This window comes from Maribacter spongiicola, from assembly GCF_004364165.1.
GTDB classification, from domain to species: Bacteria; Bacteroidota; Bacteroidia; order Flavobacteriales; family Flavobacteriaceae; genus Maribacter; species Maribacter spongiicola.
Genome location: NZ_SOAY01000011.1, coordinates 807,399 through 865,069 on the forward strand (window position 1 = coordinate 807,399; position 57,671 = coordinate 865,069).

General features: G+C 35.3%; 64 protein-coding genes (1 of these 64 only partly in view). 34 read left to right on the plus strand and 30 right to left on the minus strand.

All coding sequences use genetic code 11. The annotated features are described in order from the left end of the window. Positions 1-137: 137 nt before the first annotated feature. The 3 genes from CLV90_RS11815 (at position 138) to CLV90_RS11825 (ending at position 1,554) form a co-directional block, all read left to right on the plus strand. Positions 138-875, plus strand: coding sequence for a DUF5995 family protein (locus CLV90_RS11815; RefSeq protein WP_279586552.1), 738 nt, complete (start codon positions 138-140; stop codon positions 873-875). A gap of 114 nt (positions 876-989) precedes the next feature. Beyond that, positions 990-1,154: a Lacal_2735 family protein gene (locus tag CLV90_RS11820; protein WP_133687678.1), complete on the plus strand. Its 165-nt coding sequence runs from the start codon at positions 990-992 to the stop codon at positions 1,152-1,154. 43 nt (positions 1,155-1,197) lie between these two features. Further along, positions 1,198-1,554 carry a DoxX family protein gene (locus CLV90_RS11825; protein WP_133687679.1) on the plus strand — a complete coding sequence of 119 codons (357 nt, stop codon included), beginning with the start codon at positions 1,198-1,200 and terminating at the stop codon, positions 1,552-1,554. A 3-nt stretch (positions 1,555-1,557) separates the two neighbouring features. Here the strand turns inward: CLV90_RS11825 and CLV90_RS11830 are convergent, their stop codons facing one another. Next, positions 1,558-1,920, minus strand: a complete 363-nt coding sequence (locus tag CLV90_RS11830; RefSeq protein ID WP_208295123.1) for a DoxX family protein — start codon at positions 1,918-1,920, stop codon at positions 1,558-1,560. Positions 1,921-2,019: 99 nt separating this feature from the next. Between CLV90_RS11830 and CLV90_RS11835 the strand changes: the two genes are divergently transcribed. The 6 genes from CLV90_RS11835 to CLV90_RS11860 all read left to right on the plus strand — a co-directional run bounded on the left by CLV90_RS11835 (position 2,020) and on the right by CLV90_RS11860 (position 7,921). Continuing rightward, the gene (locus tag CLV90_RS11835) at positions 2,020-3,273 is read left to right on the plus strand and encodes an NAD(P)/FAD-dependent oxidoreductase (RefSeq protein ID WP_133687680.1); all 1,254 of its coding nucleotides are present in this window, start codon (positions 2,020-2,022) and stop codon (positions 3,271-3,273) included. Between the two features lie 99 nt (positions 3,274-3,372). Further along, positions 3,373-4,047 (plus strand): NUDIX hydrolase, encoded by a 675-nt coding sequence (locus tag CLV90_RS11840; RefSeq protein ID WP_133687681.1) that lies wholly within the window; start codon positions 3,373-3,375, stop codon positions 4,045-4,047. Positions 4,048-4,151: 104 nt separating this feature from the next. Then, a complete protein-coding gene (locus CLV90_RS11845; protein ID WP_133687682.1) occupies positions 4,152-4,583 on the plus strand; it encodes a nucleoside 2-deoxyribosyltransferase domain-containing protein in 432 nt (143 codons plus the stop codon). A 9-nt stretch (positions 4,584-4,592) separates the two neighbouring features. After that, positions 4,593-6,047, plus strand: coding sequence for a nicotinate phosphoribosyltransferase (locus CLV90_RS11850; protein ID WP_133687683.1), 1,455 nt, complete (start codon positions 4,593-4,595; stop codon positions 6,045-6,047). A 10-nt stretch (positions 6,048-6,057) separates the two neighbouring features. Continuing rightward, positions 6,058-7,059, plus strand: coding sequence for a hypothetical protein (locus CLV90_RS11855; RefSeq protein ID WP_133687684.1), 1,002 nt, complete (start codon positions 6,058-6,060; stop codon positions 7,057-7,059). A 97-nt stretch (positions 7,060-7,156) separates the two neighbouring features. Beyond that, positions 7,157-7,921, plus strand: a complete 765-nt coding sequence (locus CLV90_RS11860) for a phosphoribosyltransferase family protein (protein WP_133687685.1) — start codon at positions 7,157-7,159, stop codon at positions 7,919-7,921. 193 nt (positions 7,922-8,114) lie between these two features. Here CLV90_RS11860 and CLV90_RS11865 read toward each other — a convergent pair whose 3' ends face one another. Together CLV90_RS11865 and CLV90_RS11870 are read right to left on the minus strand one after the other, a co-directional pair. Beyond that, on the minus strand, positions 8,115-8,966 hold the full coding sequence (locus CLV90_RS11865; RefSeq protein ID WP_133687686.1) for a formate/nitrite transporter family protein: 852 nt from the start codon (positions 8,964-8,966) through the stop codon (positions 8,115-8,117). Between the two features lie 455 nt (positions 8,967-9,421). After that, on the minus strand, positions 9,422-10,066 hold the full coding sequence (locus CLV90_RS11870; protein WP_133687985.1) for a thiamine phosphate synthase: 645 nt from the start codon (positions 10,064-10,066) through the stop codon (positions 9,422-9,424). Positions 10,067-10,389: 323 nt separating this feature from the next. On the opposite strand from CLV90_RS11870, the gene CLV90_RS11875 reads away from it, so the two are divergent. After that, a complete protein-coding gene (locus CLV90_RS11875) occupies positions 10,390-10,989 on the plus strand; it encodes a DUF6642 family protein (protein ID WP_133687687.1) in 600 nt (199 codons plus the stop codon). Positions 10,990-11,203: 214 nt separating this feature from the next. Beyond that, a complete protein-coding gene (locus CLV90_RS11880; protein WP_073244533.1) occupies positions 11,204-11,431 on the plus strand; it encodes a CDGSH iron-sulfur domain-containing protein in 228 nt (75 codons plus the stop codon). Between the two features lie 232 nt (positions 11,432-11,663). Here the strand turns inward: CLV90_RS11880 and CLV90_RS11885 are convergent, their stop codons facing one another. Then, on the minus strand, positions 11,664-12,578 hold the full coding sequence (locus tag CLV90_RS11885; protein WP_133687688.1) for a helix-turn-helix domain-containing protein: 915 nt from the start codon (positions 12,576-12,578) through the stop codon (positions 11,664-11,666). A gap of 150 nt (positions 12,579-12,728) precedes the next feature. Between CLV90_RS11885 and CLV90_RS11890 the strand changes: the two genes are divergently transcribed. The 5 genes from CLV90_RS11890 (at position 12,729) to CLV90_RS11910 (ending at position 16,383) form a co-directional block, all read left to right on the plus strand. Continuing rightward, positions 12,729-13,490, plus strand: coding sequence for a hypothetical protein (locus CLV90_RS11890; RefSeq protein WP_133687689.1), 762 nt, complete (start codon positions 12,729-12,731; stop codon positions 13,488-13,490). 47 nt (positions 13,491-13,537) lie between these two features. Further along, a complete protein-coding gene (locus tag CLV90_RS11895; protein WP_133687690.1) occupies positions 13,538-14,656 on the plus strand; it encodes an alpha/beta hydrolase in 1,119 nt (372 codons plus the stop codon). Beyond that, the gene (locus CLV90_RS11900; protein WP_133687691.1) at positions 14,653-15,126 is read left to right on the plus strand and encodes a cupin domain-containing protein; all 474 of its coding nucleotides are present in this window, start codon (positions 14,653-14,655) and stop codon (positions 15,124-15,126) included. Before CLV90_RS11895 ends, CLV90_RS11900 begins: the two co-directional genes overlap by 4 nt. 253 nt (positions 15,127-15,379) lie before the next feature. Continuing rightward, positions 15,380-15,907 carry a carboxymuconolactone decarboxylase family protein gene (locus CLV90_RS11905; protein WP_243835402.1) on the plus strand — a complete coding sequence of 176 codons (528 nt, stop codon included), beginning with the start codon at positions 15,380-15,382 and terminating at the stop codon, positions 15,905-15,907. Between the two features lie 8 nt (positions 15,908-15,915). Further along, the gene (locus CLV90_RS11910) at positions 15,916-16,383 is read left to right on the plus strand and encodes a cupin domain-containing protein (protein WP_133687692.1); all 468 of its coding nucleotides are present in this window, start codon (positions 15,916-15,918) and stop codon (positions 16,381-16,383) included. Positions 16,384-17,347: 964 nt separating this feature from the next. Here CLV90_RS11910 and CLV90_RS11915 read toward each other — a convergent pair. Together CLV90_RS11915 and CLV90_RS11920 are read right to left on the minus strand one after the other, a co-directional pair. Further along, positions 17,348-17,656 (minus strand): hypothetical protein, encoded by a 309-nt coding sequence (locus CLV90_RS11915; RefSeq protein ID WP_133687693.1) that lies wholly within the window; start codon positions 17,654-17,656, stop codon positions 17,348-17,350. 167 nt (positions 17,657-17,823) lie between these two features. After that, on the minus strand, positions 17,824-18,018 hold the full coding sequence (locus CLV90_RS11920) for a cold-shock protein (protein WP_133687694.1): 195 nt from the start codon (positions 18,016-18,018) through the stop codon (positions 17,824-17,826). Between the two features lie 271 nt (positions 18,019-18,289). On the opposite strand from CLV90_RS11920, the gene CLV90_RS11925 reads away from it, so the two are divergent. Beyond that, positions 18,290-18,487: a hypothetical protein gene (locus CLV90_RS11925; protein ID WP_243835404.1), complete on the plus strand. Its 198-nt coding sequence runs from the start codon at positions 18,290-18,292 to the stop codon at positions 18,485-18,487. Between the two features lie 92 nt (positions 18,488-18,579). Further along, positions 18,580-19,047 (plus strand): FKBP-type peptidyl-prolyl cis-trans isomerase, encoded by a 468-nt coding sequence (locus CLV90_RS11930; RefSeq protein ID WP_133687696.1) that lies wholly within the window; start codon positions 18,580-18,582, stop codon positions 19,045-19,047. Here the strand turns inward: CLV90_RS11930 and CLV90_RS11935 are convergent. From CLV90_RS11935 to CLV90_RS11960, 6 genes are all read right to left on the minus strand, one after another. Next, positions 19,040-20,281 carry a hypothetical protein gene (locus CLV90_RS11935; RefSeq protein ID WP_208295124.1) on the minus strand — a complete coding sequence of 414 codons (1,242 nt, stop codon included), beginning with the start codon at positions 20,279-20,281 and terminating at the stop codon, positions 19,040-19,042. The genes CLV90_RS11930 and CLV90_RS11935 overlap by 8 nt on opposite strands. Continuing rightward, on the minus strand, positions 20,281-20,787 hold the full coding sequence (locus CLV90_RS11940) for a TlpA family protein disulfide reductase (protein WP_243835406.1): 507 nt from the start codon (positions 20,785-20,787) through the stop codon (positions 20,281-20,283). The genes CLV90_RS11935 and CLV90_RS11940 overlap by 1 nt, the downstream gene beginning before the upstream one ends. Before the next feature lie 94 nt (positions 20,788-20,881). Beyond that, entirely contained in the window at positions 20,882-21,310 is a 429-nt protein-coding gene (locus tag CLV90_RS11945; protein WP_133687698.1) for an FKBP-type peptidyl-prolyl cis-trans isomerase, read from the minus strand. 151 nt (positions 21,311-21,461) lie between these two features. Then, a complete protein-coding gene (locus tag CLV90_RS11950) occupies positions 21,462-22,004 on the minus strand; it encodes a DUF4251 domain-containing protein (RefSeq protein ID WP_133687699.1) in 543 nt (180 codons plus the stop codon). A 55-nt stretch (positions 22,005-22,059) separates the two neighbouring features. Continuing rightward, positions 22,060-22,320 carry a hypothetical protein gene (locus tag CLV90_RS11955; protein WP_133687700.1) on the minus strand — a complete coding sequence of 87 codons (261 nt, stop codon included), beginning with the start codon at positions 22,318-22,320 and terminating at the stop codon, positions 22,060-22,062. A gap of 182 nt (positions 22,321-22,502) precedes the next feature. After that, positions 22,503-22,817 carry a hypothetical protein gene (locus CLV90_RS11960; protein WP_133687701.1) on the minus strand — a complete coding sequence of 105 codons (315 nt, stop codon included), beginning with the start codon at positions 22,815-22,817 and terminating at the stop codon, positions 22,503-22,505. Between the two features lie 234 nt (positions 22,818-23,051). Here CLV90_RS11960 and hpf point away from each other — a divergent pair, with 234 nt between their 5' ends. After that, the gene (hpf, locus tag CLV90_RS11965; RefSeq protein WP_133687702.1) at positions 23,052-23,354 is read left to right on the plus strand and encodes a ribosome hibernation-promoting factor, HPF/YfiA family; all 303 of its coding nucleotides are present in this window, start codon (positions 23,052-23,054) and stop codon (positions 23,352-23,354) included. A gap of 15 nt (positions 23,355-23,369) precedes the next feature. Here the strand turns inward: hpf and CLV90_RS11970 are convergent, their stop codons facing one another. Further along, positions 23,370-23,708 carry a hypothetical protein gene (locus CLV90_RS11970; protein ID WP_133687703.1) on the minus strand — a complete coding sequence of 113 codons (339 nt, stop codon included), beginning with the start codon at positions 23,706-23,708 and terminating at the stop codon, positions 23,370-23,372. A 421-nt stretch (positions 23,709-24,129) separates the two neighbouring features. Between CLV90_RS11970 and CLV90_RS11975 the strand changes: the two genes are divergently transcribed. Next, positions 24,130-25,068, plus strand: a complete 939-nt coding sequence (locus CLV90_RS11975) for a TerC family protein (protein ID WP_133687704.1) — start codon at positions 24,130-24,132, stop codon at positions 25,066-25,068. A gap of 25 nt (positions 25,069-25,093) precedes the next feature. Here CLV90_RS11975 and CLV90_RS11980 read toward each other — a convergent pair whose 3' ends face one another. The 10 genes from CLV90_RS11980 to CLV90_RS12025 all read right to left on the minus strand — a co-directional run bounded on the left by CLV90_RS11980 (position 25,094) and on the right by CLV90_RS12025 (position 34,329). Continuing rightward, a complete protein-coding gene (locus CLV90_RS11980; protein WP_133687987.1) occupies positions 25,094-25,348 on the minus strand; it encodes an acyl carrier protein in 255 nt (84 codons plus the stop codon). Positions 25,349-25,394: 46 nt separating this feature from the next. Next, positions 25,395-26,672 carry a beta-ketoacyl-[acyl-carrier-protein] synthase family protein gene (locus CLV90_RS11985; RefSeq protein WP_133687705.1) on the minus strand — a complete coding sequence of 426 codons (1,278 nt, stop codon included), beginning with the start codon at positions 26,670-26,672 and terminating at the stop codon, positions 25,395-25,397. Then, the gene (locus CLV90_RS11990) at positions 26,665-27,117 is read right to left on the minus strand and encodes a 3-hydroxyacyl-ACP dehydratase FabZ family protein (RefSeq protein WP_341777690.1); all 453 of its coding nucleotides are present in this window, start codon (positions 27,115-27,117) and stop codon (positions 26,665-26,667) included. Before CLV90_RS11990 ends, CLV90_RS11985 begins: the two co-directional genes overlap by 8 nt. Before the next feature lie 8 nt (positions 27,118-27,125). After that, on the minus strand, positions 27,126-27,908 hold the full coding sequence (locus CLV90_RS11995; protein ID WP_133687706.1) for an SDR family oxidoreductase: 783 nt from the start codon (positions 27,906-27,908) through the stop codon (positions 27,126-27,128). Between the two features lie 17 nt (positions 27,909-27,925). Further along, positions 27,926-28,981: a type III polyketide synthase gene (locus CLV90_RS12000; RefSeq protein WP_133687707.1), complete on the minus strand. Its 1,056-nt coding sequence runs from the start codon at positions 28,979-28,981 to the stop codon at positions 27,926-27,928. A 24-nt stretch (positions 28,982-29,005) separates the two neighbouring features. Next, a complete protein-coding gene (locus CLV90_RS12005) occupies positions 29,006-29,713 on the minus strand; it encodes a methyltransferase domain-containing protein (RefSeq protein ID WP_133687708.1) in 708 nt (235 codons plus the stop codon). Further along, entirely contained in the window at positions 29,713-30,834 is a 1,122-nt protein-coding gene (locus CLV90_RS12010; RefSeq protein ID WP_133687709.1) for an NAD(P)/FAD-dependent oxidoreductase, read from the minus strand. Before CLV90_RS12010 ends, CLV90_RS12005 begins: the two co-directional genes overlap by 1 nt. Positions 30,835-30,915: 81 nt before the next feature. After that, positions 30,916-31,608: an OmpA family protein gene (locus tag CLV90_RS12015; RefSeq protein WP_133687710.1), complete on the minus strand. Its 693-nt coding sequence runs from the start codon at positions 31,606-31,608 to the stop codon at positions 30,916-30,918. 26 nt (positions 31,609-31,634) lie between these two features. Continuing rightward, a complete protein-coding gene (locus tag CLV90_RS12020; RefSeq protein WP_133687711.1) occupies positions 31,635-32,114 on the minus strand; it encodes a lipocalin family protein in 480 nt (159 codons plus the stop codon). A gap of 238 nt (positions 32,115-32,352) precedes the next feature. Then, positions 32,353-34,329 (minus strand): alpha-ketoacid dehydrogenase subunit alpha/beta, encoded by a 1,977-nt coding sequence (locus CLV90_RS12025; RefSeq protein ID WP_243835407.1) that lies wholly within the window; start codon positions 34,327-34,329, stop codon positions 32,353-32,355. 121 nt (positions 34,330-34,450) lie between these two features. On the opposite strand from CLV90_RS12025, the gene CLV90_RS12030 reads away from it, so the two are divergent. The 6 genes from CLV90_RS12030 (at position 34,451) to CLV90_RS12055 (ending at position 40,566) form a co-directional block, all read left to right on the plus strand. Then, positions 34,451-35,401, plus strand: coding sequence for an isopenicillin N synthase family dioxygenase (locus tag CLV90_RS12030; RefSeq protein WP_133687712.1), 951 nt, complete (start codon positions 34,451-34,453; stop codon positions 35,399-35,401). A gap of 5 nt (positions 35,402-35,406) precedes the next feature. After that, a complete protein-coding gene (locus tag CLV90_RS12035; RefSeq protein ID WP_133687713.1) occupies positions 35,407-35,736 on the plus strand; it encodes a translation initiation factor in 330 nt (109 codons plus the stop codon). Positions 35,737-35,843: 107 nt separating this feature from the next. Further along, positions 35,844-36,776 carry a DUF1835 domain-containing protein gene (locus tag CLV90_RS12040; protein ID WP_133687714.1) on the plus strand — a complete coding sequence of 311 codons (933 nt, stop codon included), beginning with the start codon at positions 35,844-35,846 and terminating at the stop codon, positions 36,774-36,776. A 1-nt stretch (position 36,777) separates the two neighbouring features. Then, positions 36,778-37,644, plus strand: a complete 867-nt coding sequence (locus tag CLV90_RS12045) for a nucleoside phosphorylase (protein ID WP_133687715.1) — start codon at positions 36,778-36,780, stop codon at positions 37,642-37,644. A 55-nt stretch (positions 37,645-37,699) separates the two neighbouring features. Further along, positions 37,700-39,724: a polyphosphate kinase 1 gene (ppk1, locus tag CLV90_RS12050; RefSeq protein ID WP_133687716.1), complete on the plus strand. Its 2,025-nt coding sequence runs from the start codon at positions 37,700-37,702 to the stop codon at positions 39,722-39,724. Then, entirely contained in the window at positions 39,721-40,566 is an 846-nt protein-coding gene (locus CLV90_RS12055) for a substrate-binding domain-containing protein (protein WP_133687717.1), read from the plus strand. The genes ppk1 and CLV90_RS12055 overlap by 4 nt, the downstream gene beginning before the upstream one ends. 1 nt (position 40,567) lies before the next feature. Here CLV90_RS12055 and CLV90_RS12060 read toward each other — a convergent pair whose 3' ends face one another. Both CLV90_RS12060 and CLV90_RS12065 read right to left on the minus strand, forming a co-directional pair. After that, a complete protein-coding gene (locus tag CLV90_RS12060) occupies positions 40,568-40,996 on the minus strand; it encodes a response regulator (RefSeq protein ID WP_133687718.1) in 429 nt (142 codons plus the stop codon). Between the two features lie 79 nt (positions 40,997-41,075). Continuing rightward, positions 41,076-41,741 (minus strand): uracil-DNA glycosylase, encoded by a 666-nt coding sequence (locus CLV90_RS12065; RefSeq protein ID WP_133687719.1) that lies wholly within the window; start codon positions 41,739-41,741, stop codon positions 41,076-41,078. 196 nt (positions 41,742-41,937) lie between these two features. Between CLV90_RS12065 and CLV90_RS12070 the strand changes: the two genes are divergently transcribed. From CLV90_RS12070 to CLV90_RS12085, 4 genes are all read left to right on the plus strand, one after another. Further along, the gene (locus tag CLV90_RS12070; RefSeq protein ID WP_133687720.1) at positions 41,938-44,109 is read left to right on the plus strand and encodes an endonuclease MutS2; all 2,172 of its coding nucleotides are present in this window, start codon (positions 41,938-41,940) and stop codon (positions 44,107-44,109) included. A gap of 157 nt (positions 44,110-44,266) precedes the next feature. Next, on the plus strand, positions 44,267-44,671 hold the full coding sequence (locus CLV90_RS12075; protein WP_133687721.1) for a thiol-disulfide oxidoreductase DCC family protein: 405 nt from the start codon (positions 44,267-44,269) through the stop codon (positions 44,669-44,671). A gap of 133 nt (positions 44,672-44,804) precedes the next feature. Beyond that, on the plus strand, positions 44,805-45,899 hold the full coding sequence (locus CLV90_RS12080; RefSeq protein WP_133687722.1) for a DUF748 domain-containing protein: 1,095 nt from the start codon (positions 44,805-44,807) through the stop codon (positions 45,897-45,899). A gap of 8 nt (positions 45,900-45,907) precedes the next feature. Continuing rightward, positions 45,908-46,699, plus strand: a complete 792-nt coding sequence (locus CLV90_RS12085; RefSeq protein WP_133687723.1) for a DUF1206 domain-containing protein — start codon at positions 45,908-45,910, stop codon at positions 46,697-46,699. Positions 46,700-46,705: 6 nt separating this feature from the next. Here the strand turns inward: CLV90_RS12085 and CLV90_RS12090 are convergent, their stop codons facing one another. Next, positions 46,706-48,007 (minus strand): dicarboxylate/amino acid:cation symporter, encoded by a 1,302-nt coding sequence (locus tag CLV90_RS12090; protein WP_133687724.1) that lies wholly within the window; start codon positions 48,005-48,007, stop codon positions 46,706-46,708. A 61-nt stretch (positions 48,008-48,068) separates the two neighbouring features. Further along, the gene (gene aroC, locus CLV90_RS12095) at positions 48,069-49,133 is read right to left on the minus strand and encodes a chorismate synthase (RefSeq protein ID WP_133687725.1); all 1,065 of its coding nucleotides are present in this window, start codon (positions 49,131-49,133) and stop codon (positions 48,069-48,071) included. Positions 49,134-49,361: 228 nt separating this feature from the next. Here aroC and CLV90_RS12100 point away from each other — a divergent pair, with 228 nt between their 5' ends. Further along, the gene (locus tag CLV90_RS12100; RefSeq protein WP_133687726.1) at positions 49,362-50,231 is read left to right on the plus strand and encodes a UDP-2,3-diacylglucosamine diphosphatase; all 870 of its coding nucleotides are present in this window, start codon (positions 49,362-49,364) and stop codon (positions 50,229-50,231) included. Here CLV90_RS12100 and CLV90_RS12105 read toward each other — a convergent pair. Beyond that, a complete protein-coding gene (locus tag CLV90_RS12105; RefSeq protein ID WP_133687727.1) occupies positions 50,228-53,146 on the minus strand; it encodes an FAD-binding and (Fe-S)-binding domain-containing protein in 2,919 nt (972 codons plus the stop codon). The genes CLV90_RS12100 and CLV90_RS12105 overlap by 4 nt on opposite strands. Positions 53,147-53,236: 90 nt before the next feature. On the opposite strand from CLV90_RS12105, the gene CLV90_RS12110 reads away from it, so the two are divergent. Then, positions 53,237-53,716 (plus strand): hypothetical protein, encoded by a 480-nt coding sequence (locus CLV90_RS12110; RefSeq protein ID WP_133687728.1) that lies wholly within the window; start codon positions 53,237-53,239, stop codon positions 53,714-53,716. A 103-nt stretch (positions 53,717-53,819) separates the two neighbouring features. Beyond that, the gene (locus CLV90_RS12115) at positions 53,820-54,938 is read left to right on the plus strand and encodes a TlpA disulfide reductase family protein (RefSeq protein ID WP_133687729.1); all 1,119 of its coding nucleotides are present in this window, start codon (positions 53,820-53,822) and stop codon (positions 54,936-54,938) included. Positions 54,939-55,010: 72 nt separating this feature from the next. Here the strand turns inward: CLV90_RS12115 and CLV90_RS12120 are convergent, their stop codons facing one another. After that, positions 55,011-56,669 (minus strand): hypothetical protein, encoded by a 1,659-nt coding sequence (locus CLV90_RS12120; protein WP_133687730.1) that lies wholly within the window; start codon positions 56,667-56,669, stop codon positions 55,011-55,013. 127 nt (positions 56,670-56,796) lie between these two features. Continuing rightward, entirely contained in the window at positions 56,797-57,447 is a 651-nt protein-coding gene (locus CLV90_RS12125) for a rhomboid family intramembrane serine protease (protein ID WP_133687731.1), read from the minus strand. Positions 57,448-57,505: 58 nt separating this feature from the next. Here CLV90_RS12125 and CLV90_RS12130 point away from each other — a divergent pair, with 58 nt between their 5' ends. Beyond that, on the plus strand, positions 57,506-57,671 hold the 5' portion of the coding sequence (locus tag CLV90_RS12130; RefSeq protein WP_133687732.1) for a lysophospholipid acyltransferase family protein. The gene runs 731 nt beyond the window's last position; 166 of the gene's 897 nt are visible here — the first part of the coding sequence; it begins with the start codon at positions 57,506-57,508; its stop codon lies off the right edge, out of view.

Sequence of the window (57,671 nt, forward strand, 5' to 3'; positions counted from 1 at the left end):
CAAAAGTTTACCTGGCGCAACTTAAAATAGCAATTAGAATTAAATATATTTATTGGTATGAAAACGATTATAAGTTTTGATAACAAAATAGTAGCATATACTGAAATAAATACAAGATTATTAGCCGACCAACCATCATACTAAAAGTCTTAAATCAATTAGACAACATTATTGATAATGCTATAATTAACAATGACCGCATAGGCTATTTTGCTTTCTTATATCGAAGGGTTACTGCTGAAATATTGAAAGAGGTACAATTAGGGAATTTTGAAGATAATGCCAGAATGGAATCCTTCGATGTTACCTTCGCCAATTACTATTTAGATGCCTATAATGGTTATATTAACAATCAACCCATTAGTGCATCATGGCAATTTGCCTTTGACACCAAAAATGACACCCTAACCATTTTACAGCATATTATGCTGGGCATTAATACCCATATTAATCTAGATTTGGGTTTAGCCGCAAGTACTGCGATGAAAGGTTTAGAAATATCTGATATTGAGAAAGATTTCAATACCGTAAATACCAAACTTGGCAATATAGTAAATGAAATGCAAGACCGCCTTAGCCGTGTTTCACCTTTATTATTTCTATTAGACCTTGTCGGTAAAAATACAGATGAAGAAATCATCAACTTCAGTTTGCGCAAAGCAAGAGATCTCTCGTGGTATAATGCAAATCTGCTTTGGGGCTTAGGTACAGAACAGCAAAATGCAGCTATACAGCAAATGGACATAACTGTTTTAAGTCTTGGCGAATTTATAAAAGCACCTAAATCTAAAATTGTGATGTACGCTCTAAAATTTCTAGGCAAGTTTGAAGAAAAGAATGTGGGTAAGGTAATTTCTAAATTGAGAGAAGAGTAGCTCATAAAAAATCACTACATTTAATTTTGTTTAATTATATATAAAAATAATTAAACATTATGTATCTTTAACGTCTAGAATCTTATTACACAGATATATCAAATTCATAAAATTATGTTCGGATTATTTAAAAAGAAATCAGAAAAAGAAATATTACGTAGTGAATATGAAAAACTATTAAAAGAAGCCTATTCCTTATCTACAACGAATAGAAAATTGAGTGATCAAAAGACTTTTGAAGCCGATGAGATAATGAAAAAAATAGAACAGTTATCTTAATTCTTTTGACCCCTACAACTAGCTACGAGTATAAAAAAACAAAATGAAAATTTTAAACATTGCCATACTTTTATCAAGTAGCGCTTTTTTATACTATGGTGTAGAATGCCTTTTCTCTCAAAAAATGAAAGATGAGTTCGAAAGATTTGGTCTCAAGAATCAGAGAGTTCTTACAGCAATCTTACAGCTAGCCGGTGGATCGGGATTAATTATTGGTTACTTCTTTTCACCTATTCTTGTATTAATGGCCTCAGCAGGTCTAGCACTTCTTATGTTTTTAGGTTTCGCCGTTAGAATAAAAATAAAGGACAGCACAGCAGAGTCGTTACCATCTTTGGTATTGGCACTTATAAATTTATTTATTGCAGTAAGCTATTACCAACAACTTACTGCATTATAAATTTTATGCAAAAGCTATAATTAAACAAAGGACTAGAAATAAAGCTGCAGGAAAAGATTTTAGTAATGGGTCTTTTATTTTAAAATGCATCACTATTGAACCTAACAGCAAAGCTGCCAAACCTAATGCTGCTGGTTGCTTTATTACAGGAAACCAAATTGCAACAAGTAGTAAAAGAGCCAAGGTCACCTTTAAAAAGCCAATTATATAGCACATTTGCTTTGATAGACCATAAACCTCAAATTCTTCGATAATAGTAGTCGCATTTCCACCACGCCATCTTGTTGGTTTTTTATTCTGTATGAGCCATACATTTAATATACTTAAGGCTACTATAATTTCAAAGGTGATGATTAAATAATTCATGATTAAGATAGTTTTATAGATCAATTACATATATTAGTCTATATCAAAAATACTAATTTTGTTCACATATACACTAAAATAGTTAAACAAAAATATAGAATGGGTAATCAAGATTCTAAGATTCATATCATAGGTGCCGGAATTAGTGGCTTAGTAGCAGCAATTGTACTTGAACAAAACGGTTTTTTTCCTGTATTAATCGAAGCAACAAATCGGATAGGCGGTAGGGTGAAAACAGATATTGTAAATGGGTATCAGTTAGACCACGGATTTCAAGTTTTATTAACGGCATATCCTGCAGCTCAAAAATATCTTGATTACAAATCATTAGAACTGCAAGAGTTTTTACCTGGCGCATCCATTTTCAAAAATGGAAAACAAGAAGTAATTGGTGATCCGCTTAGAGATGCATCTTTATTATTTCCTACATTATTGGCTAATGTTGGCACGGTTACAGATAAATTGAATATTCTTAAACTCAATACGAAACTGAAGAAAAAATCAATCGGCGATATTTTTTCAGATGAAGCACAAACAACATCTTCGTATTTGACAGATTTAGGATTCTCTTCTAAAATAATACAAGATTTCTTCAAACCTTTTTTCAGTGGAATATTTCTTGAAAACAAACTAGAAACTTCTAGCAGAATGTTCGAATTTGTCTATAAAATGTTCGGCGAAGGCAATGCTGCATTACCAAAAGGCGGAATTGAAGAAATACCCAAGCAACTATTAAAACAGCTAAAAAGCACCGTTATAAAATATAACACCGCTGTATCTTCTATTAGCGATAACAAAATTCTACTTGCTGACGGACAAGAATTAGAGAGCGATTACATAATTATAGCAACCGAAGCGAGTGACTTAATTCAAAACTTAAAGAATCAAGCTATTGATTGGCAAAGTTGTGATACACTGTATTTTGAGACGGAAAACAGAACGATTAAAAAACCTCTTATCGGATTAATTCCTAATCAAAAGGCTCTTATCAATAATATCTTTTACCATACAAGTCTAAAAACCACATTAAATGCAGGGAAAGAATTACTTTCTGTTACTGTGGTTGATAATCAAGGGTTAAATGGTATAAAGCTAATAAGTCAAGTTCAAAAGGAGTTACAAGAGTTTTGCGGTATTACTTCTACTACATTTATAAAACACTACAGCATACCAAAGTCGCTGCCAAAGTTGAGCGAACTACAATACGAAATATCCCCTTCGGAAACGCGCTTGTCGGAAACTATTTATTTAGCCGGAGATATTCAATTAAACGGCTCTTTAAATGCAGCTATGATTGCAGGTGAAAAAGCTGCGCTGGGTGTGTTAGAAAATTTGCAGGGTATTTTTAAATAATAGACAATTTTAAAACTTGATAGGCTAGAAGGTTTTGATAATATGTTTGTAATGTGAATAATTATTATTCCATATATTAGCGTAAAATATACGCATAATATGCAACAATCCATTCAACTCTCAGTAGATGCTGTAGTCTTCGGCTATGAAGCTGGTAACATTTCTATATTACTTATTAAAAGAAAATATGAACCTTTTAAAGGTAAATGGGCAATCCCTGGCGGATTTGTGTTGGATGATGAGTCACTTGAAGAAGCTGTTGAACGTGAGCTTAAAGAGGAAACTGGTATAAAGATCAATTACCTTGAACAGTTGTATACTTTCGGAAAACCGAATAGAGACCCAAGGGGCAGGGTAGTATCCATTGCTTATTTCGGATTAATTCGCCCTAATGCGTTTAAAATATATGCTTCTACAGATGCAGCACAAGTACAGTGGTTCCATATAGATGAACTGCCAGAATTATCTTTTGACCATAAGGAAATTTTAGATGCCGCTATTAAAAGACTAAAAGCTAAAATTACCTACGAACCGCTAGGTTTTGAATTGCTTGATAACAAATTTCCGTTTTCAGATTTAGAGAAATTATATAGTACGCTTCTTGGTAGGGAGGTAGATAGGCGCAACTTTAGAAAGAAGATCATCGGCTTAAATGTACTTGATGAACTTGATGAAAAGGTCTCTAAAGGATCTGGTAGACCTGCCAATTTATTCCAATTCAATAAAAAAAGATACTTCCACCTTAAAAAAGAAGGAATCATATTCGAGATATAATTCACTGAATTTCAGCAACATAAATAATTTGCGTAAAAATAACACATAATATTTTAGGTTGGTATCTATTTGTATTTTATATTTGTGTCATAATAACACAAATTATGATTTACAATTCAACTACTTCATTACCAGAAAAAGCAATAGGAGAGAAGTATGCTTTCTTAGCTGGTAGTATGGACGATAACACCACAACGAATTGGAGAACAAAATGCATAACTGCATTAGAAAATAGCCATCACATTTTTGACCCAACACTTAAAGAGCACGATTCTTTAAACAAGTGCGAGATAGAGCATCATGTACATTGGGAACTTGATGCCTTAAAAAGGGCAGATATCATCCTTCTAAATTTTCTTCCAAATGCCTTATCCCCAATATCTTTAGTTGAGCTGGGATTATACGTGGCTAGCGATAAATTAATAGTTATTTGTCCTAAAGAATTTTATAAGAATACCTACGTTACTACTTTGTGTAAAAAATACAATACGCCTATAGTTCTTAGTATAGAAGAGGCTTTAAATACTATAAAATAAACCAACATTATGAACGGATTACTACTAACAGACGGATATAAAACAGGACACCACCAACAATACCCTAAAGGGACAGAAGAGGTATATTCTAACTGGACACCTAGAAGCAACAAATATGCTCCTAAAGGTTGCGATAAAGTGGTTTCATTTGGGCAACAATATGTATTTCAATGGTTGCACGACTATTTTCAAGACAATTTCTTTTCTAAGCCAAAAGCAGTAGTTTGTAATGAACTAAAAGAAGAATTATCACTGTATTTGGGTACCGATTATGATGTTACCCATTACGAGGAATTACATGATCTCCAGTATTTACCTATTAAAGTAAAATCGATTGTAGAAGGGGTAGAAGTTCCTATTCGAGTGCCAATGGTTACGGTAGTAAATACCGATAAAAAGTTCTATTGGATCACCAATTTCTTAGAAACCATACTATCTACCATGCTATGGCAACCAATGACAACGGCATCTATTGCTTTGTTATACAAGCGTATTTTCAAAAAATGGACGCTTTTGACGGATAAAGATAATTTGGCTTTTATTGATTTTCAAGGTCACGATTTTTCTATGAGAGGTATGGGCGGACTTCAAAGTGCTATATCATCGGGTATGGGTCATGCTTCTGTATTTCTTGGATCAGATACGCTACCGGTTATTAGTAGCCTACGCAAGTATTATAATGCAGAAGGTTTTGTAGTTGGGTCTGTAAATGCTACCGAACACTCCGTAATGTGCGCCGGTACCAAAGATGATGAAATTGGCACTTTTAGAGCTTTAATGAATACGTACCCAACGGGAATTTTGTCAGTGGTTAGTGATACTTGGGATCTATGGAAAGTACTTACCGAGTATCTGCCTCAATTAAAAGAAGAGGTGCTTTCTAGAGATGGTAAACTTGTAATACGACCAGATAGCGGCGATCCTGTTGATATTATCTGTGGAGAAACTACAACACTTGGTGGTAACACACCTAAAGATAAAGGGGTTGTAGAGTTACTTTGGGATATTTTTGGCGGAACCGTCAACGAACAAGGTTTTAAAGTTTTAGACAGCCACATTGGCGCTATTTATGGCGATAGCATTACTACAGAAAGAGCGGAAGCTATCTGCCAGCGTTTAAGCGACAAAGGCTTTGCAACCACCAATGTAGTTCTTGGTATTGGATCATTTACGTATCAATTTAATACTAGAGATACATTCGGGTTTGCAATGAAAGCTACTTCTGTTGTGGTAAATGGTGTACGAAGAGAAATTTTCAAAGATCCTATTACCGATGACGGAATTAAAAAATCTGCAAAGGGATTGGTGAAAGTAGAACTAAACGATAATGAATATGTATTGGTGGATCAAGTGACACCAGAACAAGAAAATACGGGTGAGCTACAAGTTATCTATGAGAACGGACAATTTGTTCATCAAGTGAACTTACAAGAAATAAGAGATAGAATCAACAAAAATCTATAAAACAAAGACTATGTGGTTCGAAGAATTGACAGGATTTAAAGAAATATCACCTAAAAATGTGCGTGATAATATCACTATTGACGGACAGCATTTGATTTCTAAAGTCAATAACAAATCCTATCAATTTGGATCGTTAGTGGTTGTTTCCTTAGAACAATTAAGAGAACAGCAAACTTTCAATGATAGTTCTAGTAGAATAAAGATTTCTGAAGTTGTAGCCGATATTCAAGGATTGCATGCCAACCCAAGAAACGAGCATGCGCTATTTCAAGCGGCATCTCAGTTTAATTTATTGGAAATGGTAGGTCCTGAAGTGTCGCCTTGTGCTGGAGTTGGTATTTACGAAAATGATTTTACCCAAGGTCCGGCATGTGCAATAGCTTGTGGTGCAGGAACCATATATAGAAATTACTTTGCTCCGGTTAATCATCAAACGGGACAAACAGAGGGGCATCAAATTGATTGTTTAGCCGATATCGGTAAGGAACTGAATAACCAAGAGCTTCAACTATGGAAAATGACCAACGGATATGCGTTGGTTAGTCTCGAGGGACTTCTTTCCATCAATAAGCAAATTGGTAGTTTTACTACCGATCAACGGGAAGCTCTAAAGGGAAAATTGAAGGTAGGTATACAATGGAATACAGAAGTAACGCTGAATGACAATAAGCAACTGGTATCGCAAATATATTGCTCGGCTTTACCCGTTGCGTATTCTAATATTGAATCTTATTATTGGGAGAATTTTGCGAGAATTGTTTTAGAAGCTACGTATGAAGCTACGTTATACTCTGCCATGATCAATCTTAAAAACAACAAATCAAACTCCGTGTTTTTAACCTTAGTTGGTGGTGGGGCATTTGGTAACGATTTAGATTGGATATTAGAATCACTATTCAAATCCCTAGAAAAATTTAAGCATATACCTTTAGAGGTGAACATAGTTAGCTACGGTAGATCAAACGAAATATTGAAACAAGAAATAAAGAAATTCAATAATACATTACCTTAAAGCGAGTCTTAAGGGCAGTATCAAAAAACAACTTTAAAATTCTGGGAGTATAATAGTGCGGAATTATTAATCTAGATTATCGAATAAAAACGGACATATGAAATACGAAATAAAAAAATTCCATGACGGACAGGTTACTGCTAAAATCGCTGAAACTGGAGATATTCATATAAAAATTAGAGGGAATAGTTATGAAGATTTATTTAGAGCTGCTGCAATAAAAGAAGCTTGGGATGCTACTAATGCAACTCATAAAACAGCTGTAGCTAAACTCTCCATCTTTTGCCTAATTGGTCAGCGCTCAGATAGGCGATTTAATAAAGGGGAATCTTTCGATCTAAAAGTGATCTGTAAATTTATTAATGACATGAAATTTGATGCGGTTTCTATATTACATCCGCACAGTGCTATTTCATTGGCTTTAATTGAAAATTCAGAAAAAATATCGCATGTAACCTATGTTGAAAAAGCATATAACCAAATCGGTAATCCGGTATTGGTGAGTCCAGATGCTGGTGCGTATAAAACCACCCATGAAATTGCAGAAAAGCTAAATGCAGACTTAGTGCCCTCTAATAAGGTTCGTGTAGATGGAGCACCTGAAATTAGTATTCAAGGTGATGTAAAAGGTAAAGAATGCTTAATTGTCGATGATTTGGCAGATGGTGGTAGAACCTTTAAATTTTTGGCGGAAGCACTAAAGAAACAAGGTGCTACCAAAGTATTTTTATATGTTACCCATGGGCAATTCAATTATGGTTTTGACGAGCTTAAAGAATTTATAGACCATATTTACTGTACCAATAGTTATAAAGATATTGATGATGATTTTGTAACACAATTTAAGTTAGAAGGATTGTAATTTCTAAAGAATAGTAAAATGAAAAATAGCGCAATACTGCGCTATTTTTTTTGTGTTGAATCGTAAACTCACACTGACATCGTAAGGTAGATTACATAGTTTTTGCAAAGAAAACAAAGAACTTCTTTTGATTTTTAAGTACTACCAATACAAAGAAAAAATATAACTCTAAGTGACTCATAATCAAACAGTACTAAACCTTCTCTTCATAGTTCGATTCAAAAATTCTGTATTTGAATAGACCAACAACCACTGCACCACCAACACTGTTGCCCAACAATGCTAAAAATAAAAACCAGAGGTAATCTAAAAAGCTAATATCAGCGGAATGTAGAAAGGCACCGAATACCTCTATGTTACCTACAATACTATGGTGAAAGCCGCCAAAACCAATAACACCGGTTATCATAATGATAAGTACCACACGGGTAAGCGAATTCATGGTACTGTTCAATAACCAGGTCAAAAGCCCCATAAGCCATCCGGCAACTACGGCACTAGTTAGTAGTACCCAAGAGTCTTCTTTTGCGACATGGGTACCAATTTCAACCATGGTTTCCGCGGTAAACAAATGAAGATGGGGCGCAAGAAATCCGATGAACACAGCAAAAATAATTCCCCCTATAACATTACCTAAAATAACCAATCCCCATACACGTAATAACTCCCAAATGCTGCGCTGACCATTTAACATGGGCAAAGCCAATACCGATGTTTGTTCGGTAAATAGTGCAGATTTTCCAAGAATAACCAATATAAAACCAACAGGGTATACAAGTGCAAAAAGTTTGAAAATGAACGTCGTTTCAATTGTACCGTTCAATAGATAATAAAGTGCACAGACCATAAAATAACTAAACCCAATTTCTAGTCCCGCAATTAACGAACTTAAGAACATGGCTTTGTTTTTTACTTTGAAAATTTCTTCTCCTTCATGAATAACCCTACTAAGAATAACACTGTATTCATTGCCTCCTTTAATTTCTTCAGATTTTTTCTCTAGTTCTTTCTGATGGTCTTGTTGTTCTTCTTTTTCGGTTTCCATGATTTGGTAATTTTTTTATAAATGGCAGCTGTAATTAATGCTTCACTATTTCTAGGTAAGATATTAATAAATAGCTAATTACATAAATTAACCAAAAGCATTATATTTCTTTAAGATTTACGCTACTTTAAAAATTCATTTTTAAAATACGTAAGCACTACAGAATATATACCTAGTATTTTTATTTTAAAAATAGATAACGGACCGGAATATAGTTGCTCCTAATACATTTTTAGATAGCTTTAAAAAATCAAGTTGCATCTACAGTTTAGCTGTACATAAACCATTCGTAGATTAATTATGGTTTCGACATGCTAAAAAATCTATTGCCCATAGATTTTGCACCAATAGCTATAAAGATATTGATGATGATTTTATTACGCCATTTAAGTTAGAAGGATATTAAAACGCTCCAAATCAGTAAGATGAAAAATAGTGCAGTACTACGCTATTTTTTATTCAAATGTATGTCGCTGTTCTGCTATTGAAGATGCTTGCAGTAACTGGTGAAATGTTTTTATACTATTAAAGTTGCTCGTAATTTCTTCGGATACCGTAATGCCAGATACTCCTGCTTCTAGTAAAGCTTTCACATCTGCTGTGGAAAGGCCCCCAAAAGCAATAATTGGGGTTTCGGTTTTTAAAGCTTCTACGAGTAACGTATACCCATTTAAACCCAAAACCGGACTCGGATTATCTTCGTTGGCAGTAGCTTTAAACGGACCTAAATTGATATAATCTACTTCTTTGCTCAATAGTGCTTCTGCGTCTTGTAAATTGTTTGCCGTACCACCGATCATTTGCCAAGTATAAAGCAATTTTCGTACCTCGGTAGGGGATGTTGCTGATTTATTTAATACAACACCATCTGCCTTTACCGTTTTTGCAATCTTAATCTGATTATCAATGATCAACCGCGTTTGAAAATGAGAAGTGATTTCTCTAGCTTCTTCTGCTATTTTTAAAAACTTCTTTTCTGAGACATCTTCTAAAACCAACTGTACCAATTCTATACCCGAAGTACATGCCTTTTGTATATTTTCCAATACCTCTTTTGGCGAGTTTCCTTTTGGTATGTAGTGCAGTTTAGGGATAATCATGTCCATATTTTAGGGTGTAAATGTTATGGTGTTTGAATTGGCAAAGTTAGGGATGTATAAATATATATTTATGATATAAAGTTGAAATTGGGAAAATAAGTTTACTTCTTAGAAAAAGTCTCTGTACACCATAATTTGTTAATAGCTAATTAGTATGTATAGACTTTTATATTGAACAGGTTTAGTTGGTGTGTTTTAATTTGAAATCTAAAAATAGGAGGGAAGGCAATGTGTTTGGAATATTATTTTATACAAAAACGCTAAAAAAGCTAAAACAGTTGCAGTAATTTTGTACTTCATATACGCTACAAAAATTTAGAGGCTTGCTAGAGAAAAGAAGACAATTACCCCAAAAACACGTAAGTGATCAGGAAAATTTCATCTATTGTTTAGAAGGGGTCGATGATATTGAAAATGTGAACGTCACCGAAGCCCAAGAAAGCTTAGAGCAATTAGCCATGAAATATGGTATTGCCAGTATCAATAAAACGTGCGATACTATCGAAGGACTAGAAGACAGCTTAAACACTTTAGTCTTGGATGACCATAATTTTAAGGATTATGAAATTATCTATCTGGTAATGCATGGTGAAGCCAACAGTATTTGCTTGAATGATTACTATTATACTTTACAAGAAATTGCGGAGATATTTGAAGGACGATTAAAAGGAAAAATCCTGCATTTCTCCAATGCAAAAATTCTAGACCTGGACGAAGAGGAAGCTCAATACTTCTTAGATATTACCAATGCAAAAGCTGTCTCTGGCTACGGTAATGAATATGACGGAGTAAGCAGTGCCAACCTAGATAAGGCATTCTTTAACTTATTTAAAGAAGATGATAATATGTTCGATGTGGTAGAAGAACTACACCAAAGACATTACAATGTATGCAAACTGCTAGATTTTAGATTGTATTACTAAGCTACTGACCAAAACAAATCACTAACTCATCAATTTAATAACCATTTCTCTATTATTGCTTGTAAACAATTAAAGTAAATTTTCGTTGTTTAAAAAGTGTGAATATAAGAAGCTATTACATATTATTTTAAAATTCATAACTCTTAATTATTCACGATAAATATTAAATCTATATTCCTATTTTTACGAAAATCATATAAAAGAATTTAAGATTATGAGCAAAACAAAACTAACCATAAATAGTAATGGGTCTGTAAAAGTAGAAGGAGATTTTGAAGTTGTAGATAGCCAAGGTAATTCATATAACTTACAAGGTAGAACAGTGTTAGGTATATGTCGTTGCGGACTTTCTAATAACAAACCTTTTTGCGATGGTTCTCACAGAAATCATTTTGAGCACGAAGCAACAGCTTTCGATTTACCACCAATGAAAAAGAAATAAAACATATGAATTATTGCTTTTTAATGGACTTCTCTCATAAAAAAGCAATAATCAGTTTTTGTACTATAATGTTCCGCGTTATGTAACTTGAGCTTTGGTTAAAAGCGAAAGTTTCTACTTTTTTCCTTGTTTTTTCTTTCTAAAAACTTTCTTCTAAAGGTAGTGGAACACTTATTATACGAGCCGACGGTAGGAGGGGAGTGTAATGTGTGTGAAATGGTTTTAACTTCAATTAATTAATAGAGGCCATAAACTCCTTAGGGGAACGCCCTACTTTTTGTTTGAACAACCGACTAAAGTGTTGCGGATATTTAAAACCTAGTTCATAGGCGATTTCACTCACTGATTTGTTAGGGTCGAATACTTTTTCCTTAGCTACATCTATCAATTTCGCTTGAATAAATTCTTGGGCAGATTTGCCGGTTTCCTTTTTAACCAGATCACCAAAATAATTGGAAGAAAAATGAAGCTGATCCGCAAAATATGCTACTGAAGGTAAACCATTATTTTTTGGCTTTTCCGATGAAAAATATTGAGAAAGTAGATGATCAAACTTCTCTAAAGTACCCTTATTCACTACTTCACGTGTAATGAATTGCCTGTCATAAAAACGAAGGCAATAGTCTAAAAATAGCTCAATATTGGTCACAATCAGTTTCTTGCTATGTTTATCAATGGGCTGTTCCAATTCAAACTGAATTTTTTCCAATAAACTCAAGATTAGCTTTCGCTCTTTAGCGGATAAATGCAAAGCCTCATTACTTGAGTACGCAAAGAAATTAAATTCGTGAATCTTTTTTGCCAAACTTGTACCCAGCAATAGGTCTGGGTGAAAAAGCAAAGCATAGCCTTTGGGTACAAAACCCGGTTCATAACCGCCAAGTTCAATAGTCTGGTTGGGCGCCATAAAAACCAAGGTACCTTCGTCATAGTCATATGAGTTACTGCCATACTTAAGTTTACAACCCACTGCATCTTTCAAAAAAATAGCATAACAGCTGTAATGAAATCCGTCGTACGATTTATTGGTATATCCGGTTTGGTTTACCTTTTTAAAATCGACAATACCTACCAAAGGATGCAGAACTTCGTAATTTCTCAATTTAAAGTAGTCTGCAATGGTTTTAATTTCTAAAATATTCTTCACGACTCATTGTATTTGAAATAAAGATAACCTATTGATGATCACATCATCAAGCTACATATGTATTATCTGTAATTTTGGTATAAACATCCGTAATTTGGGTAGTACCGCACCTAAGTTCTTCCCCTAATTTTGGCATTGTAATCACGTACAATGAAGAAGATAGGAACTTTAATGTTATTGCTGTTATTAAGTACTGCTAATGCGCAGGAAAATGCAAAAGATAAAAACTATAGGTTTTTAGATGACTTTAGAGGAAGTGCAAGTATAACTCATAATGGCGTTTCATTAGTTCCTTCTTTTTCTTTAGGTGATCCCGCTTTGCTGTTCGATTTAAAATTCACCAAAAAAAAGTTAAGTTTTGAGCCTGACATGCGTTTTTCTCTCGATGCCAAACCGTGGACTATGCTTTTTTGGTTTCGCTATAAGGCGATTGAAAAAGAAAAGTTTTCACTGAGGGTAGGGGCGCATCCCGGACTGAATTTTAGAACTGTAAATGTTATTAGAAACGGCAATACCGAAGAACTTTTAGAATCTAGAAGATATTTAGGTGCCGAAGTGGTACCCAGTTATAAATTATCAAAGCATACTAGTATTGGCATGTATTATCTGTACGCCCGAGGTTTTGATAAAGGGGTAAAAGAAACTAATTTTTTGGTGCTTAATGCTGCCTTTAGTCTATTTCCCATTTCAGACTCGTTTTATATAAATTTTACACCACAAGTTTACTATCTTACCTCTGACGATTTAACCGGATATTATACCTCAGCGTTCTTGACCATTGGTAAAAAGCAATGTCCATTTTCGTTGACAGGTGTTATAAATAAAGGCATAAGCACCCAAATATTGCCCGATGATGATTTCACTTGGAGCGTGCTATTGAACTATAGTTTTCCAACAAAAAGAAAGATTTAAGAAAAGGCATAACCCTTATTAAAATAACTACAAAAACAAAGTAATACATGATAAAGCTAAAATATACATTAGTACTTGGTAGCATACTTTTATTTATTGGCTGTAATGAACAAAACAAGCAAATAGCAGATACTCCTGTTGAAACGAATGATATTATTTCTATTCAAAAACAAGGGACTTTTGCCGTTGGTGGTTCGGTTAAGAAAAGCCATGGAACTTTCGACCCCATTGCCCATGGTGCTTTTAATCCTTCAAATCAAAGTACCGAAGGGCAGACCTTGCATGGTGACCACGCATCGGTATTTTATCAAATTCCTACGGAATCTCGCAAACTACCGCTAGTGTTTTGGCACGGCTACGGTCAGTCCATGCGAACTTGGCAAAGCACTCCAGATGGCAGGGAAGGGTTTCAAAATATATTCCTTAAAAAACGGTATCCTGTCTATTTATTAGATCAACCCAGAAGGGGATTGGCAGGACAAAGCTTAGAACCAAAAACATTGGAAGCTAAAACTGAAGACCAACTGTGGTTCGGCATATTCAGAATGGGCGAGGGTAAACGTTTTTATCCGAACGTTCAATTTTCTAAGGACCCTGAAGCTTTAAATCAATTCTTCCGTCGTAGTACTCCAGATACGGGACCTTTAAACATCAATCTAAATATTGAAGCGGTTTCTCAATTATTCGGAAAAATTGGTGACGGAATCCTAGTTACCCATTCCCATAGTGGCGGACAAGGTTGGAGTGCAGCTCTAAAGACCGATCGAATAAAAGCTATAGTAGCTTACGAACCTGGTAGTAATTTTGTATTTCCAGAAGATAACATTCCTGAACCTATTTCTTATGTGGGCGGAACATTACGTGCTAAAGGTATTTCATTGGAAGAATTTCAAAAACTGACCAAAATTCCCATTGTAATTTATTATGGGGATTACATCCCTGAAATTGAAGTTAAAAACCCTGGTCAAGACCAATGGCGCGCCGCCCTTTCCATGGCGCGTAAATGGACAAAAACAGTAAACGACGCTGGTGGTGATGTAACTTTAGTTGTGTTACCGGAAATAGGAATCAAGGGAAATACGCACTTCCCTATGTCCGATTTAAACAATCAAGAAATAGCCGATGTAATGTACAATTGGCTAGAAGAAAAGAAATTAAAGAAATGAAAAATCTAATTACAATAGTACTGTTTATGCTTCCAATTTGCATTTTTGCTCAAAATACGGACTACAAAGTGTCTTCATACAAAGACGAGGGCTTCAAGGCACCAAATACGCATTATATTGGCGAAGCTTGGTTGAGCGGTGTATTACAGGCTGATGATGAAACCGACTTTAATATTACCAAAGCCACTTTTAAGGCTAATTCTACATTAGACTGGCATAAACATTCAACATCTCAAGTTCTTATTTACGTAGACGGTGAAGGTTATTATCAAGAAAGAGGAAAAGACCCTGTGATACTTAAAGCAGGCGATGTAATCAAATGTGACAAAGAAACAGAGCACTGGCACGCTTCAACTAAAGATAGTGATGTTACCTATTTAGCAATTTATGGAGGAGGACAACCCACCACATGGACCGAAGTGGTAACACAAGAATATTATGATAGTGTTGCCGATCAACTGAACGACTAATTCACCACTAATGAAAGTAACGTCATTAAGACCAGTACCTATCATGCGTTTAAAAAATATCCTTCGCACGGCGAATATATTCGTCGGGTTAGTATTATTTATCAGCTGTCAATCAATAGCGCAACAAGCAACATCAGACAATGCTTTATCCAACCAAGAGAAATGTATAATCAAAATTGCAAGTCACACTGCCCAAGGCAATTTATCTCAGCTCAAGGATGTTCTCCATGAAGGATTAGATCATAAGCTAACCGTGAATGAAACCAAAGAGGTATTGGTTCATTTATACGCCTATGCCGGGTTCCCAAGAAGTATACGCGGTTTGCAAACACTTTTAGTAGTACTGGAAGAAAGGACGGCTAAAGGTATAGAAGATGAGTGGGGCCCAGAAGCCACAACTATTGACGATTCTAGAAGCAAATATGAACGAGGAAAGACTATTTTGGAAGAACTTGTTGGAAGACCGTTAGATGGAAAACCAGAATACCAAAAGTTTTCACCCGAAATGGACAGGTTTCTTAAAGAGCATTTATTTGCGGATATTTTTGAGCGAGATGTGCTTACCTATAAACAACGTGAACTGGTGACCATTTCCGTCATTGCAAGTTTGGGAAGTTTAGAGCCTATGCTAAGAAGCCACTTAAACCTTTCATTGAACGTTGGCTGGCAAGCCGAACAATTGAAAGAGTTTACTGAAACCTTAGTGATTACTACAACTGAAGACAATGTTTTTGCAACAAAAACAGTCCTTACAGAAGTATTGAAAAGACGAACTGAATAAAAACAACCATGAAAAATACTGGATACTATACTATTGCCATTTTACTGATACTTTTGACAGCATGTAACACGCCAAAGGAAAGTAAAAAGGAATTTCAACTTTTCGAGAAAGGGACTAAAATAGAAAATTCGAATTTTACAGGTACCGCATGGTTAAATATGTTGGCAGCACCGGACAGTTTAAATACCATGTATGCCGGTTTGGTTACTTTTGAACCCGCTGCACATACCAATTGGCATTCACATCCAGCAGGGCAAATATTAATCGTAACCCAAGGTGAAGGTTACTATCAAGAAGAAGGAAAACCCAAACGTATATTACGCATTGGAGAGACGATAAAGTGTTTACCAAATATTAAACATTGGCATGGTGCCGCTCCAAATTCCGAGTTTGCACATATAGCAATTTCAAGTCGCGATAAGGGACCCGCGCAGTGGTTTAAACCGGTTTTAGACGAAGAATATAATGGTATCTGAATAATTTTCTATTCAAAAGTAGTTTCTAAAACGTTGGTTATTGAAGTAAACGTTATGGCCTAAGAGAATTTTAGCTAAACAATAGGCGAGGGGAGCGGCCATATTCTAGATGGCTGGTTAAAAGGTTTGTTGACCATCTTAATGTTTCAAAGAGTTCAAAGTGGTCTTAAGAGTTAAAATGATTTCTAGAATATAGCGACTGAGCCATACATTGTTTCTAAAATTATCTGTAAGCCTTGATTTTTTTGTTTCTTTTTTTATCAAGAAAAAAAGATAAATAAAAACGCTTACGGGTACAATGCTGAAAGTCTATTTTACATAATGTTAGGAACACATTCAAAAAAACTTCAAACAAGACGAGAGGTTAGCAAGGGCTAAGAAATTATCTCGCAGAGTAATTTTTAGCTGTTGCGGCAAGCTGACGAGAATGTCGTAGAAAAAAATTTTGCACACATTTCCTCGAATACTCAAATTTTGAAAGAATCTAAAATGCTAGCTTTTAAATGGCGTTGGCAAGCTGTGGCAAATTGTGTTTAAAATAAATTGCCTGAGCAATTTGATTTTAAAAAGCAATCGAGCGTTTGGCAGCGGCTATTTTACATAACGGCAAATTATGGTACAAATGAAAATATGCGTCGCAGACACCGCTTAAAAAAGTTTAATGACCCTGTTGTAAGTTTTAATCGATTCTCGGAGCTTGAGGGATATTTTATATAATATAGAATTATAGCTTACAAACGTATATTCTTTTGTGTGGTTCAAATGCTATACTTTGTACTATAATTTATATTATGTAAAATAGACTTTTAAATAACCCACTATTAGCTACATATTTCAACCCTAATAAAACATTACAAATCTTCTCTCACCGGCTTCTTAATAACACCCTACTAATTTCAGAACTAAAAAAAAACTAAAAAACCGCTCATTATTGAACGGTTTGCACTATACTTTAAAAATAGATTTATCTATTTAGCATATACGATGCTACTTCTAGTTCTAATTCGTAACACTCTTCCATTTGTCGTTCTACATCATTCATACTATCCATGATAGAAATATCGTTCATTTTTAGAATAGACAATAAAGAACTGGTGCTAATTGCGATACGATTAATTGTTGATTTTAAAATTTCTTTTTTCTCGAAGCCACTATGTGTCTGAGGTTCATATAAATAAGATTCCAATTTCAATAATAATTGCTCAACCGATTTACGTTTTCTTTCTAATTCGGACAATACAGCTATTTTTTGAGCACTCATTGAAATTTTCATAAACCAATTTATTTTTATAAGAACGGAGCATAATAAAATTGATTGTGTTCACAATTGCTAAATCTAGCATAAGATATTTAAAACAAAATAACCGCTCAGAAAAGAGCGGATATTTTGTTTTAAATTTAATAAAAAAAGTCCGTCATTGCTGATGGACTTTCTGATGTTTAATCTATAACTTTTACGTTAACTGCGTTTAATCCTTTTTTTCCTTGGGTTAGTTCGAATTCAACTTCATCGCCTTCGCGAATCTCATCAACTAATCCTGAAATGTGAACGAAATGTTCTTTGTTCGAACCTTCTTCTGTTATAAATCCGAAGCCTTTAGCATCGTTGAAGAATTTTACTGTTCCTGTACTCATAAATGTATTATAATTTGATATTAATAATTACTAGATGAATTACAACTATGATGCCAAAAATTAAATACTGCCATAGTTTTACTATTTCATCTATTCATCACTACTACCATCTTTTAAACGTATTAAAAATATTTCTACCACCAATTATTAGGTATTGTTTATCATCAGTAGCGGCGATTATATCCGCTTAACCTCTATTTAATAACCAAAACCAAAAAAATTAGGATCACATAAATAAATGCATTATTTTAGTATCGTTAAAATAACTAGCGTGACTACAAAACCTAATTTTGTTCTTCTTTCTGAAAACAACACCTACTACGTAGAATACCTTATTGGGCATCTTGTTTTAGCGAATAGCATTACAGAAGCCGTTGTTTTTGAATCGCAATCACATGCCATCAAATTTCAAAAATACCTCTACAAGAATTGTAGCGTCCGCTTTTCGGTAAATACCTTTATTGCATAACTACTATACCCTACTATTCTTTATTAATGGTTAAATACATCTTAAATAGGTGTAAGTTTCTTAAGCAAAAACTATCTTTCTAAAAAAATATCATGAAATACATTGCTATACTTCTTCTTGTTACTACTATGATTTCTTGTGGATCTAACGATGACAAGCAAACACCTCTTGAGGCTATCGATTTTACCGCAATCAATGAAGAAGAGATAAATGCATATTTAACTGCTAACGAGCTGGAGTCACAAACCACTGCTTCTGGCTTACACTATATTATTGAAAACCAAGGTGACGGATCAAAACCAACTTCTTCTTCCAATGTAACTGTAGCTTATAAGGGATATTTTCTAGATGGTGAAGTTTTTGACCAAAGCTCAGAAGGATTATTTATAGGTCTTAACCAAGTAATTGCAGGGTGGACAGAAGGTATTCCCTTATTTAACGAAGGCGGAAACGGCGTACTTTTAGTGCCATCTCACTTAGCCTACGGTAGTTTTGATTATAATGGTATACCTGGTGGTTCTGTTTTGGTTTTTGATATTGAATTAATTTCGGTCAATTAAACGAAAAACCTTCTACCAGCATCTTAGCTGTACGTACTTGAGTAACTGCACCATCTTGTTCGGTCCATGCAAAATATAGGGTTTCCTCAACAATTTCCATTTGAGGAAATCCGGATTTCCGAGAATCTACCATTTCGGTAATCACTTGTTTTTTAGAAGTTGAACCATCTTTATTCACGACCATTGCTTTGAACAATGCTGTTTTATCATCGGCTTCCATCCAGCTTACTATAGCGTTATCTTCATCCATCCATACAACATCAACACGCCCCATTATAGCACCTTCGGCAACTAAAACTGGATTCGAAAATACAGCTCCTCCATCTGAAGAAAAAGTAATTTGTACCTTTTGCTTATTTGATGCACCTGTAAACCAAGCGACTACCAAATTATTACCCAAAGCATCTACTTTTGGTCCGTTTACGGGACATCCTTTGATCTGCCAATTATCTTCATGTATTACTTTAGGTGCCGTCCACTCCCCTTTTACACGTCGCACAATACTAATATCGCGGATTTCATCGTCTGAGCGATCACGATAGATCACTACCGGACCATTATCTGTTATAGCCGAAGTCGTTTGGCAGCAATCGCATGTACTAGAATCCAATTCGTATTCTTCTAATAATTTTCCTGTAGCAGATACCACTCCGCCACGTAAAGTCATTGCTCCGCGTTCCCCTGCCTTATTTTCTTCCGTATTTCTACCATCGAGCCAATTGACGAAGATGTTGTTATTGTACGGCACAATGCTTACAAATCCATGTTCGGTCGGCGTACCATCGGTATGTAGTTCTAAATCGGTTTTCCAATCGGTTGCTCCCTTTGGTTTCACATTCATTTTTATATCATATGAATATGTTCCTTCTGTGGATTTCTTTAAAACGTGAGACCATAAATTACCATTGTTTTCAGTAATCATAGGGTAATCTGCCCAGTTTACGAACCAATCTGTACCACTCCCTATATTTTGCGCTTCTTGCCACTTACCATCGATTAATTCTGAGTAACGCATGGTTGCAACAGTATCATTTGACATTTCTACCCAAGAAAGCAGGGCAACATCTTTATTGGACATTAGGTGTGGCAAAGCACTAGATTCGCCTGCAGGTGAAATCATGTCTTCTATCAAGCTTACCGGTACTTCAGGCTGTATATTTTTAGTTTCTTCTTTGCAACCTAGCATCAAACTGGTTACCAAGAAAAGAAAAAAAGTCTTCTTTAATATGCGCATTACTTTACCGCTCTAAGTTTTTCGATCATTTCGGGACTATCCCACTTCAATCCGCCATCAAAACGCAATACCTGCTCCCCTACTTCATTATAAATAAATGTTGCCGGTAAGGCACTCACATTTTCTTCTGCATATACGCCGTTGAATTTTATAAAATCTAATTGAAATTTACGTGCCTCTTTAAATTTGATAATTTTATTTATAGACTGATCAGACGCAAATAGAAATACGTAATTGTCTTGTTCTAGAATGGTCTGTGCTTTCTCCATATCGGGCATTTCTTCTATACATGGCCTACACCACGTTGCCCAATAGTTCACCAACACACGTTTACCTTTGTAATCACCTAATTCTATGGGGTTACCTTCTAAATCTTCATAAGTTGAAGTGGAAACCTTTTCTACCATAGCTTCGGGTATAACTTCTGTACTTTCCTCTGTTTTTACCTCTTTACAACTTGTAAAAGAAATACTTAAAATGAAGAAAAATAATGTTCTTAAAATCATATTCAAAGATACCATTTCGAGGAATTAATACCGTACCATTTAAACCAAAAAAAAACCGCCTATTAAGCGGTTTTTATATACTAATTAATACGTCTTATTTAACTTCAACCAATTCTAATTCGAAGGTTAAATCTTGACCCGCCAAAGGGTGGTTTGCATCTACAACGATATCATTTTCGTTTACTTCTGCAACACGTAATTGTCTTTCACTACCATCTGCATTGGTTGCCATAAGTGCCATATCTACTTTTGGCTCCATATCTTGTGGTAAATCTGATTTTGGAACAGTTTGAAAAAGCTCTTTTTGCTTTTCACCGTATGCATCTTCTTTAGCAATTACGATTGTTTTTTTATCGTTTGCCTGCATGTCCAACAATCCCTTTTCAAAACCAGGTATTAAACTGCCTTGTCCTAATTTTACCTCTAAAGGTTCTCTATCTACCGAACTATCAAATATTTGACCATTACTCAATTTACCTGTGTAATGTACTTTTACTTGACTATCTGCTTTTACTTTACTCATACTATTTAATTTCTACTATTTCACTTAATTAAGGCACAAAGGTATTATTCTCAATAGGGAATAACGAAGATTATGGCAAAACCTTCCCTTTTTAGCCTCTTCTTAACATCAAAAGCTTAAAAATAAGGTCAAACACCTTTATATGAACACGTTATTCATCTTCTTTTATAGCCTTTACATTACCATTATATTGAATGGCATTTCTGTTCGCCATGTTTATAGAAACTACACTTGATGTATTCGGATAGATGTCGATATAAACTATATACCGATCAGATTTATGGGATACTTGAAAGCTTATGGCATACTTTTGCTTGTCACTAATAAATGTTTGCGTATAATTCTCTGGTAATCCATTAAACTCAATTCCTGGGGCAGCGCCATAACCGCCACCAAATTGGCGTTCTCCATAATACGGTAAGTTAGCCGATACACTATCGCCAAAAATCTTAAGGTAATTACCTGTACCCATTAAATCGATACGCGAAATGGTACTACCGGGTGGAATAAGTCCGCTATTAGCGACAGCATTTAAACTTTGAGTAACGGTTGGGTTGGCAGATGTGGCAATAAATTCTATTTGCTTTGATGCCACCAAGTTATGAATAGCATGAGTGTCGCTAATTACATTTTTTGAAGATGAACAACCTGACAAAAAGCTATAGGCGAATATAAATACAAGTATAGTTCTCATAGATGATACTTTTAATTATCTAATAAGCTACGAAATCTATGCCAAAAATTGAAGTTTAATCTTCGAACTCTTCTTCTTCAAATTCAGTGTTGACCAATACAGATTTTTTAAAATCTAATGCGCGAGATTCTTTGTACAATGCTTTAATTAATCGTTGACGTTTTCGGTCAGTAATGTTTAAAGTGTCTAAACTTCTGATTTTTTGTTTCAAAGCGGCTCTTTGTAGCATTACCGCCGTTTCGTAATTAGGTTCAAACTGAAACATTACAGGACCTTCGTTTTCTTCGTTTGGGTTTGTTTTTGTAGAATCGTTCATTTGTGAATACGACAAGCCAGTAAAAAATAATGAGCAGCAGATTGTCAGCCGCATTAAGGTTTTCATAGAAATATAATAAGTGTTCTAGGTCTAAATTATGAACATTTATTTTAAAATTGATTTAATAGGATAACATTATGATAAATAATGGATTTTTTACCAATTGGCTAAGAAATAGGTCGTTAAACGGATTGCCTAAATTTTAATGCATACTCCATAAAATCAAATTCAAGTTCAAAAGTTTCGCGAATATGATAGTTGACCATTTTATATTGATCAGGCAATAGATCTTTTGAAGATTTCATAAATTCTAAAAGCTTCTTATTGGCATCTGAAAGATGCGCAATTTTATTCATTAGATACAACTTGGTTTCGAATAATGCCATGGTAGTAGGTTCGTATAAATAAGAATCTACCCTAATTTTAAAAAGCTGAATAGTGTTGTAACACCGTTCTAATTTGCCTAAACACATCGATACATCCTGTCCATTCTCCATAGCTGTCTTATTAAAAAATGAATTTGTAAGAAATTTACCTCAAAGTAAAGGAAGAAAGTGTTATTTTCAACTATGATTTTGTAAGTTTAACTAAACTTTAAAATAGCATCGTAATTGCTAACTTTTTAGAAACAAAAGGATTAGAAAACCTTAATATTCGCCTTGGCAATCTTTAAGAATTATTTAATTGGTATGCTCTACTATAATGAGTACCTTAAACTAAACTTTTAACCTATGAATATCAATTTTGAATACGACGATGTAAAAGCCAGCAATCGATTAGAGATCATGGCAGCGCAAAAACTTGAGAAATTATTGGACAAATTCGATTTTATAGTAAGGTCTGATGTTTTCTTTAAAAAAGAGAATACCTCTTCACCCGATTCAGGTATGGTATGTAATATTCGCTTGAGTGCACCGGGTCCACGATTGTTCGCACAATCATCTTGTGGTAGTTTTGAAGCTGCGATTGCTTCATCAATAGAAGATTTACAACGACAATTAGAAAAAAGAAAAGCAAAAATGCAGTCTCATTAGACTGCATTTTTTTTATTATTCGATCATTTCATCAGACTTTGAGTGATTGGCAATCACAGACTGTACTTTTTCAGAAAAAGGGTTTCGCTGTAGTTCTTGAATCAATCTCTTTCTTCTTCCATCAGAAATATCCATAGAATCTAAAATCTCTTTCATACGATATTGATAGGCGATACGACTCTGTTTTAATGCCACACGCTCAGAAGCAGTTAACACATAATCAGATTCAAACTGATTTAAAAGCATACGTTGTTTTACTCTAGCATCTGACTGTAAAGAGTCTTGTGCCAGGGCAGTTTGGATGCTCAAAATACCGCAAAACAAAAAACCACAAAAAATGGTTAGTTTTTTCATTTTAATAGCTTGTTCTACTTTAAAATTAAGCTAAAAAATTCGATTTCCCTTTGAATATCAAATAAAATGGTAGTTAATCGAATAAAGAAGTTCGTTTGTCCAATTTATACAATAATCCTAAAGCACCAGAATAAAACACCTGATTTTCAATATTTTAAACAAGCATCTTACAAATACACCACAATTTTGATATTTTGAATAAAGCTGCTGAACTCTGTTTTTTAACAAGAATACATCTTAATTTGACAATTTTTTTAAGGCTAGTATTTTTAGTAAAAACATCTATTCGTAAAGAAATTGTTTTTCAAATTTGCTATAGTATTGAATTCTAAAATATATTGGTTTTCATTTCACCAACATTATAAAGAATTAAAATAGGTAAAGTCAATTTTTAATACCTTTGCATCTTGAAATATTATATATGATAGTCTGGATTGTTTTTATTGCTTTTGTACTTATATTTCTTGCGTTAGATTTAGGTGTTTTTCATAAAGATGAACATGTTATTAAATCTAAAGAAGCAGGAATCTGGACTGCCATATTTGTTACCGTAGCATTTGCCTTTAGTGGCGTTATCTATTGGTTATTCAGTGCAGAAATTATTGACAACCCAACAGGGTTAGCACCCAATGATGCCGTACTAAAGTATATTACCGGTTATCTTATTGAACTTTCACTAAGTGTTGACAACGTTTTTGTAATTGCTGTTATTTTCTCATCATTTAAGATTCCGCCATTATACCAACATCGCGTATTGTTTTGGGGTATTTTGGGTGCAATTGTATTTAGAGCATTAATGATATTTTTCGGAGTTGCTTTAATTACCAAGTTTGAATGGATCATTTATGTCTTCGGTGTATTCCTTTTATATACTGCATTTAACATGCTAAAAGGTGAAGACGATGATTTTGACCCTCAGAACTCTTTTGTTTTTAAACAGATTAAAAAAATATATCCCGTTACATCAACAATGCACGGTCATGATTTTTTCGTAAAACGGATGGGTATTAATGCTGCTACTCCCCTATTTGTTGCCCTTATTATTATAGAACTTACTGATATTCTTTTCGCTTTAGATAGTATACCTGCGATTCTAGCCATTACAGCTGATCCATTTATCGTTTTTACTTCGAATATCTTAGCTATTTTAGGTTTGCGTTCTATGTACTTTTTAATCTCTAGAATGCTAGAGAAATTTAAGTACATTAACTACAGCTTGGTCATTATTCTTGCTTTTGTGGGACTAAAGATGTTATTCTCTCATTACATACATCTACCTGAATGGGTATCGCTAACTGTTATTTCAGTGGCATTGGTATCGGGAATTTTAGCGTCAATGCTAATTAAGGATAAAGAATAGTTCTTTTTAAAGCTATTTTAAGATGTTACTTTTCCGATAGCTTAGCGTCAATAATCACCATGGCATCATTGACAGTTTGCATTTGATCCATGTCTTCATTTTCTAAGCGAATGTCGAATGCGTCTTCTACATCTAATACAATATCTACCAGATTTGCAGAATTGATATTTAGATTATTCATTAAGTGACTGTCTTGCTTAATGTCAGTAACTGCTACGTCTTCGGGAAGATAGATTTTTATAATTTCTTTTAATTTCTGATATTTTTCTTCTTTAAGCATATATAAGTTCAATTAAAATACTCTTCGGTATTATTATAGTTTTTGATTATTCTTTTGAAAACGATTTAAATATAACACAAGCATTTACATCTCCGAATCCGAAGCTTGCTTTAGCGATTACTTTCGGGGAATGATTTTTTGTTTCCCTCGGAATACAAGATTCTGAAATCAATTTAGAAATCTCTGGATGAATATCGTCACAGTTCACATTCTTAAAAACTACCTGCTCTTTAAACTGCAATACCGTCGCAACACTTTCAATACTACCTGCTGCCGCCAAACAATGACCCACCGAACCTTTAAATGAATTGATATACGGAAAATCGTCATATGCTCTTTCCAGCGCCTTACTCCAGTTTTCTATTTCTAGTCCGTCTTTGGTTGTTGCAGTCAAATGTCCGTTAATGACATCAATATCCGAGGCTTCAATACCTGCATTAGTAACCGCATTTCGTATGCAACGTTGTACTGCAACACTATTTGGTGCGGTCATGGATCCTTCTCCTAATTGTCCGCCGCTATTAATTTCACCGCCCAACATTTCTGCATAAATATAGGCACCTCGTTTTCGGGCACTTTCTAAGGACTCCAACACCAATGCTCCTGCCCCACTACCAGGAATGAAGCCTGCTGCAGAGGCACTCATAGGTCTACTTGCTTTCGTCGGATTGTCATTATAACCTCTCGGCAGAATACGCATGGCATCAAAACCGCCCCACACATACGGACCACTATCACTACAACTACCGGTCAGCATAATTTCAGCTTTGCCTTGGCTTATACGATCATATGCCATTAAAATACCCTCGGTACCCGTGGTACATGCTGCAGAATTCGTGGTGACTTGATTTCCACAACCTAACAATCCGCCTAAATAGGCACTTATACCGCTTGCCATCGTCTGTATCACCGAAGTACTGCCGAGCCTACGTACATTTCCTTCATCTATTAAATGAATGGCTTCCCTAAATTTATCGACACCTAAAATTCCGGTACCAAATATGATTCCGCGATCCCAACTTGGTTCATCGGTTGTATTCTTTTCTAATCCGGCATCTTTCCAAGCATCTACTCCCGCGATTACACCATAAACAATTCCCGTAGCATTTAATCCTCTACGCTCTAATGGAGTAAAATAATTATCTATGAGATTGTCTTTCACCAAAGGTTCACCAGCAACCTGACACCCAAAACCTAACTTCTCTAGATTTGGTTGATGTCGAAGTCCGCTTTTACCCTCTAATAACGCAGTTGTAAAATCAGTTAGACCAACACCATTTGGCGCACATACTCCTAAGCCTGTAATAACTACGCGTCTATGCATTCGCTACACCTATCATGCCTGCCAAAACTCCCTTACAGACCAGTTTATCATCTTCATTATACATTTTTACTTCGCATTTTAATTTCTGAAACCTAAAATACACTAATTCAGAAACTACTTTGACCCGTTCTCCAGGAAATACGGGTTGCAGAAATTCCATTTGAGAGCTACTCATACCGATACGTACATTTTCTAGTTCAGTCTTTTGACCCAATAAATAAATACCCAAACATACCAAGCCAATTTGTGCGCAACATTCCGTTAAGATTACTCCCGGTGTTACAGGATTATTCTTGAAATGCCCCTTGTAAAAATCCGTATCAGGTGAAAACGTATAATAACCTTCAGCGCCTTTATTAGTAATATTCAAAATCTCTTCCACAAATAGAAAAGGCTCTGAATATGGTAGTTGCTTCAATATCCAATTATAAGATTCCTTCATCATCTTTCTTATTATATCAAACTTTCTCCGCCATCAACTTTTATAACCGTTCCCGTAATCCAACTGGCTTCATCCATCGTTAGTAAATACACCGCATTTGCAACGTCTTCAGGAGTGGTTAAGCGATTCTGCGGATTTCTTTTTAGCGCATTTTCTTTAATCTGCTCGTAACCGGGAATCATAGATAACGATTTGGTCATCGTGATACCTGCCTGTATGCAGTTTGCTTTTATACCGATTGGTGCAAATTCCAATGCAATACTTCTGGTCAATGCTTCCAAAGCTACTTTAGCCACCGAAACAGCACTATAATTTGGTAATGCCCTGGTATTCCCTTCGCTTGTAAATGAAATTATACGTGTATCATCTGCAAATAAATTTGCCGTAACCAGTGCTTTTGTCCAATCATACAAGCTCAACGCCATCGCATCAAAAGTGATTCTAAAATCGGTATCGACCAAGGTTGGTCTACTTTCTGAATACATGGGCTTAAGCGTTCCTTTGGCCACACTATGCATCAATACTTTTATTTGATGCCCTTCAGGTAACTGTTGCTGGATATTAAAAATGATATCTGCTCGTTTTTCAGCATTCAGAACATCTACATTCATCGCTATCAATCGATTACCAAAGGCACGAATTTCATCGAATTCTTTTTCAATCTCATCCATGGCTGCACGTCGATCTCTGTGCATAATTAAAATATGGTAACCGTGACTAGCCAATTTCTTAGCGGTAGCGAGTCCGAGTCCGCTACTTCCTCCCAATATTAAAGCCCAATAGGTATTTTTCATATTTTTCTTTGATTACACTACCATTCTATCAATACGCGTTGGGCCGAGAAACCGGGACCAAAACTCAATATCAAACCTTGCTCTCCTTCTGCTATTTCTTTTTCTAAAAAACGCTCTAACACGTATAAAACAGTAGCACTACTCATGTTCCCATAAAGTCGTAGTACCTCTCTAGTATCGTCAATATTCTTCCCTAGGGCACCAAAAAGCGATTCTACGGTTTGCACTATTTTCTTGCCTCCGGGATGAAATATTAAATGATCTACATTCTGAATATCACTACCATATTTTTCTAAAAACGGATGTACGATTTCTGCAAAATGATTCGATATCGTTTCGGGTACAGCCGGATCCAGAATCATCTTTAATCCGTGATTGGTTAAATCGAAACCCATCATTTGGGTAGCGTCTTTAAAGTGATACATTTCTTCCCCAATGATCTTTGGACCGACAGCATCTTCTTCTGACGAAAGTAGTACGCAAGCCGCCCCATCTCCAAATATTGCAGCACTTACCATGTTAGCCATGGAATAATCTTCTAGCTGAAATGTTGCCGTGGGACTCTCAACAGCAATTAAAGCAATACGCTTACCAGGATTTGATTTTAAAAAGTTATGAGCATATATAAGCCCAGATACTCCTGCAGCGCAACCCATTTCTGTCACTGGAAGTCTCACCACATCTTGACGCATACCCAACTCATTAATCAAATAAGCATCTAAAGAAGGAATCATGATACCTGTACAGCTAACGGTAATAATATAATCGATTGAGGAAGCATTCCAATTACTTTTCTGTAGCGCGTTTCGAAGTACATTCGTACCCATACGCTTGGCTTCTTCGCTATATATCTTGTTTTTATCCTCAAAAGAAGTGGTTACAAATACATCTTCGGGTGGCATAATAGAATATCGCTTGTCTACTGCAGCACCTTCAAATATCTTAACGACCTTTCGTGAAAAACGCTCCTCTTGACCGCTCAACCAAAATTCAACAAGGGGAATGATATCCTTGGTATTTTTTGAATACGGTGGCAATTCTTTTGTAACACTAACAATTCTTGTATGATTCATAGTTGCTCTTAATCTTCAATCTACTTATTTCTTTTGTAAAACCCATGCATATCTAAAAGCCCATTTCCATTTAATATAATGCGTTGCATTGGTTACTTCATCAGCGAAATGCAATAATTCTTTCTTAATAAATGCCCTACGGATAGATAATAAACCGTCTTTCTTGGCAATTTCAGTTTTGATAAAAAACAAACTAAATGCTTTGAACAAATAATAGGCAACGGGGCTCCGTTCCAAATCATTAATTACTACACCCAAGTTTGCTATTTCTACAAAGCGATTCACAAATTCAACTACTCCTTCATCTGTAAAATGATGCAAGGTTAATGTCGTCATGACCACATCAACATTCCATTCAGAAAAATCAGTTTTTAAAATATCAGTATTCAAGTAACTAATTTCGGGGTAATCAGATGAATATTGCTGCGCTAATTGCAATCCTTGATCGTTAAAATCTACTCCAATCAATTTGAGTTTTATATTCTTCTTTTTAGCCGCTAATGCCAGCTTTCTAAGCATGGTTCCTTCGGCGCAACCCATATCTAAAATCGTATACGATTCTTGTTTGTTTTTTTTAAGCAACTCAAATACAGCATTTAAGGTGATGCCATAACCCCCAAGCAGCTTATTTACTCTATTGATGTCTTGCAGAATAGTTTCTAGCTCATTAGTAGTACCCGAAAAGGTATCCATAATCTCCACCTCACTACATCTTTGTGTAAAATCTACCATTACGATATTAATTCTCCATGGGTTTTAGAAATAATAAACTTCAATATTGATTTTGATTTTCCGACAGATTTAATTCCCATTGAAACTAATCTTTTATTCATTAATAAGGACTGTAATTTTCTACCAAACCATAAACGATCACCAAAAGCTTTTGACCAAGCCTTTTTATAATCGTGTTCTAGGTCGCTACGTTTGTAATCTGATTCCCTAATATATTTTGATATTAATTCAGAAGCAATTTTAGCGCTATGAATAGCCATTGCCATACCATTACCACAAAGTGGATGAATAAGACCTGCACTATCGCCACACATAAGCATGTGGTCAACGACATTATCTTTCTGATCAAAGGCAATTTGGGCAATGGTCATAGGTTGTTCAAAAACAGGACTTGCATTTGATAAAAACTGTTTTAAAAAAGGATTTTCTGATACTACAGCAGCGTTAAAACTCTGGACATCTTTATATTTTTTAAAACTTTTATAATTAACTAAATAACAGAAATTCACCACTCCAGTTTCCGTTTTTGAGAGTCCGCCATAACCGCCATTAAAATTGTGTAGCGCCACTAGGTTTTCCTGAAAATCTTCAAGTTCATAATGTGCCTTTACCGCCAGCCACGATTGTTTTTTCTTACTGAATGCCCTGTCCAAATTTTTATCTAAGACCGATCGTTTACCGTAAGCTCCTATGGCTATATTAGAAGAATAGAAATTAGACTTGGTTGTAATAGTGAACATATCTTTCTTGAATACGGTTGCTATGACCTTCTCAAAGTAAAAAACAACTCCAAGCTCCTTTGCTCGTTCAAAAAGCAAATTATCAAGCGCATATCTACTTATGCCGAATCCACCTAATGGCAAATCGGTCTCAACGATAAATCCGTCCTCTGTACTTATTTGAAATTGTGAAATATCTTTAGCTCCTGAAGCCATTAGGTCTACTCCTAACCGTTTTAAGTACGGATTAATTTCTTTTGACACATATTCACCACATACTTTATGATGGGGATATGGCTGCATTTCAATCACAGCAACATCCAATCCTTCCGAAGCCAAATGAATAGCAGCAGTCAAACCCGCTAATCCGCCTCCTATAATAATTATGCCGTGGTCTTTCACTGCATGAAAGTTACACCAAAAACAAAAAAGCCCTGCATATGCAGGGCTTTTATTTTAACTCAATACTAAAATTTGTATCTCTTAGTTCGTTTGTGTTTGAGCTTCTTGTTTTAAAGACTCACTTGCAACAATAGCTAATTCTACACGTCTGTTCTTAGCTTTGCCTTCAGTAGTTGTATTATCTCCAACAGGTTGCGTTTCGCCATACCACTTGGTATCAAAACGGCTTGCATCGATACCCTGACTAATTAAATAATTAGTTACAGACTCAGCTCTTTGTTTTGAAAGGGTAAGGTTATATTCATCTGCACCAGCACTATCGGTATGCCCTTCTACTAAAATATTCGATTGTGGATATTCCTTAAAAATACCAACTAGTTTATTTAATGTAGTTGCTGACGTACCTTGAACATTTGATTTATTGGTGTCAAAATACACACCTGCATCTTCATTAAAGGTTACATTGATACCTTCACCTACACGCTTTACTTCTGCACCAGGTATCTCTTCTTCTATACGTTCTGCTTGACGGTCCATTCTATTACCTATATAACCACCGGCTGCACCACCTATGGCAGCACCCAAAATTGCACCAAGAGCAGTATTATTACCACTCCCAACATTATTCCCCAAAATTCCGCCGATTACGGCTCCTCCTGAAGCACCTATTACGGCACCTTTTTGGGTTTTATTTGCGTTTTTTACAGTACTACAGCTCATAACCAAGGCAAGAGCTAGAATGTAACTTGTTCTACGTAATATCATTGTTTTCATATGCTTATTTTAAATTTTAAGTAGGTTTATTTTTTACTGAATTGGTAAACAACATTAATTGGTGCACCTTCTACCATTACATTAGATTTTAATGTCATAGCTGTTTCGGTAAGGTTTTCAATATTTAAACGATAACCGGCACCTCCAGAAATATCTTGATTTTTTTCGTTAATGAATTTAAATTGTAACTGGCTCGTGTAATTTTCTTCACGTTCTACAACAGACCATCTAATATAACGGTCTCCTCCAGTACAAAATGTAGATTGGTTAATTGTGTATCTCCCAGTACTATTGTTGTCACGAAAGAACCACTCGCTACCTTCTAAACATATATCTTCTACGTCATTGAATAATACCGCTTTTACATTACCGGTATTACCTTCAAAGGAAACATCATTTAAAGTCCATGTGCCACTTAGCAAGTTTCTCTTTCCTCTCGCATCTTTTGACACTGAACATGAGGATATTACAAGTACTATACTAAAAAGCCAAATCATTTTTTTCATAAGTAAATTTATTTAGGTTTGATCTATATACGTTTAAAGGTATTTTTTGGACGGATTTATTTTACATATTCGACCAATTACCACGCAAAGATGCTGCTAAATAATTGTACCTATTACCTCTTTTAACAAATTTGTTGACGGGTTTACCCTATAATCGAGATTATAATATTCTGAGATATGCCTCGAATTCTAATGGTTCATTTAAAAATACCTGATAGACATAACATAAGGTAGTTTATTAATATGCTAACAATTCTTTTAATTCAGCTTCGAACCTAGACTTGGCTAGATATTGTTCTTCAAGCTGGGTATTAAAAGGAATTGGGGTTTCTAAACTACCCACTCTTTTTATAGGACCATCTAAGTATTGAAAACAATTCTCCATCACCATTGCCGAAATATCACTTGCTATGCCCCCAAAAAGGCTGTCTTCCTGTAAAATAATTAATTTTCCAGTACGCTGTACAGATTCATAAATTGCCTTAGTATCTAAAGGTTGTAAACTTCTTAGATCCAACAGATCGGCATGAATATCAGTGTTCTTTTCCAAAGTTTCTAACGCCCAATGTACACCTGCTCCATATGTCACAATAGTAATTTGATGACCTTGTTTCAGCAAACTTGCTTTACCTAAAGGCAACGTGTAATAATCAACTGGCACATCTTGATATAAACTTCTATACAACCCTTTATGTTCAAAAAACAAAACAGGATTTGGATCTTCTATAGCTGTTGCCAACAAACCTTTCGCATCATATGGAAATGCAGGATATACCACTTTCAATCCGGGAGTTTTGGTAAACCAAGCTTCATTTGTTTGTGAATGAAACGGTCCGGCAGAAACTCCGCCGCCACAAGGCATGCGAATTACAACATCTGCTTTCTCTCCCCATCTATAATAACTTTTAGCTAAATAGTTGACAATGGGATTAAATCCGCTACTGGCGAAATCGGCAAATTGCATTTCCATAACCGCTTTCATACCATTAATAGATAAACCCATTGCCGTAGATACAATTGCCGATTCACATATAGGTGTATTACGAACGCGTTCTTTACCAAACTCATTTACGAAGCCCTCGGTAATTTTGAAAACTCCACCATATTCTGCAACATCTTGCCCCATGATAACCAGGTTATCAAATTTTTGCATCGACTGCCTTAATCCTTCTGAAATAGCATCTACCAAACGAATATTATTTGTAGAATTACCAAGATTAATCTCTACTAAATCAAATTTTTGATATACCTCACTTAATTCTTTACTTTGATCGGGAATAATTGACGCTTCTTCTAGGGCTAACTTTAAATGTTCATCGATTTCAACTTGTATTCCCTCTTTATAAGAAGCTATACTAGCTTCTGTTAAGAGTCTTTCACTTATCAAATATTGCGTAAAATTTTCTAATGGATCTTTCTCTGCCCAGACATCTAAAAGCTCTTGTGGTACATATTTTGTTCCACTTGCCTCTTCATGTCCGCGCATGCGAAATGTTTTAAATTCTAACAAGGCAGGTCTCGGATTTATTCTCATATCCCGAACCAATTCCGAAACCTTATAATAGACCTCTAATACATTATTACCATCTATTATATGTGACTCCATTCCGTACCCAACGCCCTTATCTGCGATGTTCTCACATTTAAACTGCTCGTTGGTTGGCGTTGACAGTCCGTAACCATTATTCTCTACGCAGAAAAGAACTGGTAAATTCCAAACAGAAGCAACATTCAATGCTTCATGAAAATCACCTTCACTTGTCGCGCCTTCTCCAGTAAATACTGCAGTTACACTCTTTTCATTTCTTAGTTTGTGAGCTAGGGCTATACCATCTGCAACACCTAATTGCGGACCCAAATGCGAAATCATGCCAACAATCTTGAAATCTTGTGTGCCAAAATGAAAGCTACGGTCTCTCCCTTGGGTGAATCCGCTTGCCTTACCTTGCCATTGTGCGAACAGCCTTTTTAAAGGAATCTCTCTTGCCGTAAATACACCTAAATTTCTATGCATAGGTAAAATGTACTCATCACTACTCAATGCAGTAGTAACACCTATAGAAATTGCCTCTTGCCCTATGCCACTAAACCATTTAGATATTTTACCCTGTCTAAGAAGAATCAACATCTTTTCCTCAATCATTCGAGGTTTAAGCATTGATTTATATAGCTTTAATTTTATGTCATCAGCTACTTTAAAATCGGCGTAAATCATTGATATGGTCCATTTTGACTATTAAATTATAAATGTAACAAAAAAGCAAAGAACAAGTATAGATTATAACAAGGCTTGTAAATCCACAATAATTATTAATTTTACGTAAATTCTTTACAATATGAGCTTAGTACCTAGTGTAGATTTATCCGATTTTCTTTCTGACGACCCAAAAAGAAAACAAAAGTTTATTGATGAAATTGGAAAAGCCTTTGAAGAAATTGGCTTTGTTGCCCTAGGCGGTCACTTTCTTTCAGACAAGTTAGTAGATTCTTTATATGCTGAAATTAAAGATTTCTTTGATTTGCCCGCTGATGTAAAAGATGGCTACCAGATTGAAGGTATTGGCGGTCAACGTGGTTATACTTCTTTCGGTAAGGAACATGCAAAAGGAAGAAAAGAAGGAGATCTTAAAGAATTTTGGCATTTCGGACAGTATGTAGAGGATAATGATGAACTAGAAAAGGAATACCCTGCCAATGTTATGGTTAAAGAATTACCTGAATTTAATAAAGTGGGAAAGGAAACCTATAAAATGCTAGAGAAAACAGCGAGATACGTTTTACGCGCGCTAGCTTTACATTTAAATTTAGATGAATTCTATTTTGATAATTATATTAAAAACGGAAATTCCATATTACGCCCAATACATTATCCTCCAATTACATCTGAACCTAAAAACGCAGTAAGAGCCGCAGCTCATGGCGATATTAATTTAATAACGCTATTAATGGGAGCACATGGTAAAGGATTACAAGTTCAAAACCATGAAGGCGAATGGGTAGACGCTATCGCAAGACCTGATCAATTAATGATCAATGTTGGCGATATGTTATCTAGATTAACAAATAACAAACTTTTATCGACTATTCATCAAGTGGTAAATCCTCCAAAAGAATTATGGGGAACATCTAGATACTCTGTACCATTTTTCATGCACCCAGTTAGCGAAATGCCATTAAATTGTCTTGAGAACTGTATCGATGAAGAGCACCCTAAACTTTATACTGATATTACTGCAGGTGAATTTCTTCATGAGCGCTTAATAGAGCTTGGGTTAATTAAAAAATAACCACTATGGACCTTAAAGACCAATTAAAAAATTTATTTCCTGATCACGAACAAGAAGATATTCCGGTTGAAAATGAAGCAGAAAAAGACATTTGGCTTCAAGATGACCCCATTATTTGCAAGTACGAAAAGCGAAAGGGCAAACCTATTACCATCTTAGAAGGCTATACCGGCGCCGATGAGGATTTTAAAAAATTAGCTAAAGAATTAAAGACCAAATTGAGTGTTGGCGGTAGTTTTAAGGATAATAAAATTATTATTCAAGGCGATTATCGCGATAAAATCATGACACTACTAAAAGATAAAGGTTTCGCAGTCAAGCGTGTAGGCGGATAATTTTATAAACAACCTACTTTTAAAGTTCCATTTGTTTTCTGTTAAATAATTTTATAACGTTGTTATTAGTATTATTTTTATTCTAATCAAATTAAATCAAACCTGGTATGAGTTCTCTCTTGCACATTACCAATGGGGATGTTTTCACCGAACGTCTTCAAAAATTAAATTTAGGTGGTGATGTCATTACTTGGCGCGAAATGCTTTGTGAAGGTCAAACATTACCAACCGTAGGTACAGAAACCTTTTGGAAAGCTCGTTTCGAGTTTCTTCATAAAAACTATAAAGTCTCAAAATCTTGGTTTATTGAAAAGACCTTAAAAGAATATAGGTCTTTGTGTAGCCATAAACAGCAGGATCATATCGTTCTTTGGTTCGAGTATGATCTTTTTTGTCAAGTAAATATGCTAGCTGTCATCAGTTGGCTGCTTACCCACAGAAAATATGCCCAAATATCTTTGGTCTGTAGTGGTAATGAAGACGAAACTGATAAAATGTATAGCCTCAATGAGCTTTCTAACGAACAGTTATTAAATCTTTACAATAAAAAAAAGGTACTAAACCAAGATGATACCGAATATGCCGATTATGTGTGGCAGCTATACTGCAGCAATAACCCAATTAGATTAGAGAATTTGACAGATTTCAAAGATTATCAGTTCGACTATCTTGGTGATGCCGTTAAATCTCATTTAAAACGTTTTCCAAGTATCAACAACGGATTAAATGAAATGGAAAACACCATTTTAAAGTTAGCGGTAGATAAAAAGCCAAAATCGAAAACCGAATACATGGAAATCTTGCTTAAAAACCAAGGTAACCTAGGTTTTTCAGACACACAGTACGACCGTGCATTAACAAGATTAAAACCTTTAATTACTAGTTTGAACCCTGTTCGCATATCTAAAAAAGGCAAGGAGATTTTAGAAGGCAAAACCAGCTACTACTCTTGTATTCAAGACAACGATGTGTATTTAGGAGGCGCATTGAAATACAATTTCCTATACAATACTTCTACTAACAGAATTTTAAAATTATAGCATGCAACTAAAGCCTGCTGAGCTTATCATCAACGAAGATGGCAGTATCTACCATCTTAATTTATTACCAGAAGATATCGCAACTACCGTAATTACTGTTGGCGACCCAGATAGGGTGAGCCAGGTATCTCGTCATTTCGATACTATTGAGGTAAAAAAAGGTAAACGTGAATTTCATACCCATACCGGTCATTTGAACGGTAAGCGTATCTCTGTAATTTCTACAGGGATCGGTACAGACAATATCGATATTGTTTTAAACGAACTTGATGCGTTGGTAAATATAGATTTAAAGACCAGGACACTTAAAGCGAATCATACTTCTTTAAATATTATAAGAATAGGTACTACCGGCGCCATTCAACCTAATATTCCTATTGATACATTTTTAATCAGCAAATATTCGATTGGTTTTGACGGACTTTTACATTTCTACGAGCATGATAACATCAACTTTCCTGAAATAGAAGATGAATTTATAGCACACACTTCTTGGGATGCTTATAAAGCAAGACCATATGTGCTCTCGTACTCTGAAAAATTAGGTGAATTGTTTGCTGATAATCGTATACGATTAGGTTTTACTGCAACGAATACGGGCTTTTACGGTCCGCAGCAGCGTCAATTGAGAATAAAGCCCAGCCAAATGGAATTGATGGAGAATTTATCTACATTCAGCTACAATGACTTAAAATTGACCAATCTTGAGATGGAAACTTCGGGTATTTATGCTCTTGCACAGCTATTAGGTCATGAAGCAGTATCTTTAAATTGTATTGTAGCGAATAGATCTACTGGCGAATTTTCTGCTACACCTACCGAATCTGTCGATAAGCTTATTGAATTATGCTTGAAAAAATTGGCTTAACAAACATTTACCACTTTCTTACTCTAGTACTTGTTATTTTTACTGAAATCTTAGCATGAAAAAAGAAAACATAAAGCATAGAGATATTAATTGGCTCTACTTTAACGAACGTGTTTTACTTGAAGCTGAAAATAAGGATACGCCTTTATTAGAAAGATTAAAATTCTTGGCCATATTCTCATCTAACTTAGATGAGTTCTTCAAGGTACGAGTATCGCAATTGCGTCAAATTAAACAGTTAGATAAGAAATTTCGCAAAAAACTAATGTTTAAAGCGAATAGCACGTTACAGCATATTCTAAAAACGATTAATGAACACCAAATTCAATTCGGAAAAGTTATTGCAAGCACTTTAGCCGAACTTGAAGACCATAATATATTTTTTCGGAATACGTCAAATTTTACACAAGAGCAAAAACAATTTTTAGCATCGGTATTCGATGAAACCATAAAAGCATCTTGCACTTTACACCAAATAAAAGATGAATTAACAGATGGCGCTATATATTTAGTAGTTACACACCCTAATCACGCTTACAGTGTTGTTAAAATACCTACTGATCAAGAGCGTTTTATACGTTTACCGGGCGACGGACATCAATTTACATTTATAGATGATGTTATTAAGCTCAATATTCAAAAGCTACTGCCGAATAAAGAAGTTATTGATTGTTTCTCGATTAAATTATCTAGAGATGCCGAGCTTTACTTAGAAGACGACTATTCTGATATTGAATTGGTCGAGAAAATATATAATTCTTTAGATAAAAGATTATCAGGACAGGCGACAAGATTACTTTACGACGAATCGATGCCCAACTGGCTAATTGACGCCCTTAAAAATGATTTTAATCTGGGAGTAGTTGATCTATCTCCCGGTGGCACTTATCATAATTTATCTGATTTCTTTTCTTTTCCCCTTCCTGAAGGAACTGAACATTTGCAATACCAGTCAAAACCAGCACTACCACATAAAGAATTATCAAACACTGAGAATATCTTTGATAGTATCGCTAAAAAAGACCAATTGGTACATTTTCCGTATCAAGATTTTAAAGTGGTTGAAGATTTTCTTACCGCAGCGGCTACCGACCCACAAGTAAGTGCCATTAAGATGACGATTTACCGCATTGCAAAGTCTTCGTCACTGGCAGATGCCATTTTAACAGCTTTAGATAATAACAAGAAGGTTACCCTATTTGTTGAAGCCCAAGCCCGTTTCGATGAAGCCAACAATATTAAATGGGGGCGTATTTTTGAAGAGAAAGGTGCTAAAGTTATTTTTAGTATTCCCCAGGTTAAGGTACATTCTAAGATTGCAATGGTTTACCGCAATGAAGATAATAAAGTAAGGCGATATGCTTACATAGGCACGGGTAATTTCAATGCTAAAACATCAAAGATTTATTGCGACCACGGACTCTTTACTGCTGACAAGAAGATTACGAAAGATTTGGGTCAGGTATTTCAGGTATTGGAAAGAAAAATAATTGTACCGAAACTGAAACGCTTAATGGTCTCGCCATTTACCACTAGAATTACATTCTTAAACCTTATTCAAAACGAAATCAATGCCGCTCGTGAAGGTAAAAAAGCCGCCATCACTGCTAAAATGAACAGTCTTGAAGATTCTGATATGATTAAAGCTCTATACCGAGCAGTAAATGCCGGTGTTGATGTTCGGCTTATTGTTAGAGGTTTTTGTTGTTACTTAACTGCTAACAACGAGCCAGCTGAGGGTATGAATGAAAATATTTACATTACCAGTATTGTGGATCGCTATTTGGAACATGGTAGAATTTATCTTTTTGAAAATGGAGGAAATGAATTAATGTACATTGGTTCTGCTGATTGGATGACACGTAACTTAGATAGGCGAATTGAAGTATTAACGCCTATTTTAGATCCTGATATTTTTGACGAGCTAAAACATATTTTGACTTTACAGCTTAATGATAACCAAAAGGCACGTATTTTAGATATAGAAAACTCCAATAAAAAGGTTGAACAAGCTGCTGACCAAGAAAATATACGCTCTCAATATGCCATTTACGATTTCCTTAAAAAAAAAATTAAATGAAGACTGTTAAGATTATTGGCGTACCTGAACATTTTAATCTTCCTTGGCACTTAGCTATTGAAGAAGGTGCTTTTGAAGAAAGAGGTATCAACTTAGAATGGACAGAAGTACCTGAAGGTACCGGCAGAATGAGCGAAATGCTTAAAAATAAAGAAACTGACCTTGCTATCATCTTAACCGAAGGAATCGTAAAAAGTATTACCGAAGGCAATCAAGTTAAAATTATTCAAGAATACATTGCCTCACCGCTGTTATGGGGAATTCATGTCGATGCCAATAGTTCATATAGGTCTTTAAACGGTTTAAAGGGCACCACAGCTGCTATAAGCAGATTTGGTAGCGGTAGCCACCTTATGTCTTATGTTCAAGCAACTGAAATGGGCTGGGACACTAAAAATTTAAAATTCGATTTAGTACATAATTTAGACGGAGCAGTTGAAGGCTTGTCTTCTGGTAGTGCAGACTATTTTATGTGGGAGCGTTTTACTACAAAGCCTCTTGTAGATAGAGGTGTATTTAGGCATTTAGGCAACTGCCCTACGCCATGGCCGTGTTTTGTATTGGTTGGAACAAATGATTTTTTAAAGGAAAACGAGGGAGTTTTAAACCATATACTAGAAATCATCAATATGTATACGGCTGAATTTAAACAAATTCCACGTATTGATTCTACTTTAGCAAACAGGTATAATCAAAAATTAGAAGATATTCAAGAATGGCTACAACTGACAGAATGGAGCCAGAAACAACTACCAGAAAGTACATTGACCAAAGTTCAACATACACTGAAGGAATTGACTTTAATAGAAAAATCAATTCCGGTATCCGATATTCTTAGATGATTTAAATGGTAGCTAAGCTGTAATGCTTTTGAATTAACGCTTTGAACGTTTCATCAGATAGAGGTTTTTGGGCAAAATCAGCAATATATTGATTGGCGATAGCACGTTCTTTATCCTCTTTATTATCACTTATCGTTACTAAAACAATAGTAATTTGATCTTTTAGCTTTTTAGGAACCAACTCCTCATAAGCATTCATAAACTGCCACCCGTCCATAACAGGCATTCTTAAGTCTAACATGACCATACATGGCAATTCTAATTGCTCTTGACCTTTACCTAGAATAAAATCAATGGCTTCCTGACCGTTAAGGGCAGAATTAATATTCACATCCATATCCAGTTTATTGATAAAGATGGAATGTAAAAAGTTGCTCGCATCATCATCATCTACCAGTAAAATAGTATTTAGCCTTTCTAAGTTATTCATTTGAGTTGTTGTTTATGTTGTTAACTACTATTGTGCCCCAAAGCACAATCTAAATTTAAAGCTTTAATAAGTATCTAACTTACCATGCTATAATTTTATTGCCTAAATCTTCTAATATTTTATTACAAGACGAAAAATGTTTATTTCCAAACCAATATCCTCGATTGGCACTTAACGGAGAAGGATGGCCAGAAGTCATTAAATAGTGCTTTTTCGAATCTATAAGTTTTGCTTTTTTCTTGGCATATCCACCCCAAAGCATAAAAATTATTTGTTCTCTATTTTCAGATAGTTTTGAGATCACGGTATCGGTAAATACCTCCCAACCTTGTTTTTGGTGACTACCAGGTTCATGAGCCCGAACTGTAAGCGTAGCGTTTAGAAGCAATACGCCTTGTGCTGCCCACCGCTCAAGATTACCGCTTTCTGGATATTTGATACTTAAATCTTTCTCTATTTCTTTAAAAATATTGATTAATGAAGGCGGATGCTTAATACCATCTTTTACTGAAAAACATAATCCATTTGCTTGATCCGGACCATGATAGGGATCTTGACCTATAATCACGACTTTTACATTTTCAAAACTACAGGTATCGAATGCAGCAAAAATATCGGTAGTATTCGGGTAACAGGTGTGGTGTTCATATTCCTGCTCCACAAACTGCATTATATTCTTAAAATAGGGTTTATCAAATTCACCTTTTAATTGATTTTCCCAACTAGTATTCAATCTCAAATTCATTATTTTCCACTTACATATTTGACTTCTTCAAAGTTAATATTTCATTAGGTTTGAGCAATGGTTAGTCCAGTTATCTATCCGTAATTTATTCTACGCGAACACTAACTTTACGAGTTAACGAATATTTATCTAAGCTAATCTACCCCTATTACAATTCATTGTCAATGCGTACCTTTGTAGCTTACTAAAGTATAACGTGGCTAACATACATTCCAAAACATTACAAGACTTAGAATTTCCATCTGTTTTAAAACAAGTATCTGCTCGTTGCAATACCGAATTAGGTAAGGAAGCAGCATTGGAAATCGCCCCTTTTATAACTGAAGAAGTTATAAAAATCGAATTGGGGAAAACGGCGGAGTATCTTTCGTCGTTAATTAGTGAAAACCGGATTCCCAATCACGGTTTCGATAGCATAAATAATGATCTAAAGCTGCTTAAAATTGAGAACACCACTTTAGAACTTCAAGGATTTAAGAGAATTGCCGGTATTTGTATTACTGTTGAACAACACCAGAAATTCTTTAAAAAATTCAAGGAATATTATCCTTTATTTTTTGAATTTGCCTTAAAACTTGAGCCAAACAATCAAATTCCGAATTTAATCAATAATGTTATTGACCGTTTCGGTGAAGTAAAAGACAATGCCTCTGATCAATTATTTTCAATAAGGAGACAAATTAATCTGGTACGCGGAAAGATTAGCCAAAGTTTTGGAAGCGCCCTAAATACCTATAATTCTTCTGATTACTTAGATGAAATTAGAGAATCTGTTGTTGAAAATAGACGTGTATTGGCAGTAAAGGCAATGTATCGTAAAAAGGTAAAGGGTGCCGTAATGGGAACCTCAAAGACCGGAAGCATTGTTTACATAGAACCTGAAGCTGCCTTGAAATATAGTCGCGAGCTTAATAATTTGGAATTTGAAGAGAAAGAAGAAGTTCAACGTATTCTCAAGCAATTAACGAGTCAAATAAGACCATTTAGAGCTCTTTTAAGCGATTATCAAGTTTATTTGACGCAAGTGGATGTTATTGCTGCCAAAGCAAAGCACGCGGAAGATATCAATGCTTTATTGCCCAATATAAACTCTAACAACAGATTATATCTACGAGATGCCTACCACCCGCTGTTATTTTTAAATAATAAGCGAAAGGGCGAAAAAACATATCCACAAACCATTGAACTACACGCTGAGAATAGGATTATTGTGATATCAGGCCCTAATGCCGGTGGTAAAAGTATTACCCTAAAAACGATTGGTTTACTTCAAGTAATGCTTCAAAGCGGCATGTTGATTCCCGTTCACGAAAGAAGTGAAGTTTGCTTCTTTAAAAAGATTTTAACGGATATTGGAGATAACCAAAGTATTGAAAATCATTTAAGTACATACAGTTACCGCTTAAAGAACATGAACCAATTTCTAAAGCGATGCGATGGCGATACTTTATTCTTAATCGATGAATTTGGTACTGGTAGTGATCCAGAATTAGGTGGGGCTTTAGCAGAAGCCTTTTTAGAAGTCTTCTACGAACGTGGATCTTATGGTGTAATTACAACGCACTATGCCAATTTAAAAGCACTTGCCAACGAATTACCACACGTTACAAATGCAAATATGCTTTTCGACGGAAAAACATTAGAGCCTACTTTTCAATTGATTTTAGGGCAAGCTGGTAGTTCTTTCACTTTTGAAGTTGCCCAAAAGAACGGTATACCCTACTCTCTTATCAATAAAGCAAAGAAAAAAATTGAACGTGGAAAGGTTCGTTTTGATGCTACCATAGCCAAACTACAAAAAGAACGTAGTAAAATGGCCGAAACAGGTTCTCGACTAAAAGAAGAGGAAATTAGAGCCCGAGAAGAAGGTCAACGTTTAGAAAAGTTAAATGCAAAGGTCAAATCTAAGTTAGAGAACTATCAAGAACTTTACGATCATGATCAGCGCATGATTCAGTTAGGAAATAAGGTAAATGTCGCGGCAGACAAGTATTTTCAAGATAACAAGAAGCGCCCTTTGGTTTCAGAACTATTAAGAATCGTTGAGACAGAGAATAGTAAACGAACGAAGAAGACTGCTAATCAAGCCAAAGCCGAACGTGTTAAAAAAGCCAAAGTCGCCGAGGAAGTCCAAAAAGAAGTGAAGGTTATTCGTGAGAAAAAGAAGGTTGAAAAGAAGAAAGCAATTTTCAAAGAAAAGAATAAACCAAAACCGGTATTTACTATCGGAGATCGTGTTCGTATGCTTGACGGTAAAGCCGTAGGTAGTATAGATTCTCTAGAAAAAGGTAAGGCGATAGTTAACTATGGCATTTTTACAACCAATGTAAGTGTGGATAAATTAGAATTGGTTGAAAGAAAAAAATAATACTGATTTACAGCTAGTTATATAAAATCGTATACGATTTTATTCTAATTTAAAATATACTATTAGATTTAAATTTTATGTTTTATCAATAATATTCTGATAGGATATTATAAAAATGTTGTGAGATGTTGACTAAATATTGTTTTATTTTTACAGTGTGAATTCAAATAAAAAAATCATTCTTTTTGATGGTGTTTGCAACTTATGCAACAACAGTGTTCAATTTGCCATAAAGCGAGATAAAAATGATATTTTTAGATATGCCGCCATTCAAAGTGAAACGGGAAAAAAATTATTGAAGGAACGTAATATCGACACGAATGAAGTTGATTCCATAATTCTTATAGAACCGAATATTGCATATTATACCAAATCTACCGCAGCACTTGAAATTTGTAAGGATTTGAAAGGACTTAACACCGTATCTACTATTTTACTATGGTTACCGGAGTCCTTCAGGAATATCGTATACGATTTTGTTGCAGCCAATAGATACAAGTGGTACGGCAAAAAAGACGCTTGTATGATACCTACCGAAGAATTAAAAAGCAAATTCATTTAATAATTACTGCTACCCTCGCCCTTCAACAAATTTTAATTCAAAGAAGATTTCTTTTACCTCTAACCATTTATATTAGCGTTCGTTACATTTTTAACATTTAACTTTTACTCGTTTGTTAATTAGAAAGTAAACTATGAGCGAGGTTAAGCGTAAAAGATATAAAAAGAAAAGGTATGTACTCCCAATAATCCTCATTACACTATTGGTTATAATTAGGCTTTCACTCCCCTATTTTATAAAGAACTATGTAAATAAAGTTCTTGCCGATATACCTGGCTATTATGGTCAGGTAGACGATATAGACTTATCTATTATTCGAGGGGCCTACACTATACACGGCATGTACTTGAACACGGTGAAAGCAAATTCTGAAATTCCATTTCTAGATTTTAAAAAAACTGATATTTCTGTAGAATGGAATGCGCTTTTTCATGGTAAAATAGTTAGCGAGATTCAAATGTCGGAACCAACTATTATTTATGTTTTTGAAGACCAACAAGACACTACCGGTCAAGCCGATACAGAAGACTGGTCAAAAGCTCTTACTGATTTAGTCCCTATCGACATCAACCAACTGACAATTGAAAATGGAAAATTCGCTTTTTTACAACTTCAGGCAGATCCGAATATTGATTTAAACTTATCGAAGGTTCAGTTATCAGCTTCTAACCTTAGAAATGTTGTGGAGAAGACTAGGACCTTACCCTCTACTATTCATGCTACCGCTACATCTATTGGTAATGGTGACGTATTGTTGGATGGAGAAATGAATTTGGTCAAGGAAATTCCTGATATGGATATTTCTTTCAGCTTACAAAATGCGAATGCTACAGCTTTAAATGATTTCACAAAATATTATGCTGGAATAGATTTTGAAGAAGGTTCCTTCGATTTATTCGGAGAGCTTGCTATTGCCGATGGATATATGAAAGGTTCTTTTAAACCTATTTTAAAAGACGCCAAACTCATTGGCAAAGATGACGGATTTCTAAAAACCCTCTGGGAGGGATTTGTAGGCTTTTTTAAGTTCGTTTTAAAAAACCACAAACAAGATACACTTGCCACTAAAATACCTGTTGAGGGGGACTTAAATAACGTAAAGACTAAAATTTTGCCCACAGTAACAAGAATATTTAGAAATGCATGGATTCAAGCTTATAGTGATGTTGTAGATGACGACCTTAATTATCATGATGCTATAGAAGGTGCGGACAAGCATAAACAATAAAATAAATCATGAATAATAAAATTAAGAATGTTGCCTTAATAGGCTACACAGCAAAAGGGGTTGTATATGCGATGACCGGTATTCTAACCTTTTTGACATCTATTAGCATGGGTGGTCAAAAAGCAGGTAAATTATCCACAATCAACTTTTTAGAGGAACAAAGTTTTGGTGCATCTATAGTCATTATTTTAGGTCTCGGTTTATTGTGCTACGCTTTATGGCGTCTAATACAAGGCATAGTGGACCCTGAGGATATTGGTGCCGAACCTAAGAATATTGCAAAGCGAGCTGGCTTTACAATTAGTGGCTTCATCTATGCCGGTTTGGGATTGATTGCAATATTTGATGGTTTGGATATAGGACTTTTCTCGGGTAGTGACAACTCAAAATCTTCTTTTCTATCAGGTACTAGCGGGGCCATTATATTTCTAGTTATAGGCACAGGATTAGGCTTAAAAGGTGTGTACCAATTCGTTAAGGCATTTAAAGGTGAATTCCTCGATAAGTTTCAAATAGATTCTTTATCCTCTATTACTAAGAGAAAATATATCAAAAGAATTGGCTATGCCGGTCTAATTTCTAGAGGAATTGTAACAAGTATTATCTCGTATTTTTTTATAACAGCCGGTAAGAATCTTCAAGGAATAAGATCACAAGAATTAAAAGGCACTTCAGAAGCTTTTTCATTCATTCAAGAGCAGATTTATGGCAAATGGTTACTTGGTATCGTGGCGATAGGTTTAGTATGTTACGGGTTATTTATGTTCAGTACAGCCGCCTATCGGAAATATGATGATTAAACCACCTTATTTTTTATAATTATCATCCCAATTCTTAACCTTTGGCTCATGTAATTTACCGATTGATTTTGCAACTACCATAGACACAGTTGCATCGCCTGACACATTAATAACGGTTCTACACATATCTAAAGGTCTATCAACAGCAAAAATCAATGCCAATCCTGCCTCAGGAATACCAGCTTGGGCTAAAACAATAACCAACATAACCATACCGGCACCTGGTACTGCAGCACTACCTATTGAAGCTAGTGTAGCGGTAACAATAATTCCTAATTGTGCAGATAAACTTAAATCCATTCCAAATGCCTGTGCAATGAAAACAGCCGCTATCGCTTGATATAAACTTGTACCATCCATATTTATAGTGGCACCAATTGGCAATACAAAACTTGTGACTTCTTCATCAACACCTAAATGTTCTTCTACCCTTTCCATGGTTACAGGTAAAGTTGCTGCGCTTGAACTCGTTGAAAATGCTAGTAGTTGAGCTGGCGACATACCTTTCATAAATGCACTTGGAGATGTTTTTGTAAAAACCCATACCATTAATAAGTAAACGCATAACATTAATGATAGCCCTAAAACAACACAGAAGGCATACCATGCCAGTGCTTTGAATAAATCTAAACTTGGAGATTCTACAATCAATGCCGCTAGCAATGCAAAAACGCCGTAAGGAGCAGCTAGCATTATTAGGTCGATCAATTTTAATATAACTTCATTGAAGCCGTCAAAGAACTTTTTAACGGGACTTGCTTGTTCTTCGGGTATAAGTATCAATCCGATTCCAAAAAATATAGCAAAAAAGATAACTTGTAACATGTTTCCGTTATCCGAAGCTGCTGCAAAAATATTGCTTGGCACCAAATCTTCCAATGCTTGTAACGGTCCAGCTTCTTGTTGCTTATCTGCCTTATTTTTAATGGCATCAGCATCACCTTTATAATTCTCAACTAATTCTGTTCTAGTTGCCTCGGTAATTGAAGCACCAGGTTTTACAACGTTTACAACACCTAAACCAATGGTAACCGCGATAACTGTGGTAGCGATATAGATTCCTATAGTACGCCCACCCATTTGAGAAAGCTTAGAAATATCCTTTAAATCTGATACGCCTTTTATTAAAGAACCTAAAATAAGTGGTACGGCAATAAGCTTTAATGAGTTGATGAAAATATTACCGAATGGCTTGATCCAATCTGAAATGAATTTTGGTCCCCAATCTAGCTGAACCATGGCTAAAGCAAATAAAACTCCCGCTAACATTCCTATTAGAATTTGCCAATGCAACTCAAGCTTCCTCATATATAAATTAGTTTAGGGAAGTAAGATAGTATTTTGCAAGGAAAAGTGCTAAAAACCCAACCTATAATTTAATGGTACGGTTTAAAAGGGCATAATCTGCCAAAACCAATGCGGTCATCGCTTCGACTATAGGTACAGCTCTTGGAACTACGCAAGGATCATGTCTTCCCTTACCCTGTGTTTTAATGTTATTACCTTCTTTATCAATTGTTTCGTAACCTTGAATAACCGTTGCTACTGGCTTAAAAGCAACATTAAAATAAATATCCATTCCATTACTTATTCCACCTTGAATACCACCACTATAGTTGGTTTTTGTAGAACCGTCAATATTAAATTGATCGTTGTGTTCGCTACCTTTCATCTTAACACCTTCAAAGCCGCTACCATATTCAAAGCCTTTTACTGCATTTATAGATAACATTGCCTTCCCTAACTCGGCATGAAGCTTATCGAAAACCGGCTCTCCTAAACCAATCGGTACATTTTTAGCTACACAGGTAATAATTCCACCAATGGTATCACCGTCTTTTTTAATGGACTTGATATAATCTTCCATCTTTGCGGCCATTTGTGGGTCGGGGCAACGAACATCATTACTTTCTGTTAGAGATAAATCTAATTCTGTATAATGCTTACCTAAATTCATATCTCCTACTTGAGATACAAATGCTTGAATTTCTATTCCTTTTAAAAACTGTTTTGCAATAGCACCCGCCACTACTCTACTAGCTGTTTCACGAGCAGAACTTCTACCACCACCACGGTAATCTCTAAATCCGTATTTTTTATCGTATACATAATCTGCATGCGATGGTCTATAAGAATCTTTTATATGTCCGTAATCTTTAGATTTTTGATTTGTATTATGAATAGCAAAGCCAATTGGCGTTCCCGTGGTTTTTCCTTCAAAAATTCCCGAATAGAACTCTACTTCATCTGGCTCTTTTCTTTGAGTAACAATGGCAGATTGACCTGGTTTACGACGATTAAGATCATTTTGTATAGCATCAAAATCCAATTCTATTTCTGACGGACAGCCATCAATAACTCCTCCGATTGCTTTTCCGTGAGATTCTCCAAAAGTGCTTACCCTAAATATATTTCCGAAGGTATTTCCAGCCATAATAAATGCGTTCTAAATGATGAGATACTGATTGTAATACTTACCAATCAACCGACTTCAAAGGTAAATGTTAAATGCTGGAAAGAAAAATTTTAAAAGCGCATAATATTAGCTTAACCTTACTCATTTGTGATAATGATAATTTAACCTTAAGATTAAAAATTGTTGACCCAATAAGTAACTACTGCATATGCAATTAGGTTTAATTTTGTCATAAAATTTATCCCCTTGAAAAAACGACGTCTTGAAATAGTTGTGCTTTCTGATATTCACTTAGGTTCTTATGCTTGTCATGCAGAAGAATTACTAACATATCTATCTAGTATAGATCCTAAAATATTAATTCTCAATGGTGATATACTTGACGCAAAGAAAATGCGTAACAATTACTTTCCACCATCTCATTTAAAAGTAGTTAAAAAAATATTTTCACTGGCATCAAAAGGTACCGATGTACATTATATAACCGGTAACCGCGATGAACCTTTTCGTAAAATTGATGAAATTTATATGGGTGCCATACAAGTTTCTAATCGGCTTACATTAAAACTGAATGGGAAAAATACATTGTTTTTTCACGGAGACATTTTCGATTTTTCATTTAGACACTCGCATTGGCTTTTGAATTTTGGAGGAACCGGTTTTGATATGCTTTTAAAACTTGCCAAACTAAAGACAAAAACCCTTCATATAATCGGAAAGAAGAACAAACCATTCACTAATCCGGAATTAGAATATGGAGAGCGTGATCCACAGCAAATAGCACTTTTTGAAAAAAATGTAGCTAAAATGGCTATTAAACAGCACTTTGACCATGTCATTTGCGGTCATAGTCACGCTCCGAACAAACAAGTCTTTGAAACCAAAAAAGGAGAATGTCTTTACCTAAACTCCGGTGATTGGGTAAAGCATATGACAGCTCTTGAATACTCTTTTAAACGTTGGAAACTTTACCGCTACGAGAATGATAAGCTCGCATCGTTTTATATGGATGAAGAGTTGAAGTCAATGGACATGAACGAGCTTATGGATACTATAACCCAACGGAAAGAAAGTGAACTAAAAAGTCAAAAAGAGACAGACGATTTAACCGACTAGCTCTCCAAAGCCTCTTTTAAGATACTTACCGGATGTTTCGCTATTCTTTTGGTACCGTCAAAAATTTGATGTCTACAACTTGTTCCGTTAGCTGCGATGATGGTTTCTGGACTAGATTTGCTCACGGCAGGGAATAATTTTAGAGCTCCAATTTTCATGCTTGTCTCGTAATGCTCTTCTTCATACCCAAAAGAACCAGCCATACCACAACAACCAGAGGCTATAATAGTAACCTTATAATTTGTGGGTAGATTCAATACATCAAAAGTTACTTTTTGGTTACTCAACGCTTTTTGATGACAGTGATTATGAATTTTAATATCTCTAGCGTCATCTGTAAAATCTGACGAAGTTAAATTACCATCTGCAATTTCTTTTGCTAAGAACTCTTCGATTAAAAAAGAGTTGTCAGCAATTTTCTGGGCCGTATCTTTATCTGCTGTCATACGCTTGTATTCATCTCTAAAAGATAAGATGGCTGAAGGCTCTAAACCTAGAACAGGCAAACTTGCATCTGCGAACTTCTTTAATTCTTGCGTATTCTTAATCGCTAGCTTTTGAGCCTGCTTTAAAAAGCCTTTTGAAAGAAATGTTCTTCCACTTTCGGCATAGTACAATTGCACATCGTATCCAAGTTTTGTCAATAGTTCTATTGCATCTTTACCCACTTCAACATCTAGGTATTTGGTGAATTCATCAACAAATAGTACTACTTTTCTCTTTGACTTAATATTTTGACTACCATATTGTTGAAGGTGTTTATCGAAATTAAAGCTATAAACTTTAGGTAAACTCCGTTCTTTAGCTACTCCGCTTGTTTTTTTCAACAATCCGCCTAGAAATTTGGAATCATATATCGCATTTGTCAAGCCGGAAACCTTACTTCCTAATCCGTTTAACTTCGTATTGTAAGCAAACAATTTTCCTCGTAAAGAATAGCCATTTGCTTCTTGATATTGATACAAAAACTCTGCTTTTAAAGTAGCTACATCCACATTACTGGGACACTCACTTGCACAAGCCTTGCAACTTAAGCAAAGATCAAATGCCTCTTTAATTTCAGGACTATCAAAACTATTCTTTGCTGCACTATTTGGGTTCGTCAAAAACTCTCTTAAAGTATTTGCTCTACCTCTGGTAGTATCTTTCTCGTTTTTGGTTGCGTGGTAACTAGGGCACATACCGCCGTTCATATGATGGGTTTTTCTACAATCGCCACTACCATTACATTTTTCTGCTGCCTTAAGTATACCTTCACTATCAGAAAAATCCATCAAGGTCTTAATCTCTGGCTCTTTACGGTCTATTTCGTATCGAAAGGACTTATCCATAGGGTAAGCATCGACAATTTTACCCGGATTGAAAATACCCTTCGGATCAAAATAAGATTTAATTCTTCTAAGAAGTTCATAATTCTTATCCCCTATCATTAATGGTATAAACTCTGCACGAACAATACCATCGCCATGTTCTCCACTAAAAGAACCTTTATATTTTTTAGTCAATTTGGCTACATCGGTGGTTATATCTCTAAACAACCCAACATCTGTAGATTTCTTAAGGTTTAAAATAGGGCGTAAATGCAATTCTCCAGCACCTGCATGTGCATAGTACACAGCACTTTGCCCATAGCCTTTCATGATTTCAGAAAACTCGGCAATAAAATCTTTTAAATCAGGTAAAGCCACTGCAGTATCTTCTATACAAGCTACCGCCTTCATATCACCCACTATATTCCCTAACAGACCTAAACCTGCTTTACGTAACTCGATCGCTTTAGGTATTTGATCACCATAAAGCACAGGGCCCGCATAACTAAGTCCCGATTGCGCTATTGTCTTTTGCAACGATTCAACAGCCTCTTTCAACTCAGATTCTGTATGTGCAGACACTTGCAACATTAATAATGCAGCCGGATCACCCTCTACAAAAAACCGATTCGCCAATTGCGCACGGTTGTTTTTGGTGCAATCTAAAATGACCTTGTCCATTATTTCACATAATTGCAATGGGTGCTCCATTACAGGCACCACATCCATTAGGCAATCTTCTAAAGACGTGTAATGTGTAACGACCATGGCCGACAATGCTGGCGGCAACTCATCTAACTGAACTGTAATTTCCGTGGTAAAAGCCAATGTTCCTTCACTCCCACATAGCAATTCTGCCATGTTAAAATAAGGCAAGTTACCACCGAATACGTCTGACTTCAATAACTCATCTACAGCATAACCTGTATTTCTTCTATGTATTTCTGGCTTCGGAAAATGTTCTTTTATTTCAGAAGCTATAGTTTTATTATCTAGTTCTTTAAATATACTATTATAAAGTGATACTTCAAGTGTTTTTCCTTGCTGTTTTTGTTTGAATTCAGCCGCTGTAATCCTGCCAAATTCAGCTTCGTTACCGTCTGATAAAATGGTTTTCATCGAAATAACCTTATCTCGCGTAACCCCGTATTGAATCGATGTGGTACCCGATGAATTATTACCCACCATACCACCGATCATACATCTATTTGAAGTTGATGTATTAGGACCAAAGAACAAGCCAAAAGGTTTTAAATATTGATTTAGCTCATCTCTAATAACACCTGGCTGAACAGTTACTTGCTTTTTTTCTTGATCCAGGCTTATGATTTCTGTAAAATGCTTAGATACATCAACTACCAAACCATCACCTACACATTGCCCTGCCAGCGATGTACCTGCAGTTCTCGGTATTAGTCCAATGTTTTGCTCGTTTGCAAACTTTATAATCTTTTTGATATCATCTACCGACTTCGGAAAAGCTGCTCCTAAAGGTATTTTTCTGTATACTGATGCATCCGTAGCATAAATAGTCTTGGTAAGATTATCAAATCGTACATCTCCCTCTATATCTTGTCGTAACTTTGACAGCAAATTATTATCCAACTTAACACAATTTTGATTGCTAAATTAAGTTTTATTGTGTGAGCTACATTACAAATTAGATCATTTTTAATCACAAAAAACAAGAACTATATGAAGATTTTAAAAGGTATCAGTGTATTATTATTTATGGCAACCTGCTCGCTTTCTGCACAAGAAATATCTAATCATGCATTAGGATTACGATTAGGAGATAGCGACGGCTTCGGTGCCGAAATCAGCTATCAAAAATCTCTTACACGCGACACAAGGGTTGAATTTGACTTAGGATGGAGAGATAGTAGAAATTTTAATGCATTTAAAATAGCCGGACTGTACCAATGGGTTAGAACTATTGAAGGTAACTTTCAATGGTACTATGGTGTTGGTGGCGGATTAGGAAATGTTGATTTCCCAGGTGATGACGGCGGAGTCTTTGTTTTTGCCGCTGGTGATATAGGTATAGAGTATAATTTTGATATTCCGTTAGTTCTTTCTTTGGATTTTAGACCAGAATTAGGAGTCGTGGGCTATGACGGCTTCTCAGATAATTTTGATTTTGATATAGGACTAGGCATTAGATATCAGTTTTAAACATAAATAAAACTTTATTTCAAAGACCTTTAACCATTGCGTTAGAGGTCTTTTTTTATATCCTATATATAAGTACATTTGCAACTTAACCTAAGTGAAATTTATGAAACATAGTATTGTAATACTGCTTACAGGTATATTGTTATTTAGCTGTAACTCAAAGCCAGAAAGCTTTACCCTAAATGGTAAGTTAAGAGGAGAAATGACCGATGGCACCCGTGTTTTCTTGAAAAAAATCGGAGAAAACAATCAACCCATGGAAGTAGATACCGCTACCACAACAAATGGCGAATTTACTTTTACCGGAAAATCTGATATACCTGAACTTCATTATATTTTCGTTGAACAATTACCTGGCTATACTGCCGTAATTTTAGAAAACGGAGAAATTCAATTTAGTGCACAAAGAGATAGTATGGGCTTTGCCGATATTAGTGGAACTTTTCAGAATGACACTTTCGCTGATTACATGGAGCAGTCTAGAAAGATTTCAATGCAAGCACAATCTATTCAAAGAGATAAGCAAAACGCTACTGGAGAGGCGGCATTGGCTTTACAAGACGAAATGAAAGAATTGCAAGAGGAGTATAAAAACTTTGAACTTGATTATGTTAAAAATCACCCGAAGGCATTAATTTCTGCATTGGTACTAGACAGAGCACTTGCTACTAAAGCAGTTGACCTTGAAGAAGCCGAAGCAATTTACAAGACTTTATCGGAAGAAATAAAAAACTCTAAACCGGGTAAACAAATTATAGAAAGCATCGAGAAATTAAAAGTTTCAGAAGCTGCTGGTAAAAATTCAAGTATTGGCGCTAAGGCTCCTGATTTTTCCGGACCTAGTATTGATGGAACTGAACTTGCCTTGAAAGATGTAATGGGAAAAGTTACTTTAATAGACTTTTGGGCAGGATGGTGCAGACCATGTAGAGCCGAAAATCCTAATATTGTGGCGGTATATAACAAATATCATGATAAAGGTCTAAACGTTTTAGGTGTTTCGTTGGATAGAACAGAAGAAGCTTGGAAAAAAGCTATCGCTGAAGATGGATTAGTATGGAACCATATTTCTAACATTGCTTACTTTGACGATCAAATTGCCAAGCTTTATAATGTTGATGCAATACCTGCAGCATTCTTATTGGATGAAAACGGTATTATCGTTGCAAAAAATTTAAGAGGACCAGAACTTGAAGCTAAAGTTGCAGAACTTTTAAACTAAAGATATTTTTTTAAAATAAAAAAGCCCCAAGGTTGAATATACCTTGGGGCTTTTTTTTATTAAATATTATATTTAAAATTTATCGAAGTAATCATTAAAACTACCTGTTACATTGGCAGTTGCGCTTTTAACAACACTACCTGTTATAGCAACGACTGCATTTTCGTCTATGAATTCAATAGTAGCTCCATCATTAAGAACTAAATCACCATAGATAGTCAAATTACCTTCTACCCTTAGTGTTGCCCCAGAGTTTATGGTAACATTTCTTTGTCTATTATTTCTACCGATAACCAAAGTACCGTTCATTTCAAACAAGCCATTTTCATTTATGTTAACTCCGTCTTTCACAGTCCAAGAACCACAAAGTAACAGGTTACCACCAATATTCATAGTATTGAATCTTTTTGACCCTCTGTATGCAAAATCATCGCCGCTATTGACGTTTAAATTTGCACTACCAGAATAATTAACCAAATCTGAACAGCGTTCAGCTAAGCTGGTACTTGGTCTGTTCAATTTGATAATCTGGAATCCGGATTTACCTGATGCGGCAAAAATATAATCACCTTTTGAAGCTACATAATTAATTGAACCTGTTAGTTCAATTACCCCAACACCATTAGTACTGTCATCTTTATTCTCAGAAAGACTTAAGCCACCTGCGCCGTTAGCCATTAATAACACTTCTTCATTAACTGCAACACCATTCGTTACAATTTCACCTGGCTCGGCATTTTCAGGATTTGTCAATATTGATAAATACTCAATAAAGCTACCAGTAGCAGCATTATATACACCAGCACCTTTAATACCTTCAGAAACTACAATAGTTTCATTTAAAAAATCTAAAGTACGTTTGGCGTCAACACCAAAATCAGATTCAATATTAATAGATCTTAAAACATTTAGATTTTGATCTAAAAAACTAACACCTTGTGCAGCATCTAAAACTGCAATTTCACTACCATTATAAGCTACTGAACGTAAATCTGCAAACGCAGTCTCGTTCAAAGCACTTAAATCGTTTTTATCATATACGACTACGAAGCCATCTTGACCACTTGTTACTACCACATTGTTGTCAATAATTCGAACATCTGTAGCATTAAACCCTTCTTGAAAGCCGTAGGTAATGTTAGAAGTATTCATTCTACCACCACTAACTGCAATTTTAGCAACTAATGAGTTTGCCGTAGCAGTTACCGATTGCTCTGAATCGACACCACCGGCAACATAAATAAAGCCATTATCGTAAGCGATTGAATTTAAATCGGCATTGGTATAATACACTCTAGATGTTACTCTAGGGTTGTTCGGGTCACTAATATCTATTACATCGATAGCACCTACATAGTCCTGACCTACCGTATTATATGATACAAAGCCATAATCACCATCAAGTACAACATGGGTAGCCGCTAGATTTTCACCATTTGTAAAAGTCGGTGGCGCAATTTGGGCAACTAAGGTTAATGGGTAATCGCCGGCTTCTTCAGTTTTACCGGTTGCATTAAATCGTTTGGCACTTGCAATAGGATCTTCATAGATATCTAAAACACCAGCACGCTCAAAACTTACACTATTGTCAAGCTTAGATTGGTCAGTTTCACTAACCAAATTATCGTCAGGGTTTTCAAAAATTGTAGTTTCATCACTACAACTGGCAACAAAAAAAGAAGCAGAAATAGCTATAAACCATACTTTTCTTACAGATAGGATTGATTTCATTTAAATCGGGGTTTTTGCAATAACGGCCCAACCTCTGCGAATGTTGTCTATACACAGAGAAATACGATGAAATACACTTTATTAGGGTAAATAATACACTTTAACATATAAAAATCTTAAAAATAGCCTAAATCTTACCCATTTTCTCAAGTACCACTAATAGTACAATTGGCAATGCTAGTAAACCGACCATAAGTGTTTCTGTCTGTAACAGACTGGGCATGAACAACAAGGTACATGCGTACCCTCCAATGGCACCACCAAAGTGTGCGGTATGCCCAATATTGCCTAATCGCTTTTTCATACCATAAATAGAGTATAACAAATAACCAATACCTACAACGTAAGCCGGTACAGGAATTGGAATAAACATAATACCCAATTGCATATTTGGCTGCAATAGTATAGCTGAATATAAAATACCGGTTACAGCACCACTTGCTCCCACCGCTGAATAATAAGGCTCATCCTTATGAAAGCTCAACGCTAATAAACTACCACCAATAAGACTTACGGCATATATAATTAAGAACTGAGTGGTACCAAACCAATTGATGACTACGCCTGCAAAGAAATAAAGTGTAAGCATATTAAACAATAAATGTGAAATATCTACATGCAGAAATCCCGATGTTGCCATTCGTTCTTTCTGACCCGCTTTAATTGCCCCAATACTAAATTTGTAGCGTTCAAAAAAAGTAGTATCATTGAATCCCTTCATTGACACTAATACATTTGCCGCTATTATTGCTATGGTCGCTATATCAATGTTGTACATTATCTGCCCTTTATTTGGCGTCAAATATAACTATATTTGCCCATAATTTTTTTTGAAAATGCAACTACTGGCCTTTGTTTTGATCTATCCCTTTTTATGGGTTGTTTCTATTTTGCCACATCGCTTATTTTATGGTTTATCTGATATTGCCTGTTTCTTTATATATCGTGTATTCGGTTATAGAAGAAAAGTAGTGCAAGAGAACTTGAATTTGGTTTTTCCAG

Bases quoted from the DNA above. Each gene is read 5' to 3' on its own strand.
- CLV90_RS12110 (WP_133687728.1), top strand. From the start codon at position 53,237: ATGAAGATTTTAAAAGGTATCAGTGTATTATTATTTATGGCAACCTGC.
- CLV90_RS11930 (WP_133687696.1), top strand. From the start codon at position 18,580: ATGAAATACATTGCTATACTTCTTCTTGTTACTACTATGATTTCTTGT.
- CLV90_RS12115 (WP_133687729.1), top strand. From the start codon at position 53,820: ATGAAACATAGTATTGTAATACTGCTTACAGGTATATTGTTATTTAGC.
- CLV90_RS11915 (WP_133687693.1), bottom strand. From the start codon at position 17,656: ATGAAAATTTCAATGAGTGCTCAAAAAATAGCTGTATTGTCCGAATTA.
- CLV90_RS11910 (WP_133687692.1), top strand. From the start codon at position 15,916: ATGAAAAATACTGGATACTATACTATTGCCATTTTACTGATACTTTTG.
- CLV90_RS11870 (WP_133687985.1), bottom strand. From the start codon at position 10,066: ATGATTATCCCTAAACTGCACTACATACCAAAAGGAAACTCGCCAAAA.
- CLV90_RS12085 (WP_133687723.1), top strand. From the start codon at position 45,908: ATGAATAATAAAATTAAGAATGTTGCCTTAATAGGCTACACAGCAAAA.
- CLV90_RS12020 (WP_133687711.1), bottom strand. From the start codon at position 32,114: ATGAAAAAAATGATTTGGCTTTTTAGTATAGTACTTGTAATATCCTCA.
- CLV90_RS11865 (WP_133687686.1), bottom strand. From the start codon at position 8,966: ATGGAAACCGAAAAAGAAGAACAACAAGACCATCAGAAAGAACTAGAG.
- CLV90_RS11880 (WP_073244533.1), top strand. From the start codon at position 11,204: ATGAGCAAAACAAAACTAACCATAAATAGTAATGGGTCTGTAAAAGTA.
- CLV90_RS12025 (WP_243835407.1), bottom strand. From the start codon at position 34,329: ATGATTTACGCCGATTTTAAAGTAGCTGATGACATAAAATTAAAGCTA.
- CLV90_RS11970 (WP_133687703.1), bottom strand. From the start codon at position 23,708: ATGAAAAAACTAACCATTTTTTGTGGTTTTTTGTTTTGCGGTATTTTG.
- CLV90_RS11960 (WP_133687701.1), bottom strand. From the start codon at position 22,817: ATGGAGAATGGACAGGATGTATCGATGTGTTTAGGCAAATTAGAACGG.
- CLV90_RS12060 (WP_133687718.1), bottom strand. From the start codon at position 40,996: ATGAATAACTTAGAAAGGCTAAATACTATTTTACTGGTAGATGATGAT.
- aroC (WP_133687725.1), bottom strand. From the start codon at position 49,133: ATGGCTGGAAATACCTTCGGAAATATATTTAGGGTAAGCACTTTTGGA.
- CLV90_RS11895 (WP_133687690.1), top strand. From the start codon at position 13,538: ATGATAAAGCTAAAATATACATTAGTACTTGGTAGCATACTTTTATTT.
- CLV90_RS12065 (WP_133687719.1), bottom strand. From the start codon at position 41,741: ATGAATTTGAGATTGAATACTAGTTGGGAAAATCAATTAAAAGGTGAA.
- CLV90_RS11920 (WP_133687694.1), bottom strand. From the start codon at position 18,018: ATGAGTACAGGAACAGTAAAATTCTTCAACGATGCTAAAGGCTTCGGA.
- CLV90_RS12040 (WP_133687714.1), top strand. From the start codon at position 35,844: ATGAGTTCTCTCTTGCACATTACCAATGGGGATGTTTTCACCGAACGT.
- CLV90_RS11840 (WP_133687681.1), top strand. From the start codon at position 3,373: ATGCAACAATCCATTCAACTCTCAGTAGATGCTGTAGTCTTCGGCTAT.
- CLV90_RS11950 (WP_133687699.1), bottom strand. From the start codon at position 22,004: ATGAGAACTATACTTGTATTTATATTCGCCTATAGCTTTTTGTCAGGT.
- CLV90_RS11980 (WP_133687987.1), bottom strand. From the start codon at position 25,348: ATGCTTAAAGAAGAAAAATATCAGAAATTAAAAGAAATTATAAAAATC.
- CLV90_RS12120 (WP_133687730.1), bottom strand. From the start codon at position 56,669: ATGAAATCAATCCTATCTGTAAGAAAAGTATGGTTTATAGCTATTTCT.
- ppk1 (WP_133687716.1), top strand. From the start codon at position 37,700: ATGAAAAAAGAAAACATAAAGCATAGAGATATTAATTGGCTCTACTTT.
- CLV90_RS11830 (WP_208295123.1), bottom strand. From the start codon at position 1,920: ATGAATTATTTAATCATCACCTTTGAAATTATAGTAGCCTTAAGTATA.
- CLV90_RS12055 (WP_133687717.1), top strand. From the start codon at position 39,721: ATGAAGACTGTTAAGATTATTGGCGTACCTGAACATTTTAATCTTCCT.
- CLV90_RS11990 (WP_341777690.1), bottom strand. From the start codon at position 27,117: ATGATGAAGGAATCTTATAATTGGATATTGAAGCAACTACCATATTCA.
- CLV90_RS12125 (WP_133687731.1), bottom strand. From the start codon at position 57,447: ATGTACAACATTGATATAGCGACCATAGCAATAATAGCGGCAAATGTA.
- CLV90_RS11835 (WP_133687680.1), top strand. From the start codon at position 2,020: ATGGGTAATCAAGATTCTAAGATTCATATCATAGGTGCCGGAATTAGT.
- CLV90_RS11820 (WP_133687678.1), top strand. From the start codon at position 990: ATGTTCGGATTATTTAAAAAGAAATCAGAAAAAGAAATATTACGTAGT.
- hpf (WP_133687702.1), top strand. From the start codon at position 23,052: ATGAATATCAATTTTGAATACGACGATGTAAAAGCCAGCAATCGATTA.
- CLV90_RS11940 (WP_243835406.1), bottom strand. From the start codon at position 20,787: ATGATTTTAAGAACATTATTTTTCTTCATTTTAAGTATTTCTTTTACA.
- CLV90_RS11850 (WP_133687683.1), top strand. From the start codon at position 4,593: ATGAACGGATTACTACTAACAGACGGATATAAAACAGGACACCACCAA.
- CLV90_RS11955 (WP_133687700.1), bottom strand. From the start codon at position 22,320: ATGAACGATTCTACAAAAACAAACCCAAACGAAGAAAACGAAGGTCCT.
- CLV90_RS11860 (WP_133687685.1), top strand. From the start codon at position 7,157: ATGAAATACGAAATAAAAAAATTCCATGACGGACAGGTTACTGCTAAA.
- CLV90_RS12080 (WP_133687722.1), top strand. From the start codon at position 44,805: ATGAGCGAGGTTAAGCGTAAAAGATATAAAAAGAAAAGGTATGTACTC.
- CLV90_RS11825 (WP_133687679.1), top strand. From the start codon at position 1,198: ATGAAAATTTTAAACATTGCCATACTTTTATCAAGTAGCGCTTTTTTA.
- CLV90_RS11890 (WP_133687689.1), top strand. From the start codon at position 12,729: ATGAAGAAGATAGGAACTTTAATGTTATTGCTGTTATTAAGTACTGCT.
- CLV90_RS11945 (WP_133687698.1), bottom strand. From the start codon at position 21,310: ATGAGTAAAGTAAAAGCAGATAGTCAAGTAAAAGTACATTACACAGGT.
- CLV90_RS12090 (WP_133687724.1), bottom strand. From the start codon at position 48,007: ATGAGGAAGCTTGAGTTGCATTGGCAAATTCTAATAGGAATGTTAGCG.
- CLV90_RS11900 (WP_133687691.1), top strand. From the start codon at position 14,653: ATGAAAAATCTAATTACAATAGTACTGTTTATGCTTCCAATTTGCATT.
- CLV90_RS12000 (WP_133687707.1), bottom strand. From the start codon at position 28,981: ATGAATCATACAAGAATTGTTAGTGTTACAAAAGAATTGCCACCGTAT.
- CLV90_RS12005 (WP_133687708.1), bottom strand. From the start codon at position 29,713: ATGGTAGATTTTACACAAAGATGTAGTGAGGTGGAGATTATGGATACC.
- CLV90_RS12015 (WP_133687710.1), bottom strand. From the start codon at position 31,608: ATGAAAACAATGATATTACGTAGAACAAGTTACATTCTAGCTCTTGCC.
- CLV90_RS12035 (WP_133687713.1), top strand. From the start codon at position 35,407: ATGGACCTTAAAGACCAATTAAAAAATTTATTTCCTGATCACGAACAA.
- CLV90_RS12030 (WP_133687712.1), top strand. From the start codon at position 34,451: ATGAGCTTAGTACCTAGTGTAGATTTATCCGATTTTCTTTCTGACGAC.
- CLV90_RS11935 (WP_208295124.1), bottom strand. From the start codon at position 20,281: ATGCGCATATTAAAGAAGACTTTTTTTCTTTTCTTGGTAACCAGTTTG.
- CLV90_RS11995 (WP_133687706.1), bottom strand. From the start codon at position 27,908: ATGAAAAATACCTATTGGGCTTTAATATTGGGAGGAAGTAGCGGACTC.
- CLV90_RS12045 (WP_133687715.1), top strand. From the start codon at position 36,778: ATGCAACTAAAGCCTGCTGAGCTTATCATCAACGAAGATGGCAGTATC.
- CLV90_RS11985 (WP_133687705.1), bottom strand. From the start codon at position 26,672: ATGCATAGACGCGTAGTTATTACAGGCTTAGGAGTATGTGCGCCAAAT.
- CLV90_RS11975 (WP_133687704.1), top strand. From the start codon at position 24,130: ATGATAGTCTGGATTGTTTTTATTGCTTTTGTACTTATATTTCTTGCG.
- CLV90_RS11845 (WP_133687682.1), top strand. From the start codon at position 4,152: ATGATTTACAATTCAACTACTTCATTACCAGAAAAAGCAATAGGAGAG.
- CLV90_RS11855 (WP_133687684.1), top strand. From the start codon at position 6,058: ATGTGGTTCGAAGAATTGACAGGATTTAAAGAAATATCACCTAAAAAT.